Raw genomic sequence first — 57671 nt, 5'->3', positions numbered from 1 at the left:
AGGTTTGTCAAAACCTTCTTCGTTAATAAAATGTGCTAAAATGTGAGCGTGCATGTGATTTACGGCGATTAACGGAATATCTAATGCCATTGATAATGATTTAGCAAAAGAACCGCCAACAAGTAACGAACCCATTAAACCTGGACCTTGCGTAAATGCAATTGCAGAAAGTTGTTCTTTGGTAATGTTTGCTTTTTTTAAGGCTACATCTATCGTCGGAACGATATTTTGCTGATGTGCTCTTGAAGCAAGTTCTGGAATTACACCGCCATATTGCTCATGAATATCTTGACGAGCAACTACATTTGAAATCACATTATTATCTTTTAAAACAGCGGCTCCTGTATCATCACAAGAGCTTTCGATAGCTAGAATATATATATCTTTATTTTTCATTTTTTAAAGAAAGTTTACTGTACTTTCATAGCAGAATTTATCTGAAATTCCATATTTTTGTTTATTCAAAAACTGAATTTCCGAAGCAAATTTAAAACAATTACAACTATCAAAAAATTTATTAAAATACTATTTCGAATTCTCTTGGTACTTTTGTTGCTAATTTTTGCTATATCAGTAGCTTTGACTACACCTGTGGTTCAAACTGCAATTGCTCAATATGCTTCAAAAAAGATAAACGAAGAGTTTAATATGAACACTTCAATTGGAATGGTTGCTCTCCGAATTGACGGAAATGTTATCCTTAAAAATGTTTCTGTTAAAGACGATCATGAAAATACACTTGGGAAAATTGGAAAACTGCATACAAATATCTTAGATTTTAATAAATTAATCAACGGGCAACTTTTTTTTGGTTCTACTAAAGTCGAAAAATTAGATTTTCATATTCATACTTACAAAGGCGATACAATCTCAAATCTTGATAAATTTATTGCTGTAATTGATGATGGAAAGCCTGGTTCTGGTAAGTTTTTAATGAAAATAAATCATATCGAAGTTGAAAATGGAAGCTTTAGTATAACTGATGATAATAATAAAAATCCGAAAACACTCGATTTTACTAATTTAAATGGATCTTTAGATAATCTATTAATCAAAGGACCAAATATTTCGGCTAATATCACAAAGCTAAATTTTGATGATCATCATGGTTTTCATGTTAAAGATTTAAAAACTGATTTTTCGATGACTAAAACATCGATGGATATTGCTAATTTAAATCTTGAAACAAAAGATTCTCAATTGAAAGGTTCGATCAAAATGAATTATGCAGAAGGTGATTTAAAATATTTCGTCGATAAAGTAAATCTTGATATTGATATTGAAAAATCCATTTTAGCTACAAATGAACTTCAAAATTTCTATAATGAATTTGGTAAAAACAAAAAACTATATCTAAAAACCAAATTAAAAGGAACGCTAAATAAATTTACTTTATCAAATACCAATTTAACTGATGATTTAAATTCTCAAATCCGTGGTTCATTTGATTTTACAAATCTTCTTGACAAAACAAAAGAATTTAAAATTTTTTCACAATTAGAGAGATTGTATATTTCTCGTGAAAATGCAGTTTCATTATTGCCAAATGTTTTAGGTAAATCACTTCCGACTCAATTATCAACACTTGGAATGATTGATTTAAATGGTTCAATACAATATTCGAATTTCACTTTAGATGCCGATTTTAATGCAATTTCTAATCTAGGAAAAGCAACAGCTATACTTTCGATGCAGCAATTGAATAAGCCAAAATTAGCAACATATTACGGTGAAATTAATTTAGATAATTTCAATATCGGAAACTTAATTTCACAATCAAATATTGGAGCTACAAGCTTAAACCTAATCGTTGACGGAAAAGGTTTTGATGCTGAAAGTTTGGATACGAACGTAAGTGGTGCAATTCATTCTTTCGTTTTTAATAATTATAATTTTAAAGATATTGAAATTGACGGTAACTTAAAATGGCCGCAATATCAAGGTTCGTTAATAAGTAAAGATGTAAATGCTTTAATAGATTTTGACGGAAATATTGATTTTAGTTCAAAAACAAAAGCTGTTGATTTCAAATTAGATGTTGAACACATCAATCTTCATGCATTAAAATTTGTAAAAGATTCAATTTCAGAATTCAAAGGAAATATTGTTTTAAATGCAACAGGGAATTCTATCGATGATTTTGCTGGAAGTCTTCATGTTGAAAATGCATTTTATCAAAACTCAGAAGAACAATTTTTCTTCGATAATTTCGAATTAAAATCATCTTTTGATGAAGAAGGAGTTCGAACTATTGAAATGAATTCCCCTGATATTCTTGATGGCTATGTACGTGGAAAATATCAATTAAAACAAGTAAAAGACATTATCGAAAATGCTTTAGGAAGTATTTACACAAATTATAAACCTAATAAATTGGCTGAAGGTCAGTTTATGGAATTCGATTTTGATATTAATAGTAAAATTATAGAAATATTTGTTCCTAATATTGAAATTAGTGAAAATACCAAGGTTCAGGGAAATATTAATGCTGATGACGGTGATTTTAAATTCAATTTAAATTCACCTTATGTAAAACTCGCTCAAAATTCTTTGAAAAAAATTGACGTTACTGTCGATAACAAGAATCCATTATTTAATACTTATATAACTATTGATTCCATTCAAATTCCGAATTACGATATAACTGAATTTAATTTTATCAATATTACACAGAACGATACTTTATTTGCTCGTACTGAGTTTAAAGGTGGAAAAGAAGCTAAAGATTATTACAATCTAAACTTGTATTACACAATTGATGAAGGAAATAAGTCAATTGTTGGTTTACAAAAATCAGAAGTGAATTTCAAGAATTCATTATGGTATTTGAATGAAGATGATGATGCATCAAATAGAATTGTTTTCAATAAAAAGTTAACAGATTTTAATGTTGAAGAAATCTCACTTTCTCATAACGAACAATTGGTACGTTTAAACGGAGTAATGCGTGATTCAACCTATAAAGATATAAATTTGACTTTTGATAAAGTTGATTTAGCAAAGGTTACTCCTGATTTAAATAATTTAAGTTTTGCAGGTTTAGTAAACGGAAACATATCATTTATCCAAGAAAATAAAATCTTTAAACCAACTTCACATTTAACCATAGATGATTTAACTGTGAATGATATTCTTTTAGGATTATTCAGTTTTGATGTTAAAGGAGATGAATCATTGCGTAATTTTAAAGTTAATTCAACTATCGAAAATGATGACATTGAAAGTTTCTTCCTAAATGGAAATATTAATGTTCAAAAGAATGCTAGTGTTTTAGATTTAGAAGCTGGTTTTGTCGATTTCAATTTAAAGTCAATTGCTCCGTTATTATCAAGTATTATGGCTGATGTTCGAGGCGATGCTTCTGGAAGAATTGCTGTTAAAGGCACGCATAAAAAACCAGCGATTGACGGACGTTTGTATTTAAAAAATTCGGGAATGCGCCCAGTTTTTACTGGTGTTGATTATTTGTTTGAAGAAAATACAACTTTAGATGTTACTGAATCAAAATTTATCTTACGAAATGCAAATATTATTGATTCAAAATACCAAACGAAAGGTATTGTAAATGGTACAATTGCGCATAAAGCTTTCCAAGATTGGAATTTGAATGTACGCTTAAGTTCTAATAATTTGTTAGCTTTAGATACTAAATATATTGAAGGAACTCCATATTATGGAACTGCATTTATTGATGGTTTCGCAACAATTGTTGGTCCTGCAGAAGCTTTACAAATCAAAATTGAAGCAAAATCTGAAAAAGGAACCAATATAAAAATTCCATTAGGTGATTCTGGCGGAGTTGGAGATAATAACTTTATACATTTCCTTTCTCCAGAAGAAAAACGTAATCGTGAATTGGGAATTGTAGAAACGAATAATGTCAATCAATTTGGTGGAATTCAATTAGATTTTGAATTTGAAATAACACCAGAAGCTGAGATTGAAGTTATTCTTGATCCTGCAACTGGTCATGCAATGAAAGGTAAAGGAGTAGGTTTTATAACCATGCAAATTAATACGTTGGGAAGTTTTAATATGTGGGGTGATTTCCAAGTTTATGAAGGTTATTATAACTATAAATATGGATTGGTAATTGATAAAAAGTTTACTGTTAAAAAATACGGTACAATTCGTTGGGATGGCGATCCATTAAACGCAGCTTTAGATTTAAGTGCCATTTATAAAACACAAGCAAATCCGGCAATTATAGTTGAAAACTCTGCAATTAATAGAAAAGTAGATACTGAGGTTGCCATTGTGTTGACAGGTAATCTTTCTAATCCGAATATTGATTTTGAGATTAATTTTCCAAATGTGAGTTCAACTATTAAGTCTGAATTAGAATATAAATTATCTGATAAAGATACTCGAGAAACTCAAGCATTTGCATTGTTAGCAACTGGTAGTTTTATTAGTGCAAGTTCTGATACATCTGTAGTTTATGGTAGTTTATTTGAACGTGCAAGTAGTTTATTTGATGATTTATTTTCTGATGAAGATAGTAAAGTTAAAATAGGGATGACCTATTCTCAAAGTGCACGTAATCCATTAGCAGATGATGATGCCGCTCGAGTAGGTGTAACGCTTCAAACTCAAATAAGTGATCGTGTTTTTGTAAATGGAAAACTTGGTGTTCCAGTTGGTGGAGCTGAAGATAATGTAATTATTGGTGATGTTGAAATTCAATTGTTGTTAAATGAAGACGGTACTTTACGTGGTCGAGTTTTCAATCGCGAGAATGATATTAATTATATTGGAGAAGGAATCGGATATACTCAAGGTGTTGGTATTACCTATGAAGTTGGTTTCGATACATTCAAAGAATTAATTCAAAAAATAATGATTCGTGCTGATAAACGTGCTAAAGAAAAAGCCATCGAGCAAAATAAAAAGAAAACGGATGAGCAAATTCCAGATGATGATTATGGAGTTGATTTCTTAAAGTTTCAAGAAAATAGGAGAGATGAACAAAGTGATAATGAAGAGCCACCAATAAATAAAGAAAAATAATGGAACATATATTCGAAGCTTTTCAAAATAGCTTCCAACCAGATGAAAAAGCAATTTTTATCGCCAATGTAAAAGATGAAAAAAATGAAGAAGGCGATTTAATGTTAACCAATAAAAGAATGGTTTTTTATCCTGCTAAACCAAAAGAAATTTATGATGTTTTGTTTATAAATATCGATTTAATTGATACAGTTACACGAACTGAAAAAGGTTTAATCGTATCGAGTGGTGATAAAAAAGGAACGTATGAAATCGAACATTTAAAAGAAGATTTTATTCAAAAATTAAAAGGATTGAATGCTAATATTCAACTATCATAATAATAAAGTCAGAACGAAAGTTCTGACTTTATTATTTCCGAAATATTTTATCCATCGATTTGCCTTTAGCTAGCTCATCTATTAATTTATCTAAATATCGAGCTTGTTTTGTTAAAGGTGTTTCAATATCTTCAATACGATAACCACATATAATGCCTTTAATTAAATGAGCATTCGTGTTTAAGTTTGCACGTTCAAAAAAAATCTGAAAATTAACTTTTTCATCAATTAATTGTTGAAGTGAGTTTTCATCAAAACCTGTTAACCATTCAATTACTTGATGTAATTCAGTTACCGTTCTACCCTTTGTTTCTATTTTTTTTAAATAATGAGGATATACTGAAGCAAATACCAACTTTGCTATTTTCGCATCATGTTCTTGTGTTGTTGTCATAAATAATATTTTTTTATGATATAATAGTTAATTATCAAATTTAATAATATCAACTAAAGAATTTTAATTTAATCGAAAGAATTTCACGAGGTTTAGTCTCGGGCTAATTGATTAAAATAAACTTTTCTTTAATACTTATTAAGAGGGTTTTAAGTATTAATATTACCTGAATTGTATTTGAAAACTAACTGTTTTTTTTGATATTTTGACACTTTAATTATAGTACACAACAAATAATTATTTAACTAATATAATACTTTTACATGCAGATTTAATATATCATTTCTCATTGGTGTTTTTTTAAATAAAAAAGCTGTCTAAATTAATAAACAGCTTTTCAGAGTAAATAAAAACGAATGCAGATTTCAACTCTTTTTCATAAGTTTTAATTGTTTATTTCACGTGTTAACCAGCCTTTTTTTCCTACTGTTAGAATAGAATAAGGTGTAATCCAAAATAGTGTAAACGTGTAAAAAATACTATAAGTATAAAACCATAATGATTCTAAGAAATTATATCTTTTTGAATATAAAATCACTTGAACAGTAGAGAAAATGAAAATTCCAAAAAAAGTTGAACTTAAAAATAAGATCGGATTAGAAATGATTAAATAGAACATTAATAATGTAAATGGAATTGACAGAATCACTTTGATCCATTGATTGATTAGTAAAAATCGCGCATCAAATTTTTGTTCTTTTCTGAAATTTGAAAATGCAAATTTTGTCATTTCAATATTTTCTCTCACATTACTTCTTTCCCAACGGATAAACATTTTGTTCAATTGTTGATAGCTTTCTGGACTATTGGTATAAACAAAAGAATTTTTTTGAAAAAGTACGTGTAAACCTTGTTTTAAAATCATGTTTGTTAAGGCACGATCTTCTCCAATGTCAGATGATTTTCCCATAAATGTTTGATTGATCCAATCTTCTAAACAATTTAGAACAGCACTTCTTTTATATGCGGCTAAAGCTCCAGGCGTGCAAAGTACCGATCCCGAAACGCTCTGTGCAGATCGAATAAATTCAAAACTAAAAACAAAGGTTACGTTTAACATCTTTGGTATCAATCCTTGTTTCTTGTTCAATACACGAACATTTCCACCAACAGCTCCACAGTTTTTATTTGTAACAAAAGGTGAAACTAAATTTCTTAAAGTATCTTGCTTTACAATCGAATCACTATCAACTGTCACAAAAACATCACCTGTTCCAGTTGTGAAACCATGGTAAAGTGCATGTCGTTTTCCCATATTTTTGGGTTGTTGAAAAATTTCAATACGATTTCCTAATTCTTTTTTAGCTTCAAGCATCCATTTCCAAGTATCATCTTTTGAACCATCGTCAATGGCCTTGATTTGAAGCTTTTCTTTTGGATAATCGTTTGCAACCAAACTTCTTAATGTGTCTAATACTAGTTTTCCTTCATTATAAGCTGGAACAATTACTGTACAAGTTGGTAATTCAGAATCAGAAACCGATTCTATAGCTTTGTATTTTGAAAATTTATAAATGATATAAAAAATAAAAATGATTTGATATATCAATAATAAATAAGATAAACCAAGTAAGAGTTGCCCCCAAATAGTTTTAGTTCTAGATAGATGTAACTCCTCAAAATCGTGCTGTAAATAGTAAATCAAAAAGAGACTAACTAAGATTGTGAAGGCTGTAATCGAAAAAACAAAATAATCTTTCGATCTAAAATTGCTTCTATCTATTTTTGAAAATAATGAAGCATTAAATTTACTTGACAGTTTTGAGCTTTCCGATTTAGAACTTTCATTGTAATGAACATTTTCTAACATTTGAAATATATTTTGATAAGATTGACTAATTTGTGAGTTTTTCTCACTTATCAAATTTCAAAAGTTGTTCCTTATTTTAAGTTGTTGTTTTATAAGGTGTTGTGTTTTTTAACATTTGTAGAATTGTGTTGCGATTGTCATCAAAACGAGTAATTTTTAGGGGAATTGATAAAAAAACTCTTTATTAATGAAGTTCAGAACGTCATGAATAAAGAGTTTTTTAAATTTAAATTAGATTGATTTTGCGTCATATTCGCTTTCGTTTCCTAAGCGATCAATTGCACGAATCGCAACCGTATTTAGTTTTTTTCCGTTTTTGTAGTTTTCTATATTTGATGAATTTTGATGTGATTTTAAAATTTCCATTTCCCAATCATCTCCAAAACGTTTATATAAAACCCATTTGGTTACTATTTTTGGATTTTTTATAGACCAATCGACAGCTACACTTTCTTTATTTTTATTAATATTAATCGAAGGTTTATAAATGTATTCAGATTGTAACCAACCCGAAGCTGGAACTAAAGCTTTTTCTTTATAGACATTTTCTTTCAAATTTTTCATTAACGAAGGATTTTTAGTTAATCCAGCCATACTGTAATGAACAACTCCAGCACTTTCTGGAACAATTTCTTTCGTTAAATTGATTTGATTCGATATTTCAACTGATCGATCTTTTGCATTTACTTCAACTGTGTTTAATCCCGGCCATAAATGACGATTCTTAGTATTTTCGTCTTTCCACCATTTCAATAATTTAGCGAAACTTTGTCTTTTCGAATCAATTGGCCAATATAATTGCGGTGTAAAATAATCAATCCAACCGTTGTTTAACCAAAGTTTTGCATCTGCATAAAGTTCGTCATATTGAGATAAGCCAACAGTTCCTTCAGGATAACCTGATTTCCAAATTCCAAACGGACTAATTCCAAATTTCACATGTCTTTTTTCTGTTTTTATTTCTTTATAAATGCGTTCGATAAATACATTTACATTATGTCTTCTCCAATCTGCTTTTTTTAATAAACCACCAGAATTTATGTATTCATTCCAAGTTTTTTGATCAGGAAAATCTGCACCTCCATTGTAAGAAGCGTATGGATAAAAATAATCGTCAAAATGAACGCCATCAATGTCGTATCGTTTTACGATGTCAGTAACAACATTCGAAACGTGATCTTGAGTTTTTTTATTTGAAGGATCAAACCAATACATTCCATTTTTTAATCGAACAATTTCATTTGGCATTTTGTTTGGCATTGCTTCTTTTGTAACTTTTCCACCATTTGAATGATGTGCTCGATATGGATTTAACCAAACATGTAATTCCATTCCTCTTTTATGAGCTTCATCAATCCAAAATTGTAAAGGATCATAAAAAGGAGCTGGAGTTTTACCAATTTCTCCTGTTAAAAAATACGACCATGGTTCAAATTTACTTTGGTATAACGCATCTGCCGATGGACGAACTTGAAGAATCACAGCATTGAAATTCATTTCATCAAGCAGATCAAGTAATTTTATAGCTTCTGTTTTTTGTTCAAAAACAGTCAGATTTTTTTTTGAAGGCCAATTAATGTTAGCAACTGTAGCAATCCAAACTCCTCTAAATTCACGGTTTGTTTCTGGTAATTGAACTTTGTAATTAGAAAATTCTTCTACATTTAGTTCCTTTGGATTTCGAATGTAGTAATCGTGATCGCTAATTTTTTCTGAATCAAGTTTAATTTCGGTTTTCTGAACTGAACATGAAACTGCTGAAAGTACGATAATACCTAGTAAAGATGATATTTTAAATATATATGATTTCATTGCTAAAAATATCTTCAAAAATACTAAGTTACAAGCATTATATAAACTCTTTTTAAATTTTGTTTTGATTTTTTTTAATCTATTTCCTTTTCTTACTTTTGAAGTATATAAAAATTATTTATAATGTTTAGAAAAACAATCGTTTTATTTGTTGTAATTGCCTTTTGTAGTTGCAATAGTTCAAAAAAAGAAACTCCAAAAGTAGAGAATGATCAAATAATAGCTACTGAAACTAAGATTCTATATTCTGCAAATGAATTTGACTCTCTAATTAAAAATAATACTTCTGCCGTTTTAATCGATGTTAGAACAACTGAAGAATTTTCAAAAGGTCATTTAGAAAATGCATTAAATTTAGATTGGAAAGGTTCTGAATTTCAAACGCAATTAGAAGCAATTGATAAAAATCAGACTATTTTGGTTTATTGTTTAAGTGGTGGAAGAAGTAATCAAGCTGCAACTGCAATGCGAGAAAAAGGATATACAAATGTTTTAGAACTTAATGGTGGAATTATGGCATGGCGCGCTCAAAGTTTACCTGAAGTTGGAATCAAAAGTGATTCGAATGGAATGACTTTGGATACTTATAATAAATTAATCAATTCGGACAAATTGGTTTTGGTTGATTTTAATGCGGTTTGGTGTGCACCTTGTAAAAAAATGAAACCTTATATTGATAAAATCGAAAAAGATTATAAAGATCGTGTAATCGTTTTGAAAATTGATGTTGATGAAAATGCAAGTTTAGCTAAAACATTAAAAGTTTCTGGATTACCAGCTTTAAAGCTTTATAAAAAAGGAAATGTTGTTTGGGAACACACAGGTTTTATTGATGAAAAAGGTATTGTTGCTAAATTGAATAAATGAATAAAAAGTACTCAAAAACTATTTTTTTGAGTACTTTTTATTGTGTTGATTTTAATTCCATATAAGATGTTTTTTAGAAACTTATGTATATCAAAAAAGCAATAAATAACACAAATAACATCGCAATTCCTTCGTATCGGTTATTTTTAAAATTATCTCCCATTTTGCATGATTTAAATATTAATAATTTCTAAATTACAAATTATAACAAAGTATTTTATAATAAAAATGTTAAAATTTAAATTTATTATTATATTGTTTAATTTTTAAGAAATTAAAACATATTCAATAAAAATAAACCTCTTGTCTTGAGAAATAACTATTCTTAAAAAAAATTGTATTTCATTTTTACGAATTGTATATTTGGCAAGTCTATTTTTAAAAATAGATTAATCCTAATCAAGAATCTTAATATGAAATTTGGAATAATTAAAGAAGGAAAAATCCCTGCTGATAAACGTGTTGTCTTTTCGCCAAACGCATTACAAAAATTCAAAACAACATTTAACGAAGCTGAACTTTTTGTTGAATCGTCTGATATTAGAGTTTTTTCTGACGAAAGTTATAAAGAAGCTGGTTTTGAGATTTTAAGCGATATATCAAATTGCGATGTGCTTTTTGGAGTAAAAGAAGTTCCAGTTGAGCAATTAATTCCTAATAAAACATATTTTTTCTTTTCTCATACAATTAAGAAGCAACCTTATAATAAAAAATTATTGCAAGCTTGTATCGAAAAAAACATAACTTTAATTGATCATGAGACTTTAGTAGATAAAAATAATATCCGTTTGATTGGTTTTGGAAGATATGCTGGAATTGTTGGAGCTTATAATACAATGAGAGCCTTCGGTATCAAATACGAATTATTTAGTCTTGCAAAAGCAGAAAAGTTAGGTAGTAAACAAGATTTAATTGCACGTTTACAAAAACCTTTCATGCCACCACTAAAAATTGCTTTGACAGGAACAGGTAAAGTGGGAATGGGAGCAAAAGAATTACTTGATGATGTTGGATATAAACAAGTAGATATTCAATCGTTCTTGACTAAGGATTTTGATGAGCCTGTTTATGTTCAGTTGGATGTTGAAGATTATTACCGTCGTATTGATGGGAAACCTGCAACAAAAGATGATTTTATTGCAAATCCAAATGATTACGAATCTGATTTTGAGAAATTTTCTCAAGTTGCAGATATTGTTTTGGCTGGACATTTTTATAAAGATGGATCTCCAAAAATCCTAACTAAAGAAATGTTGAATGCGCCTTTGAATCAAGTTAAAGTAATCGGTGATATTTCTTGTGATATTTTAGGTCCAATTGATTCGACTTTGAGAAGTTCAACAATCGAAGAACCATTTTATGGATATTATGCACGTGAAGATAAAGAAGTTTCTTTGGATCATCCGGCTGCAATTACGGTTATGGCTGTTGATAATTTACCTTGTGAGCTTCCAAAAGATGCAAGTGAAGGATTTGGAGAAATGTTTTTAGAATCTGTAATTCCAGCTTTCTTTAATGGAGATAAAGATGAAATTCTGAAACGCGCAACAATTTGCACAAACGGTAAATTAACCGAACGTTTTTCTTATTTAGAAGATTATATAAAATAAATGATATCAAAAAAGCTCGAAGAAATTCGAGCTTTTTTATTCTATTTTCAGAAGAATACCTTTTCTTTTTACAATGTTTTTATAATCCCATTGAATTTCAATTGATTTTTCTAACCAACGATTTAAATCGGTTACTTTAATTTCTTCAAGTTTATTATAAAATATTGAAGCATCTTTGAATTTCTTGCCTTGAACATTTAATTCAGATTCATCAAAATCAATTCCACTCCAAAACATTAATCGAATTCCGTTTTTTTGTTTGCTAAATCCAACAATTGGATTACCGTCTAAAAACCAAACGGGGTGTTTATGCCAAATTTTAGATTCAGCCATTGTTAATACATTGCAAATAGTTTGCATAAGTAAAGCGCAAATTTTTTGATCGTTTTCAGTTTGCGTTAGAATGTAATTTTCAATTTCGAAATTCATTTATAAGAGTTTATTCATCATCTTCGTCTTCTTCATCAGTTTCAACTTGTTCATATTCATAAAAAGAGAATATTGAAGATCCGTATTTTCTGTTCGATGAAAAATGTTCTAAATGATCCATTTTTGTATGTGGCGAATGTTCTATAATAAGTAAACCTTGTTCATCTAATAAATCATTTTCAAAGATTAAAGTTACGATTCGTTCAAAATCTTCTTGACTCATATCATAAGGTGGATCAGCAAAAATAACATCAAACTTGGCTTTGCTACGTTCTAAGAATTTAAATACATCCGATTTGATAGCCGTGATATCCATATCAAATTCTTGAGCGGTTTTTTTAATAAATGCAACACAACCTAAATCGCCATCAACAGAAGTAATCGATGATGATCCGCGTGAAGCAAATTCATAACTGATGTTTCCTGTTCCTGAAAATAAATCTAAAACGTTTAATTCACTAAAATTAAATTGGTGATTTAAGATGTTAAATAAAGATTCTTTACTCAAATCTGTGGTTGGACGAACGGGTAATTTTTTTGGAGCCGTTATTCTTCGTCCTTTATATTTTCCTGAAATAATTCTCATGAATGTATTAAAATAAAATGGTTTTGTAAGTCGTTTGTTTGATTATCAAAAGAAATGGTTTTGACTTTTGCATCGCAGATGTTTACGTTTCGAATGTAATTGTAAACGATATCGAAATAAGAATCGTTTTTCTCAATTGTTCCAAATAATTGAATTGGTGTTTTCTCTGGATTTAATTTTAATTGCTCGTACGAAAATAAGATATAATATATAAAATCTTCAGGTGTTTGAATTTCAAAACTATTGAATAAAAGAAGATTTCCTTTTTGACTAATTACCAATTCAAAAAGGTCTTTGCTAATATGTGCGTGAACAATTACATCTTCTTGATTTTTGGTTTCGTTCAGAGCAAATTCTACCAAAGTAGTATTAATATGTTTGTAAGTAAACTCACCAAATTGGTCAATAAAAAAATTATTATAAGCTACATACGGTACATAAACATTTTTCATTTTCTGAAGTTCCAAATCATCATGAGTGAAAAAATCTGTAGCGAAAACTTTGGTATTATATTGAAGATAACTTCCTAAATTTTGTTCATCAAAATAGGCGTCTGGAACGAACGTATTCAAATTATTATCGTGCAAAACCAAAACATCATCATAAGTTATATGTAACATTTCATTTTGGTTGAAAATTGTTTCCAACTGATTTTCTAATGAAGCCAATGAATTGATTGGTAAACTTTTGAAATACGTAATTTCGTCAGTAACTTGATTTTTAACACAAAACGTAAAATTTTGTAACGAAACCTGAATGATTAATTTATTGTATTTGGTGTTTGTCATATTTTGATACGATTCAATTCAAAGCAAATTTACAATTATTTATCGATAATTTCTTAAATCAATGAAATACATCTTATCTTTGTTTTTACTTTTTGAAAGATATGACGCGAACTGAGTTTTACCGAATTTTAAAAGAACAATTTCCGTTCGAAACAACATTAAAACAGGATATATTTTTAGATAAAATAGCTGATTTTGTTACCAATGATAAACAAGATGAACTTTTTATTTTAAAAGGTTATGCAGGAACAGGTAAAACAACTTTACTATCTAATTTGGTAAATCAGCTAAAGCACGTTAATAAAAAATATGTGATGTTGGCTCCAACTGGTCGAGCTGCAAAAGTAATTTCTAATTATTCAAATCAACCTGCGTTCACAATTCATAAACGAATTTATTATCCCAAAAAAAATAAAACTACTGGAGTTGGTTTTACAATGCAAGCCAATAAGTTCAAAAATACCATTTTTATTGTCGATGAATCTTCAATGATTTCTGATATGGCAAACGAAACCAATATGTACACGCACGGTTCGTTACTTGACGATTTGATGTATTATGTATATTCTGGTGTAAATTGTAAAATGATTTTGGTAGGAGATACAGCACAGCTTCCGCCAGTTCATATGGAAATCAGTCCAGCTTTGGATATTGATAAAATGAGTTTGAATTTTAATATGAATGTTTCACATATCGAATTAGATGAAGTGATGCGTCAAGAATTAGATTCGGGAATTTTATATAATGCCACAAATTTACGAGAACTTTTAGATTCACATTTTTTTGATACATTTCAGTTTAATATCAAACCGTTTAAAGATATTGTTCGTCTTGAAGATGGTTATGAAATTTTAGATGCGATTCAAGATGCATATCAAAAAAACGGAACTGAAGAAACGGCATTTATTGTTCGTTCTAATAAAAGAGCAAATCAATACAATCAACAAATTCGATTGAGAATTTTAGATAACGAAAGCGAAATTTCTCCCGGAGATTATGTAATGGTTGTAAAGAATAATTATTTTTGGCTGAAAGACCAACAAACCACAACTGATTTTATTGCAAATGGTGATATTCTTGAAATTCAACAGATTTATAAAATCATTGAATTGTATGGTTTCCGATTTGCTTCCGTAAAAGTTCGAATGATTGATTATCCTGATTTAAAACCCTTTGATACGATTGTATTTTTAGATACTTTAAATTCAGAATCAGCATCTTTATCTTATGAAGAAACCAATCGTTTGTACCAAGAAGTTTTATTGGATTATCAAGATGAAATTTCACAATATAGAAAACTAAGTAAAGTAAAAGAAAACGAATATTTTAATGCATTACAAATCAAGTTCGCTTATGCAGTAACTTGTCATAAATCGCAAGGCGGACAATGGAACACGATTTTTATTGAACAACCTTATTTGCCAGATGGAATTTCAAAAGAATATATTCGTTGGTTATATACTGCGATGACTCGTGCTAAAGAAAAATTATATTTAATCGGATTTAAAGATGATTTTTTTGAGAATTGATTTTAATGATTTAAGGTTTAAAGATTCAAGGTTTAAAGATTCAAGGTTTAATGATTTAAGGTTTAAGGTTTAAGGTTTAAGGTTTAAGGTTTAAGGTTGAAGGTTTAAGGTTGAAGGTTTAAGGTTGAAGGTTTAAGGTTCAATGATTCAATGATTCAATGATTCAATGATTCAATGATTCAATGATTCAATGATTCAATGATTTAAGATTTAATGATTTAAGGTTTAATGATTCAATGATTTAATATTTAATGATTTAAGGTTTAAAGGTTTAAGGATTTAATATTTAATGATTTAAGATTTAATGATTATTTTTAATCTTTCAATTTTTCAATCTTTCAATTTTTCAATCTTTCAATTTTTCAATCTTTCAATTTTTCAATCTTTCAATTTTTCAATCTTTCAATTTTTCAATCTTTCAATTTTTCAATCTTTCAATTTTTCAATCTTTCAATTTTTCAATCTTTCAATTTTTCAATCTTTCAATTTTTCAATCTTTCAATTTTTCAATCTTTCAATTTTTCAATCTTTCAATTTTTCAATCTTTCAATTTTTCAATCTTTCAATTTTTCAATCTTTCAATTTTTCAATCTTTCAATTTTTCAATCTTTCAATTTTTCAATCTTTCAATTTTTCAATCTTTCAATTTTTCAATCTTTCAATTTTTCAATCTTTCAATTTTTCAATCTTTCAATTTTTCAATCTTTCAATTTTTCAATCTTTCAATTTTTCAATCTTTCAATTTTTCAATCTTTCAATTTTTTAATCTTTCAATTTTTCAATCTTTCAATTTTTCAATCTTTCAATTTTTCAATCTTTCAATTTTTCAATCTTTCAATTTTTCAATCTTTCAATTTTTCAATCTAATAATAGAAAAAAATAAAACAAATGAAAATAATAGCTGTAATACCTGCGCGTTATGCGTCAACTCGTTTTCCTGCTAAACTTATGCAAGATTTAGGTGGAAAAACGGTTATTTTAAGAACTTATGAAGCTGCAAAAAACACCCAACTTTTTGATGATGTTTTTGTAGTTACCGATTCGGAAATTATTTTTAAAGAAATCGAATCGAATGGGGGAAAGGTCATTATGAGCATCAAAGAACATGAAAGTGGAAGCGACCGAATTGCTGAAGCTGTTGAAAATATGGATGTTGATGTTGTGGTAAATGTTCAAGGAGATGAGCCTTTTATCAATAAAGAAGCTTTAGAAAGTTTGGTTAATGCTTTTAAAGCTGACGTAGAAAATAAAATTGATTTAGGCTCTGTGATGTATCAAATTACTGATAAAGAAGAAATCGATAATCCGAATAACGTAAAAGTGGTGGTTGATTATCATAATTTCGCACTTTATTTTTCTCGTTCTGTGATTCCGTTTCCAAGAGAAGAAAACGTTGGGGTTCGATATATGAAGCACATCGGAATTTATGCTTTCAGAAAATCTGCTTTGATGGATTTTTATAAACTTCCGATGAAAAGTTTAGAAGCTTCGGAAAAATTAGAACAATTACGTTATTTAGAATACGGAAAACGTATCAAAATGATTGAAACAGACAAAGGTTCAATCGGAATTGATACACCTGAAGATTTAGAAAAAGCTAAAAAAATGCTAACATCGATGTAGAATTTATCTTCTAATCGTACATTTGAAACAAAAATTATAATGAAAAAAATACTTAGTTTAATACTTTTAGCAACTGTTTTTATTCTGAATAGTTGTGGAATTAAAGACACAAAAACCGAATTGGAATCTTTAGCAAAATGTAAATTTCAGATTAAATCAATCCAAGAAATGACCATTGCTGGAACTCCTTTAGAGAAAATCGCTAAAAACGGAAATCTAGATTTGGGCAGTTTACCTGGAATTGCTATTGCAGCTTTACAGAAAAATATACCGTTGGACGCAATAATTAATTTAGAAATCACAAATCCGACTGATTCAAAAGCTTCCATTGACGAATTTGATTACATCATACTTTTTGAAAATAAAGAATTAGCAAACGGAACCGTGAATCAACAAATTTCTGTTCCATCAAAAGAAACTTCAGTTGTGCCAATTCAGATTAAAGGAGAAGTTTATAATATGATTTTCGGAAATGATAAAGCTTTATTGAATTTTTTACTTGGTGATAATTCATCTAAAGCAAATTTTACTATAAAAGTAAAACCAACTTTAACCGTTGCAGGTCAAAAAATTAAATATCCCGGATACATCAGCATTGATAAGCAATTAAGTAGAGATATATTGTTTAAATAATTTTAAAAGCCTTTCCAATTAACGGAAAGGCTTTTGTTTTTCATGGTGTTTTTTTCTAACGTAGATGATATTTGTCAAGTAATAAGTTGGTTAGTGATTTTTCTGAATTTGTTTTTCTTTTTTTGAAATGTTTCCAATACGATTTACCGTTAATCATTTTAAAACTATATTCCTCTATTTCTTTATTGTTTTCATCATCTTGGATGTAAATCGAAAATTCTGGAATCTCATTCTCAAACAAACCATCTTTTTTCAATTCTTTCAAACATTCAATTAGCAATAAATCTAGTTCTTCTTTTGTTAATGAATTTAGTTCATAAGCCATTTCTTTCTCCATTGGGGCGTGTTCGTTAGAAGAAAGATTCATTTCAGTTGCTGACCAAAATGCTGGATAATGAACTGATTTTTTTTCAAATTTGTCTTTTAAATTCTTTAATGTTCCAGAAACAGGTAAATAAATTGTATTGAAATTGTTTACTCTGTTTAGTATAAAAGTGTACAATCTATAATAACCACTTTGTTTTTTAATTTCAAAAAAGTTATCCCTGATTTTTTCTTTAATACTTTCTTTTAAAGTCAATGTAGTTTCCATGGGCGATTTTATTTTAAAAAATTATTTACATTTCTTTTTTGTTTAAAATAAAAATAACATATTTTATTTGTTAAAAAAAATATTTTATATAGAAAATTTAGTTTTATTTTAATTATATATGTTTTATTTTAGATTATTTATCTAGTAATTTGAATATTTTAAGAAAAATATTAACGTTAAAACTTGTAATAATTTGATTTCAAGTGTTTTATAAATAAAAGGCTTTGATTGAAACTTTGTGTCTTTTTTAATTGAAAATTAACGAAGATTATATTTTTCAACTAATAAATTTGTTAAAGAAATATTGTTATTCAGTTTTCTATTTTTGAATTGATTCCAATACATATTTCCATTGATAATTTTAAAACTATATTCATCTATTTCGATATTATTTTCTGCATTCTGAATATAAACAGAAAATTCAGGAATTTCATTTATAAATAAATCGTCTTGTTTTAATTCCTTTAAGCTTTCAATCAAAAGTAAATCAATTTCTTTTGGACTTAAAAGATTCAACTTTTGAAGTATATCTTGTTTTAAAGGTTCAAGATTTTCACAAGTGAGATTCATTTCATTTGCAGTCCAAAATGCAGGATAATTATAATTATTATCTTCAATTTTATCTTTCAAATTCTTTAAGGTTCCAGAAACAGGTAAAAACAATAAATTAGAATCATCTATTCTGTTTAATATAAAATTATACAATCTGTGACTTCTACTTTGATTTTTAATCTCTGAAAAATTTTCTATGATTTTATCTTTAATATTTTCTTTTAATAGAATTGAGTCTTTCATAACGTTTTTTTTATTTAAGTATTTTCTTTTTCTGTGAAATAAAACTACTTAATATTTGTTTATGAAAAAATCCCTGATTTCATGGATATTTAGCAAAAAAATAATGTATCTAAAATAAGATAGTTTTTTTTTCTTGCAATTAGATAATTATATGAAAATTATTCTGATTTATAAAAATGATTATAATTAAGAGAAGTATATTTTAAATTTGTTTTGATTTTGAATTGGGTCGCCGTCGTAAATGTTTTCACTAGTAATAGTTATTTCTTCATTGTTGATTTTAAATCTCAAATTTGAATTAGATTCATATATAATTTCAATAGTTTTAGATTTATAAAAATTCTTTACTTTCTCAAAATCGTCGTTTGTAAAAAAATATAAATTTCCTTGTAAATCATTATTAGCATCTTTAGTAATGTTGATTGAAGTTGTTGTACAATTTGGATAAATAGATATTTTATTTAAGATTATTTCTGGGATTTTTTCAGTTCCATCACCTTTATAATAATAATTGAATCCACCTTCACTATTTGGTGTTCCATTCAATGCCTGAGAATCTTCATAGTAGTTAACACCTATGATTACTACTGCAAAAATGGGAATTGAAATTAAAATACATTTTAATAAAAATTTAAAACGTTGTTTATCTTACAAAAAGAAAAAAAATGTTTCCATAGCTTTTTTTTAAAATTAATTATTCTTCATTTATATTATGCTCTTGTTCTTTTAGAATGCGTTCTTTCTCTTTATAATAAAGAGTTGAACAACGATCTGAAAAATCAAAGAAAGTTCCATCACTAAAATCTTCTAAATTGATTTCAATGAATTTCATTTTGGTTTTAATTGTTGGAATTTTAATCAATTCACCTTCTTCATTATTTGCTAAATGATCATAAAAATTCCAATTTCCAATATATTCTCCAGTCAATAAATTTACACTGGATTCGCCTGAGCCATCGTTTGCAGCATTTCCAAATTCATAACGACTCATACCAATCAATTGCATTTTTTTTGTCTTTTTGTTGTATCTGAATTGACTACTAATTCCTGATCGCATCCAGCTTATATTTATATAAAAACCATTTTTTGCATCAGTAACATAAATTCCATTTCCATAAGTTTCAATTAAATCATTAACAATTGGTTTAAATTTTTGTGTTGAAAGTTTACATATAACGGTATATGAATTTTCGTCATAATAAACAGAATCATCTATTCCATCAAAATCTAAATCTTTGATTAATTTTTCTTGTCCGAAAACAGAAAAACTAACCAAAAATAAAATCGATATGAGATTTATTTGTTTCATTTATAAAGTTTTAAATTGGTTCTATTTAGAAAAATACAGCTGGTAATCGCCGTTTTTATCAAAAATATAAACAGAATCACCACTTATACCAAAAGTGCCATCCCAACTGATATAATCGAAATACTTGTTAAGAATTTGACCGTCTGTTTTTAGTAAATTGAATTTTTTATCAGATTCAAAAACTCCGATTACGTTAGATTGATAGGTTGCATCTTCGCATTTTATGTCTGATGTAAGAATAAGATTTAATTTTTTGTTTTCAAATAGATAATAATTCCATTTTTTATTTTCGTAAAGCATAACATAGTTACCTATAAAAGCTGCCTTATCGTATTTAATCTCAGTTATTTCTTTTCCATTTGCTAACGAAATCCCATATTTATTGTTTTTCTTTAGAATCAAAAGATTGTCATTGTATTCAAACATCAAAAAATTTTGTTTATGAATTGAATCAAATTCAGTATTGAAAATTTCTTCTTGATTATTATTTATAAAATTATATTTTATGAATATAAATTTTCCGTTATCTAATTCTTTGATAAAATAATTTGGCGAAGATGGCTCAGCACAATAAATATAACCATTCTCTTTTTTTCCAGTTTTTAAATTATAAACTATTTTCCCATATTCAAAAAGTATAAATTTTTCAAACGAACTAAAATTGGGTGCAGTTTCATTTTTTGAATGGTAAACGACTTTTCCTTCTAAATCGATTAATATCCAATGATTGTTTTGTTTGGCAATTGCAGTCTTTCCAACAAAAGGATATGCCATTTCAAAACCCTCTTTTATTATTTTTTTCTTGGTTTTATTACTATAATAATAAAATAAATTTTTAGAATTTTCTTTCGATTTTTCACTTTTTACATAAGTTTCTGAATCGGATAATAAAACGGTTTCGCTTAATAAATTGAAATTTATTTTGTCTTCAAAAGGCTTGATGAAGTTTTGAGCTATCGTGATATTATTCATAAATAAGAAAATAATAATTAATTTCAAATAATTGATTCGCATAGTTTTTATTTAATTAAAGGTTTAAAATCATCGTAAGGTTATCGAAATAAGTGCCATCTTTTTTGAAAAAATTCTTGATAGTTCCGCTTTCTACAAATCCCATTTTTCGATATAAATTCAAACCTAATTCGTTTTGCACATAAACCTGAAGCCAAATGATTTCTAAAATAGGATTTGATTTTGACCAACAAATAATTTCGTTAAGTAGGGCAGAACCCAAACCAATATTTCGCCATTCTGCCAACATTCCCATTCCAATAACTGCTGTATGTTCCATCATTTGACGGCGAGAACCTGTTAAATCGATGTTTCCAATGATTTCATTATCAAATTCCGCAACTAAAAGCAATGAATTATTATAGGTCATAAATGACTGAATCCAATCGCGTTCTTGCTCAATTGTCAATTTTATTTCATGTTCGTATTTAGGTATATAATCACTTTGAGAAATGTATTTTTTTATACATGCCAAAAGTTGTTCTGCATCGGATATTTGAGCTTCTCTTATTATAATTTTCGCATTGTTTTTTAAAACGATTTCTTTTGTTTCGAATTTATTTTTCATTACGATTTGCTTTTTTACCAATTACTTTCACTACTATTTAAAGTATTGAATATTATATCATTCGGAACAGCATTATCAAATAAATGATGCTCTTTATTGACTTTAAATGTTTTATCTTTTGTTGTCATATCTTCAGACATAGTGTTTGTAATTTCTTCAATTAATTCTCCTTTTTGTAAATCGTAATATAAATTTTGCCAACTTCCAGCTCCAACATTATATGTTTCAATGTAAATAAGAACCATTTCGTTTTCGATGAATTTATAATGACTAAATAAATTCCCAACCAAACCACCCGAACCATATAAATTGATTTGCAGGACTTCATCTTCTATTTCAATGCTTTCTGAATCATAATTTTTAAAGTTGTCATCTGAAAATTCTTCAGGCATTGCAATCGTTGATAATTTTGCTAATGAAAAAGTTCTATCATCGTTTTGAAGCAAGATTAAAATTGGTCTTTCTGCGGTTTTGTCTTTTAAATTCCTAAGTACAATGGCAACATCTATTAAATTATCATTATTCAAATCTCCCTTAGTTTCATATTGAATTTCATAAGTATTAGATTTCGGAAGGAAATCTTTTGATTTTTTACCAGTTTTTGGGAATACAATTTCGGTTTCTGTAATTGTTTCAGTTGATTCAATAATTAGCGATTTTTTTTCTTCGATTAAAGTTTCATTTTTTTGTTTTTCACAAGAAAATAAAGTCAAAATAATTAAACTTACGATTGTAATTTTTTTCATTAAATCTTAAATTATTTTATTTACATTCTTTCCATTTTTTTTCTATAATATCAAGCTCTTCTTCATCCCAAACGAAACATTTTTTCTTAACCAAAATCATTTTATTATTTCTGAGTTTGTAAGTAATTTCGGTTTGTTTACCTCCTGCACAACATTGATTATATTCTATGATTCGTTTGTTTTCACTATCAAATTCAAGATTTATACCATAAATTCCACTCTCAAAATATGTATTAGTTTTTTTATTGTATAGAAAATATAAACTTGTAGTATTCGTGCCAGAATATGATCCTTCAAAAATTGAAAAATCTAATTCATCATCAAAATTGAAATCATTTATGATAAAACCATAAAACCCCATAAATTGGCATTTTACATCTAATTTTTGAATAAATTTATCCGTTTTCTTTTCAAAAATCTTTACTGCTGAAACATATAAATTCGATGTAATTGAATCATTTACAATCTGTAATTTAAAATAATGATTATTTGTCGTAACTGATTGAATAATATCTCGATTAACTAACGAATTGCTTTGATCTACTTCTAAATTAAATATTTGAGTAAAGTCGATTTTGTATTGTTCATTCGTCTTATAATTTTGCCAAATTCCATTGGCTTTTATTTGTTTGATATCGAAATCTTGAAATTCAATTTTAAATATTACATTTTTAATTGATCTTTTTCTATAAAGATTAAAGTGTTATTCTCTATTTGACCATAAATTGAAAAAGGTTCATCTTTATCTGTATCTACAAAAGTTGCTATTGGAGAACTATTTGATTTTATGTCTATTAACATTTCATACGGATTTTTATCTACAAAACCTTTATAGCTGGTTTGCGAGAACAAGCTTGTACTTGAGAAAAAGCCAATTAAAATAAGAAACCAATAAATTTTCATAGCATTGCATGTATAAAATGTTATTCACTGTCTTTCAGTAAAATGTATCCCATCATAACAGTTGTGTCAAAGTATATTTTTTTCGTTTTGCCATTAATTTTGGCTTTGACTTCATAACAAGGAATACCATCTTTTGAAAAATTGTTTTTTTTACTAATCACTTCCGCGTTCATAAAGTTTAAAATATCAAATATTTCGGAGATTTTTATTACATGATATCCCGTTTTACAAGAATTTCCATCTCCACTTTTCAAAATAGAATCTTTAAGTCCTGTTGAAATCTCTTTGTGTTTTAGCGATTCTGTTTCTTTATTACTTTCTAATAGAAATTCACTTAATAAATAATGAATACCAATTTCTGTGTAATCAACATCCAAAATCTGATAACATTGTTCAATGATTTTGTCATTGTTATCCGTTTTTGTACTTAATAATTCATTTAATGATTCAAGCATTGATTTTTTTAAATCTTGGTTCATAAATTCTTCACTCATTGAAAATACAGTTCTGAAATCTGCATAATCTATGTTTGTTTGTCCCGATTTTAATTTGATAACATAATTTGCATATTTTTCATTAGGATTCATTAATTCGTCAGATTTATGTTTTTGAGCGATTGAAACAAAACAAATCAAGATAAAACAAATACTAATTATGAATCGTTTACTGTTTTTTTTGACATGGTTTTATTTTAAATTAATTTACAACGGAAAAAAGCTTGATGAAAAACTAAATGATAAATACTAAAAAATATTTAAGTATTTGATTAATTCAATTTGTAAATATCTTCATAGACGATATATTCATTACGACTTATTGTATAAATCACTTTTCCTTTTTCGTCCATTATTAAGGCAACATCATCAGTCGTAGTATTCGGAAAATTTATCTGATAACCTCTACCATCAGAAAGTTTTATTCCATAAGTTTTTATAGAATTAGAAGTTTTAATTGAATTTTGAGTGTAATTATATTCCCGAGAATTTCCTAAAGTATCCTTAACAGAAAATGATTCTGGTTCAAAATTTATTTGAACTTGGTTTCCGTTTGAGTCTTTTGCTTTCCATAAACCTTTATAAAAATCGGAACCGCTACAAGAAGCAAGCATTGTAAAAACTAAAAATAAGAGTATAAATTTTAATGATTTCATAAGAAAAATTCAATTATTATGTTAGTAAATAAAACAATATTTAATTATTGTCTTTTATAACTATACTAACTTACGTATTTTTAAACAAAAAATAGATATATTAATTGAAGAATTTTATTGTTCAGTTTTTGAATTTATTTTTGGCATTTTAATATGAAAGTAAAAAAAATGGAGCAAATGCTCCATTCTTTATTTTTGAATTTCAAGTTTATTTAAAATCCAATCCAATTCTGGATCTTCCTTATTTATGATTTGTTCTGTAGTTGGAATTAATACTACATCAGGTCGAACTCCATGACCAAATTCATCTGTTTGTTCTGACGGACTAATATTCATAACACCTAAGCGCCATTTTAATTTCGAATTAGGAAGTGTTAAGATTGGTAATCTTCCAGCGACTGTTCCATTGTATGTTCCGCCTGTTTCATTTCCAATAAACGTGGCTCTTTTTGTACCTTTTAAATTTGAAGATATTATAGAAGCAGCAGAAAATGATAAACCATCAGTTAAAACAAATAATTCTCCATCATAATAATTTTCTTTTCGTTTATATTTTTTCTCTTCCTCTAATTTATAATAAAATTTTCCGTCTTTACCTTTTTTTGTTTTAAAAAATACTATTGGAGATTGAATTACATAAAAAGGAGAAAGCAACAAATAATGTAAAGCCGAACGTCCGGCGTGCATATAATATGGAAGTTTCCATTTCGATGTTACAACCGTAGGATTTAATAAAGTAAATTTTTCGTCCTTTGTTAAATAAGAGTATAACTCATTGATTTCTGTAACTCGTCCACCGGTATTACCTCTTAAATCCAGAACCAAATTTTGAATGTTTTTTTCTTTGATTTCCTTAAAAATTGCTTTGTAGGCTTTTTTATATTTTGTTCCTGTAAAGCTTTGGACTTTCAATACGGCAAACTTAGAATCTTTAGTTGGATAGGATAAATTAATTGAGTATTCATTTTTTGGTTTATTGTATCCGTAAATTCTATCTTTTTTGGCTAGAAGTTTTAAACTATCTCTTTGTGCACTACGTTGTTCTTTTGTAAGAATTTTTTTAATAGGTTTTAAAGTATCATTTTTTACAATTGCTGTAGAATCTTTTACAGCTTTTGATTTATTTGAAGTTTTAGATTTTTTAACTTCTTTCTTGAAAATACGATGCACAGTTTGTGTCGAAATAGAATCGGAACAATTAATTTTCATTGTCAATGAATCAACAATTCCTATTTCAGATGCATAATAACTTGTAACTTTACGACCAAACCATTTTTGAATAAACGTTTCATTTAAACCATCTGAAGTAATGGTTGGTCTGTATTTCTCATAGAATTTTTGAGGTGAGATTCCGTTAATATCTAAAATTATAGAACCTTCTTTAATTTCTTTATTTTTAGAATTATTCTTTAAAACATAAAGATTTCCATCATTCCATAAAAAATCAAACTGTGACAAAGGCGATTTACTTCCTTTATATTTCTTTTTATTTGTTTTTTCAAGTTGTTCGTTTAATAAATTCAAACTCATATGACCTTGACGAACAGAAGCTACAACTGGAGCTATTTTTAAATAAAAATCATTTGGTTTTAATGGTTGTGTAATCGTTTTAGAAAGGCTATCGAATTTTTTATGCAACGCTTCTTCTGAGATGTACAAATCTACATCTGGATGCATATTAAATAATTTTCTTTCCACGAACTTTACATCTTTCTTCATTTCATCAACAGAAAGTTCTGTGTTCATTCGAAGATTGTTTTTTTTACCAGAAGCGCATCCAATTAAAGCAATTGAAAGTAAAACAAAGGATATTTTTTTCATCGTTTTATTCAAATATAAACAAAATAAAAATAATATGAGAAACTGTAAAATTTATAGGTTCAGTAAAGTGAATTTGTTAATTTTTTTATCTAGTTATTGATTTTTTGATAAAAAGGTATTCTTGTTTGGGTGTTTAATTGTTAAAAATAAATTAAATATACCTGAAAACGGGGATGTTTTAGTGTTTTTATTCTTTCGATATTTGTCATGTAATTATTTCTAAAGATAGAAAAATGTTGTTGTTTATATTTTATGTTTAGAAAGTTTTTAAATAACAGGCCTAACCAACCACTTATTTAAAATTGAGAAAATAATTAAACAGTTTTTATTAGTTGTTTATTTTTTACTGTTTAAGTTTTCAAATAAAGTTTATTTGTCAATTTTTCTCATTTTTATGAAATTAGAACATCAATCTAATTATTAGTTATTTTTTAAAAGGAAGTGTAAAAAATCACTTCCTTTTTATTTCTTAGTATTTCCAAGTTAAAATTCGGCTTATTTTATTTCCTTGTTCCATATTTATGATTCTAACTTCTTTTGCTTCAGCTTTTTTAAGCAAATTTTGTAAAGGTTTCAAATTTTCTTTGTTAGAAACTAAAGTTGTAAACCAAATTGCTTGTGTCTTAAAATGTTTACTTTCATAAATGTAATTTGTGATGAAAGCTTTTTCACCACCTTCACACCAAAGTTCATTATTTTGTCCACTAAAATTCTGTACAGGTTTACCATTAATTTCCTTACCTAAATTTCTAAGTTTCTGACTAGTTTTAGATAAAACTTCTTCTTTTGATTTAAAAAAAGGAGGATTGCAAATTATAACATCAAAATATTCTTTTTCTTGAATAATATTTTTTAGAATATTTCTTTTATTTTCTTGTTTCCTGATTGTAACGTTATTTTTTAAGAAAGGATTGTTTTCAATGATGTTTTTTGCTGTTTTTATAGAATCATTATCAACCTCAGAACCAATAAATTCCCAATCATATTCTGCAACTCCGATTATTGGATAAATCGCATTTGCGCCAATTCCTAAATCTAAAATTTTCACACGTTTACCTGTTGGAATTTGATTATTATTTGTTTCTGCAAGCAAATCCGCTATATAATGAATGTAATCTGCTCTTCCAGGAATAGGTGGACAAAGATTCGTTTTTGGCATTTCCCAAAACGTAATTTTATATTCACTCATCAAAATAGCTTTGTTTAATAAAACCACAGCTTCTGGAATTGCAAAATCAATCGTATCAATACCTGAAGGATTCTTTTTTAAATAAGAAGATAATTCTGGAACAAATTTGATTAGTTTCTCAAAATCATACGATTTATGATGTCTGTTTCTAGGATGTAACTTCTTTTTGGTTTGATTTAAATCTTTCATATAATTGATATTTCTGCAAAATTAATTCATTTTAATGGTTTATTTGATTGGTAATTGATTTTTTAAGAATTAAAACGAATCCTCAAAAAAAGCAAATCGTATCTTTGTAAAAATATTTGTTTTATGAATCTGCTAGAAATCGCTAAATCAAGTTTGCAATCAACTATTAAAGGAAGATATTTAACTAATGAACATATTTTACCTCTTTTAGAAAGTTTGCCAAAAAGTTTTAATTTGAATGTTGAAGGAAAATCTGTTCTTGATAAAAATATTTATTCTTTAAAAATTGGTTCAGGTTCAACTAAAGTTTATATGTGGTCACAAATGCACGGAAACGAAAGCACGACAACAAAAGCGATTGTTGATTTTTTATATTTTTTGAATTCAGATACTAAAGAAGCAAAATCAATTTTAGAACATTTCACGATTTTTATAATTCCGATTTTAAATCCAGATGGTGCAGAAGCCTACACACGTGTAAATGCAAATCAAGTTGATTTAAATCGTGATTCTGTTGATTTATCACAACCAGAAAGTCAACTTCTTAGAAGATGTTTTGATGAATTTAAACCTGATTTTGCTTTTAATATGCACGATCAACGTACATTATTTGCAGCTGGAAACAAGAACATTCCTGCTACAATTTCTTTTCTAGCTCCTTCTTATAATAAGGAAACAGAAATCAATGAAGTTAGAAAAACGGCTATGCAAGTTATTTGTGAAATGAATGTTGAAGTTTCTAAATACATTCCAAATCAAATTGGACGTTTTGATGACGCATTTAATCTTAACTGTATTGGCGATCGCTTTACGAATCTTGGTGTTCCAACTATTTTGTTTGAAGCAGGACATTTTCCTAAAGATTATCAAAGAGAAGAAACTAGAAAAATTGTTTTTGTAGCTTTATTAAAAGCGCTTTTTTCAATTAAAGAACTTTCCTATATAAATCAGGATATTCAAGATTATTTCAAGATTCCCGAAAACCAAAAATTGATTAACGATATTTTATTAAGAGATATTAAGTTTAAAACAGAGGAAAATATTTCAATACGAAATTTAGGAATTCAATACAAAGAAGTGTTAAAATCTGAGGAAATTTCGTTTATTCCTATTTTTGATAATGAATTGATAGAAAATCATCAATTTGGTTATTTAGAAGTCGATGCGTCTGATTTTGAAATAACTAGAAATGCAGATATATGCGATTTATTGAATGAAATGAACCTTAAAAGAACAGAAAATGGAGTGTTTGATGTTAACTATTTATTAAAATATTAAAAAAGATTGCTTTTTCTTTAAATTATTTCAACAAAAGTTTTATTTTTGCATTCAGAAATAAGAATAAAAAAACAAAAGTTTTATGAGTAAATTTCGTTTAGATGAGATAGATCACCAGATCTTAGATATGTTGATTGATAATACAAGAGTTCCATTCACAGATATCGCTAAAAAATTGTTGATATCAGCTGGAACAGTTCACGTTCGTGTGAAAAAAATGGAAGATGCAGGAATTATTCAAGGTTCATCTTTGACTTTAGATTATGAAAAATTAGGTTATTCTTTCATTGCATATGTTGGAATTTTCTTACATAATACTTCACAAACTAAATTCGTTTTAGAAAGAATCAATGATATTCCTTTCGTAACCGTTGCTCACGTAACTACAGGTAAATTTAATATTTTCTGTAAAATTAGAGCTAAGAATACGCGACATGCAAAAGAAGTTATTTTCATGATTGATGATATTGATGGAGTTTACAGAACTGAATCAATGATTTCGTTAGAAGAAAGTATCAACGATAAAAAACGTTTAATGCATACTATCTTTAAAGATATGTAATAAATGTTTTATAAAAACGAAAAACCATTCAATTGAATGGTTTTTTTTGCTTTATTTCAAAAATTATAATTGATATTTTTTTATAAAACGATGTACTGACATTTCGGAAGTGTTATACTTTAGTCCAATTTGTTTTAAAGATATATTTTGATTACGTAAATCTTTGATAATCTCAATTTGATCTTCATCAATTTTTTGATTATTATTATTTAAATAACATTTTTCACTTGGTTTAATGTCATATTTTTTGTTGATTTCACTTTGAGTTACAAATTCTAAATTAGAAATACTTAAATCTTCTAAATCATTGTTTTTTAAAGTGATTTTAGGCATTTCAATAATGTTTTTATATTTATGCTTTCCAAAAACAAACATTACAAGTCGTGTAACTAAATGTTTACCAGATGCGCCTAAATCGTATGTGTAATAATATTTTTCTGATGTTTTTCCAGCACTTTTTACTTTTTTAAGAAATTTATTAGAACGCAAAGAATAAATTCTTCCATCTGAAAATATAATATAGTAAGGTGAAAATGGAAGTAATTTCCCATTCGTTTCAATTTGAGCTAATTTGTTTAACATTGAAAGCTGTTCCATTAATAATTTATTTAGAAATTCACTATAGATTTTTTTTTAATCAGGTTAAATTTTCAATGTGTTTTTTGGTTTGATCATACAAAAGTAATTTATTGTTTTAAAAATTAGTTTTTTTTAACATTAATTAGCTTGGTTTTAATTTGATTTAACATTTGTTGTTTTAATTAGAAAATAATTAAATTAATTATTTTTAGTTTTCAGTATGTTTTCTTTTGAAAATTAAATTTGTATTCAATATTACACTCATTATAAAAATAATAATTAAATTTTCTTACAATAATGTTTTATTCAAAAAAAACTTTTAATATTTATGTAATTGTTAAATAAAATAACTATATTGCTAAGGATTATTACTCAATTAGTCATCTTTATTAAATTTTTGTCTGTATTGAGACAAAGTTTGTTTGTTGTTTACTAAATAAAAGCTATCATTTATTGATAGCTTTTTATTTTATCATTAAATTTGAAGTAAAAATTACGAATATGTCAGGAAATACGTTTGGGAAGAATTTTAAGCTTACAACATTTGGTGAATCTCATGGAGATGCAATAGGAGGAGTGATAGATGGTTGTCCGGCTGGAATTTTAATTGATTTAGATTTTATTCAAACTGAATTAGACCGTAGAAAACCGGGTCAATCTAAAATTGTAACTCAACGTAAAGAATCAGATAAGGTTCAGTTTTTTTCTGGGATTTTTGAAGGTAAAACCACAGGTACTCCAATTGGTTTTATGATTCCTAATGAAAATAAAAAGTCACAGGATTACGATCATTTAAAAGATTTTTTCCGTCCAAGTCATGCAGATTTTACTTATCAGCAAAAATATGGTTATCGTGATTTTAGAGGTGGCGGAAGAAGTTCTGCACGTGAAACAGCTTGTCGTGTTGTTGGTGGTGCAATTGCTAAGCAGATAATTAATTCGATTTCAATTCAAGCTTATGTATCTTCTGTAGGTAATATTTCTCTTACTAAAAATTATAATGAATTAGATTTAACATTAATAGAATCAAATGATGTTCGTTGTCCCGATTTTGAAGTTGCGAACCAAATGGAAAATTTAATTAAAGATTTAAAGAAAAATGGCGATACAATTGGTGGAATTATTACATGTGTTATTAAAAATGTTCCAATTGGTTTAGGAAATCCTGTTTTTGATCGTTTAGAAGCAGAACTTGCCAAAGCAATGTTGAGTATCAATGCTTCTAAAGGTTTTGAATTTGGTAGTGGTTTTGACGGTACAACTATGTTTGGAAGCCAACATAACGATTATTTCAATGTTGATGGAACTACAAAAACAAATTATTCAGGTGGAATCCAAGGAGGAATAAGCAATGGAATGGATATTTATTTCCGTGTTGCATTCAAACCTGTTGCAACGTTGCTTCAAAAACAAGAAATGCTTTCTGTTTTAGGTGAATTAAAAGAAATTGAAGGAAGAGGACGTCATGATGCTTGTGTTTTACCCCGTGCCGTGCCAATTGTTGAAGCCATGGCTGCTTTGGTTTTGGCTGATTTTATTATCTAGTCAAAACATTCCATCATCAATAAAAAACCTTTTGTATATGTAATTTCGACTATTCCATCTTCAGAAACATGATTACTGCTTCCTGATCTAAAACCAATTTCTAAAGATTCGTTTTTTAAAGAATACGCTAAATTATTTGTTGTTATTCCGTTTACGATTCCTAGTGGAATTAATGATATAGGAGTGTTTTTCGGATACCATTTTTTAAATGATTTCGGTAGTAAAAATACTTTTGAATAATCATCTAATAAAACGATCTTCAATTTATCTTTAAATTTTATAACATTTGTTAAGTTTGTGATTGTATGATCAGCTCTGCGACCAGTTGCCCAAACAACATTTGCAGCTGGAATATTTCTTTCTATCAAATAGTTATAAGCTTTGTCTAAATCAGTAGAATTTTGATCTTCGACTTTTACAATTTCAATTGGGAATTGCAAATCTTTATATTTTTCAAAATCAAAATCACGGTCAAAATCACCAATCAAAACATCAATTTTTATTCCTAGTTCGATAACACGTTCAATAGCTGAATCTAAAACAACTACAAGTGGTGACCATTCAAGCAATTGATCTAATAATTCTCTGTTACAAGATTCTCCATTTGCAATTATTAATGCAGGTTCTTGATCGTCGCGAACAATATGATGTGAAGACATTTTTTAAATTAATGAGTTATATCTTTTGCACGAGGCTAAGAGTTTTTTTTAAAGTTATATTAAAAATTAAAAAGTATTTATATTCACTCTAAGAAACAATATAGTAATTCATCTCAAGGCAATAAATATAATTACTAAATAAACATTAGTAGCTTTCTTGATTAATTACTAAATCTAAAAATGTGTTACACTGAATTTTTTTTCCTTTTTATATTTATAAACATGCCCCAAAAAAGTGTATGTCTTTTTGGGACATGTTTAAAAAAGACTTTTTACTATTTATTAATTTTAATTTCAAACATTTTATCCCAGTTTTTACCAGTAACAAAATAAGTGTCTGTTTTTTTGTTGTAAGCTATTCCGTTTAAAACATCAAGGTCAGCGTGTTTTGTAACATTGTTTCTAAGAGTACTTAAATCAATTACGGCTTCAATAATTCCGTTTGTTGGATTAATCACAGCAATAGCTTCTTGACCATAAAAATTAGCAAAAATCTTACCATTAACCCATTCTAATTCGTTTATTGAAGGAACTGTTCCGTTTGGAGTGGATACAACAATGTAATCAATCATTTCAAAGGTTTCAGGATTTACAATATAAATTCTATCTGAACCATCAGTCATATATAAATTTGTACCATCGTTTGTTAAACCCCAACCTTCCATTTTTTTGAAATACGGAATTGTTTGTTCTTTTTCTAAAGTTTCTAAATTATAAACATAAGCTTCGTTATTTAGATAAGTAAGTTGAAATAATTTATTGTTAAGAATAGTTGCACCTTCACCAAAAATTGAATCAGGAAGTTCGTTGATTTTTAAAACTTCACCTGTTTGAGGATTTACTTTTCTTACACTCGATTTACCTTTCTTTCTGGTTCCAACTCCTTCACCATTTCCAGTACTTTCAATTAAAATATCACCGTAAAATTCTAAACCTTGTGTATATGCTTTAATATCGTGAGGATATGTGTTTAGAACTGTATACGATAAAATTTGAGGAGCAACATTAGAGTATATGTTAACTTTTATTGTACTTTCTGATTCTTGACCTTGTGAATAAACAATAGCTTTAATTGTTTTTGTTCCAAATTTTTCTTTAGATAACGAATAATTAAATGGTAATTTACCTTTTGTAGAGCCAATTTTTAAGTCGTTAGAAAAATATACAACTGAATCTATCACTGTGTTATTTGGATTATCAATTTCAAGCGGAAGTGTTTCATTTGTATGATAAGTCTGTTTTAACGTACTAGAATTAATAGAGAAAGTATTTTTTTTGTCATCATTACAAGCTGTAAATATTAGACCTAAAGTAAACAATGCTAAAATGTTATGTTTTTTCATTTCGTTTTTTTTATATACTACAATAATACAATAGATTTTTTTATTTACAAAGTACTTGTGAAAATATAAAATGTTTGTATATTTGCAGCGGCAAGTCCTACACGACCAGCTCCTGATGACTCCTCCAGGGTGGGAACGCAGCAAAGGTATTCGGTTGTAGCGGTGCGATGTAGGTCGCTTGCCATTTTTTAAAATAATACAGAAAACTCTACTTAAAAAAGTAGAGTTTTTTTGTTTGAAATCCTTTGAAGTTACTGGATTTGTTGTATATTTGCAGAAGCAAGTCCTACACGACCAGCTCCTAATGACTCCTCCAGGGCGGGAACGCAGCAAAGGTATTTGGTTGTAGCGGTGCGATGTAGGTCGCTTGCTTTTTTAAGAAATTACAAAAGAGCTTTTAGTTAATCTAAAGGCTCTTTTTGTTTATAGCAAAACTAGGAATACTGAAACAAAAAAATCAGCTTGAAAAGCTGATTTTTTTGTTTTTATCTTAATTCTGCACCAACTTCTGTTGCTAATTGTGATTGAACTTTTGACATAATTTTCTCGATTTGAGTATCAGTTAAAGTTTTATTTGCATCTTGAAGTTTGATACTAATTGCGTATGATTTTTTTCCTTCAGGAAGTTTATCTCCTTCATAGACATCAAATAACGAAATATCTGTAATGATGTTTTTATCAACTAATTTTACTGTTTGATAAATCTGATTGAAAGCAACTTCAGAGTTTATTAAAAGTGCTAAATCACGTTTAACTACTGGGAATTTATTGATTTCTGTAAATTTGATTTTAGCAGAAATTAAAGTCAATACATTATCCCATTTAAAATCGGCATAGAAAACATCTTGTTTGATATCAAAATGTTTTGCAATTGATTTTTTAACTAAACCAAAATCTAAAATCTTTCTATCTCCAACAAAATATGACATTCCTTCAGCGAAAATATCACTTTCGGTTGGTTTTGCATTGTATTTGTTAATTCCTAAACGTTCTAAAGCAACTTCAATATATCCTTTAAAAGTGAAGAAATCCATCGGTTGAACTTTAATATTCCAGTTTGATTGTGTAATATTTCCAGTTGCAAATAACGTCATATGTTTGTTTTCTTCGTAACCAACTAAAGTTTTAGCGTAGGTTTTTCCGAATTCAAAATATTTTAAATCGGTGTTTTTTCTATTGATATTGAATGATATCGATTCTAAACCACCAAATAATAAGGTTTGTCTCATAATTGACAAATCATTACTTAAAGGATTTAAAATTTTTACTTGATTATTTTCATTTAATTCGTTTACCAAAGTAGAGTAGGTAGGCGTAGTTAATGAATTTGCCATAATTTCATTAAAACCTTGACTTACTAATTGGTTTGCTATGATATTCTGAACTTTATAATCTTCAGTTCTTGAACTATTTGAAATAGTAGCGTTTAATTTTGAACCCGTTTTGATATTATTAAAACCATAAACGCGTAAAATTTCTTCAATCACATCAATTTCACGTTGTACATCAACTCGGTATGAAGGAACAGTTAAACCTAAACCTAAATCAGAAATGCTATTAACTTTGATGTCTAATGAAACTAAGATTTTTTTGATGGTTTCTTTAGATATTTCTTCACCTAAAATTCTATTTACATTATTGAAGTTTAAGAATACATTGAAATCCTCAACTTTTTTATTGTAAATATCAACAATATCCGATGTTATTTCACCACCTGCGATTTCCATAATTAAAAGAGCAGCTCGTTTTAATGCATAAACCGTAATGTTTGGGTCGATTCCTCTTTCAAAACGGAAAGATGCATCTGTACTGATTCCGTGTCTTTTCGCAGTTTTACGTACAGAAACAGGATTAAAATAAGCACTTTCTAAGAAGATAGAAGTTGTTGTTGCCGAAACTCCTGAATAACTTCCTCCTAAAACTCCTGCAATACATAACGGACTTTTATCATCACATATAACAATATCCTCTTCGTGTAATTCACGAACGATTCCATCTAAAGTTTCAAATTTAGTTCCAGTTGGTACGTTTTTAACATAGATTTTATTTCCTTTAATTCTTGCCGAATCAAAAGCGTGAAGAGGTTGACCTAATTCGTGTAAAACGTAATTTGTAGCGTCAACGATATTATTTTTTGGAGTGATTCCAATTGCTTTTAATCGATTTTGTAACCAATCTGGAGAAGATTTTACTTCTACGTCAGAAATGGTAACTCCAGCATAACGTGGAGTTTGTTTGCTGTCAGCAACGTCGATATCGTATTTTAATGTACGTTTTTCGACTTTAAATTTTGTAACAGATGGAGTAAGAATTTCAGAAATATGTTGGTTTGGATTGTTTTGTAACATCCCTGCACGTAAATCACGTGCAACACCTAAATGGCTCATTGCATCAGCACGATTTGGTGTTAAACCAATTTCTAAAACATCATCTGTTGTAATTTCAAAAACTTCTGCAGCTGGTGTTCCAGGTTTTAAAGCATCACTTAAAACCATAATTCCGTCGTGAGATTCTCCTAAACCAAGTTCATCTTCAGCGCAAATCATACCAAAACTTTCTTCGCCACGAATCTTTCCTTTTTTAATTTGGAACGATTCTCCGTCTTTATCGTAAAGTGTTGTGCCAATTGTTGCAACTACTACTTTTTGACCAGCAGCTACATTTGCAGCACCACAAACGATTTGAACTGGAGCTTCACCATTTCCTAAATCAACTTTGGTAATTTTTAATTTGTCTGCATTCGGATGTTGTTCGCACGAAATAACGTGTCCAACAACCACACCTTTTAAACCACCTTTTAAACTTTCGTAAGGATAAATTCCTTCTACTTCTAAACCTAAATCAGTTAATAAAGCAGCCGTTTCTTCGATAGGAGTTTCTAATTTGATGAATTGTTTTAACCAGTTATATGAAATTTGCATCAGTTTGTTTTTTTAAAAGGCAAATATACGCATTGCCATATTTTAATAGAAATTAATTAGTGGTTTTATTTTTATAAAAATTTCGCTTTTATTTCTGGAGTAGGAATCATACAAGCTTCTTTTTTACCATACCAATTGTATCTGTTTTTAGCAAAATAATTATATCCTAAATCAGCTAAACTACTTGGTAATATGCTTAGTAACTTAATTAATGTAAAGCCAGAATTTAACTGTCGTGCAATTTTAAAAATCGCCTCACTTTTTACATAATAGGCAAACCCAGGTTGATAAAGTACAATGCTATCTATATTTGGATTAATTCCAATGTACTTGATAATTTCTTGTCCTTTTTCAGATTGAAGTGCAACAAATCGAAATAAATCTTTGTTGTCAGATTCTATAATTTTATTTACAATATCGTTACAATAATTGCAAACTCCATCAAATAGTATAATTTGTTTTTCTTTTGGGAATTCCATTTTTTTTACTTTTTTCGTTCAACCATTTCTAGTTCTTCTAAAGCTACTTTTGAAGTAAAAATTCCGTAATTAACCGTTGCCTTATTTTTTTCTATTTGGTCGATTGTTCCAACTGCTTTTCCATCAATCATTCGTACTCGGTCGCCAATTTTTAAAATAAAGTTTGATTTATTCGCTTTTTCTTCAATGGCTAATTTAGCCTTTTTCTCTTTCTTTTCAACACGAATTTGCTCAACTTTAACTTCTACTTCTTTTAAAATTTCTTTTTCAATTACTTCTTTGGCTTTCTTTTCCTTTACGGTTACTTTTTTGCGTTTTGAATTCTCTATTTCAACCGTTTTTAAAACTTCACCTATAAGTGTTTTCTTATCTTTATTATTAAAATATTTTTCAGACAAATCATCTAATCGTTGACCTAAATAAATCAGTCGCTGATTGGCATCGTACAATTCTTGATAACGTTCTAATTTATCTTGAATTTTAGTATTTGTCGATTCTAATTTTTTACTTTCTTCTCGCGCTCTTATTTCTTCTTCTTTTAATGTTTGAGATGTTTTTTCTAATTTAGAACGTTCTTTTTGAAGATTAGCAATGGTTTTGTCAAAACGAACTTTGTCTGTTTCAATTTTCTTTTTAGCACGATTAATTAATCCATATGGAATTCCATTTTTCTGAGCTACTTCAAAAGTAAACGAACTACCTGCTTGACCTAAACTCAATTTATACATTGGTTCTAATGATTTTTCATCGAAAAGCATACTCGCATTTGTCGCATTTGGCAATTCGTTCGCTAACATTTTTAAATTGCTATAATGCGTGGTAATAATCCCAAATGATTCGCGATCGTATAACTCTTCTAGAAAAACTTCTGCCAAAGCACCTCCTAATTCAGGGTCTGAACCTGTACCAAATTCATCAATTAAAAAAAGCGTTTTATGATTTGCTTTCTTTAAAAAGTAATTCATATTTTTTAGACGGTAACTGTAGGTACTTAAGTGATTCTCGATTGATTGGTTATCTCCAATATCGGTTAAAATTCTATCAAAAAAGAAGGTTTCACTACGTTCGTGAACAGGAATTAAAATTCCTGATTGCAACATCAATTGTAGTAAACCAATGGTTTTTAAAGTAATACTTTTTCCTCCTGCATTTGGACCTGAAATTACAATAATTCGATTTTCATTGGTAAGTTCAATCGTTTGTGGATAAGTAATTTTTTTCTTTGCTTTATTATTAAGGTATAAAATAGGGTGGAAGGCTTCACGGAAATACAAACGTTTGTCGTTGTTTATTTTCGGAAGAATCCCGTTTATTCGAGTTGCATATTTTGCTTTACCTGAAATGACATCTATTTCTGCTAAAAATTCTTGAAAATCTTCTAATTCATTAACGAAGATTCGAACATCATTCGTAAGATTTTTTAAAATTCGCATTATCTCTTCGCGTTCTTCAAATTCTAAATTAGAAAGTTCGCGCGTGAATCTAAAAGTTGTTTCAGGTTCCATATAAACGATACTTCCCGTTTTAGATTGTCCTAAAACTGAACCTTTGACTTTTCTACGATACATTGCTAAAACCGCAAGAACACGACGATTATCAACGATAGTTTCTTTGATATCATCTAAATATCCTAAGCTATTATATTGCTGTAAAGCAACTCCGAAACTTTGATTTATTTTTCCACGAACTACATTTATGGTTTGTCTAATGCTTTGTAAATTAACTGAAGCATTATCTTTTATTTCACCGTATTTATCTAAAACTTGTTCAATTTTCTGAAGAATGATTTTGTTTACTTCTAATTCACTACTTCTTTGATTTAATTTAGGATAATAATCTTCAAACTTTTTTAGATATAAAATCAATTCATTGGCTGTTGTAACCAATGTTGCAATTTTTTTGAAACTGCTTGCATCTAAATAACTATCTTCAATTTTAAGAAACTTTAATTCGTGCGAAATTGCATCAAAATAATGATTTGGAATTGCATTGTTATTTGTGAAACTCGAATTATATTCTGAAGTTTGAGAAAGCTTATATTCTAGTATTTCCTGATTTGGAAAAGGTTCAATCTCAAGAGCTAGTTCTTTTCCCATTTCGGTTGTACAATAATTTGAAATGGTTTCTAATACAGTTAAAAATTCTAAATCTTGTAAGGTTTTATGATGAATAGATTTCATACTTAATTTTAAATCGAATAAGTACAAAAATACTATTTATTTATGAGAGAATTATAGATAAATTGTATCTTGCTAAGATAATATTTTAGTTATGTTTTTAAAGATTCCTGATGCTTGGCAATTTGTTTTAGATACTGAAAAACAAAATGAAAATTTTGAAAAATTAGATAAATTTGTTTTTGATGCTTATCAAAATGCAAAATGTTTTCCGCCAAAAGAAATGATTTTTTCTGCTTTTGAATATTGTAAACCCGAAGATGTAAAAGTGGTAATTTTAGGTCAAGATCCATATCACGGTTTTGCTCAAGCAAATGGATTGGCTTTTTCTGTTTTTGATGGTGTTAAATTTCCGCCTTCATTAATTAATATTTTTAAAGAAATCGAGTCCGATTTAGATTTACCGTTACCAATTTCTGGTAATTTAGAACGTTGGGCGGAGCAAGGTGTTTTACTATTAAATGCGACATTAACAGTTGAAGAATCTAAAGCAGGAAGTCATCAAAAACAAGGTTGGGAGACTTTTACAGACGAAGTGATTCGAAAAATATCAGAAGATTATGATCATATTGTTTTTATGCTTTGGGGAAGTTTTGCTCGTAAAAAAATGAGTTTAATTGATTCTGAAAAACATTTGGTTTTAGAAACTGGACATCCTTCACCATTAAGTGCAAATCGCGGACATTGGTTTGAGAACAAGCACTTCAGTAAAGCAAATAAATATTTAAAGAAAAATAAACGTAAACCTATTGATTGGTAATTCTTAAAAACTTATTTAAATTGTTAAAAAATCAATTTTTTTATTTATATTTATTAAAAAATTGAAAATATGAAAAAAAATCCAGGATTGTTGTTGCTTGTAGGAATCATATGTTTGGTTGCTGGAGCTTATTTTTATTTCCAAATTGATGGAGATGCTATAAATAAAGAAAATCTTGAAATTGCAACTTCAGCAACAAGTGCAGAGGAAGCTGCTAAGTTAATTGCTGCAAATAATCAAAATGAAGTAGGAGGTACTAGTTTGGCTATGTTTCTACTAGGTTTTGGAGGTGTTATTACGATATTCTCTGCAATTGCATTAGTAAAGAAAAAATAGTTTTTATTAATTACTAAGTTTAAAAAAAAAACACCTTCAGAATTTATAATTTTCTGAAGGTATTTTTTTAGTTTGATTTTAACTCAATTCGATAATTTACTTTATCCCAATCGATACGTTTAAAATAATTATCGATATAATCGCTTTTATTGTTTTTGTATTTTAAGTAATATGCGTGTTCCCACATATCAATATTCATCAAAGGATAACCTTTTTCGGTTTCAAATGACATCAATGGATTGTTTTGATTTACCGTTGTAGTTATTTTAAGATTTTGATTTTCTGTAAGAACTAACCAAACCCAACCAGAACCAAATACATCAAGCCCTGCTTTTTTGAATTGCGTTTTAAACGCTTCAAAAGAACCAAAATCACGGTTGATTAATTCAGCAATTTTTCCTGTTGGTGTTTTTTCTTTTTCTTTAGTCAAAACCTCCCAATACAAATTGTGATTGTAGTAACCACCTGCATTGTTAATCAAAGCTTTTTTTTCTGAATCCAATGAAGTTAAAATTTCTTCAATAGATTTTTCTTCCAAATCAGTTCCTTTAATTAACTCATTTAGTTTTTCTAAATATCCTAAATGATGTTTTGAATAATGCGTTTCTATAGTTTGCGCATCTAAGTTTGGTTCTAAATCCGAATAATTAAAAGATAAACCTTTCATTTTGAAAGAACCGTCTTTAGCAACTACTTTTGTGGGAGAATTATCAACTTCTTCTTCAGTAGCATAAACACTTTCTGGGATTTCAACTTCATATAATTCTTCTTTTTTTCCACAAGAAAAAAGGATAGATGAAATTGTAAACATTAATATCAAACGTTTTGTTTTCATAAATCGATTGAATTAATCAGATTGATGTACTTTATTTTCGCTTCTTCTTTCGAAAGATGACTTATTTGTTGCCAAGCATTAAATTTAAAAGCTCTAATAATGTCTTCGTTATTTGGAATATTAAATTGATGAACACTACCAGCTGTAGCTTGTTTATAAAATGCGTAAATTAATAATTTAATATCTACCGCTAATTCTTTCTCTGTTTTAGATGCCTTTTCATACGCTTCTTCAAAAGCTTTTTCAATATCCATATATCTAAAATTAAAAGATTATTTAAAAGAGATAACGGTTTTGTTTCCTTTTGCTTTTTGATTAAGTACAACATTAACTTTAGTTCCGATTGGTAAATACAAATCTACTCTTGAACCAAATTTGATAAATCCTGCATCTTCACCTTGAATTGCACGATGTCCTTCTTTTGCGTAATTTACAATTCGTTTTGCTAATGCACCTGCAATTTGTCTATACATTACTTCACCGAAAACTGGATTGTCAATTACAACAGTTGTTCTTTCGTTTTCTTCACTTGCTTTTGGATGCCAAGCAACTAAATATTTCCCTGGATGATATTTACTATATTTTATGATTCCGTTTAATGCATATCGTGTAACGTGAACGTTTACAGGAGACATAAAAATTGAAACCATTAAACGTTTGTCTTTGAAATATTCAGGTTCGTAAACTTCTTCGATTACTACAACTTTTCCATCAACAGGTGCTAATATTGTATGATCTTTGATATCATCGACATTACGTTTTGGATTTCTAAAAAATTGTAAGACAATAATCAGAAAAGCTGCTGCTATAACTTGAATTGTTTTTTTTAACCAATCAATCGGAATGAAAAAATCAGTTAAAAGAATAATTACAACTGTAATGAAAACTGATGCTAATATAATTTTTGCTCCTTCTTTATGAAACATTATTTCAGAATTAAATAAATTAAAAATAAAAATGGTGTTGCGAATATAACGCTGTCTAATCGGTCTAAAATCCCTCCATGTCCTGGCATGATAGAACCGCTGTCTTTAATATTTGCTTGTCTTTTGAATTTGGATTCTACTAAATCCCCAATTGTACCAAGTGAACTTACCAAAACTGCTGTTAGAAGCCAAGTTTTTAAATCAAAAAAGGTGAAATAAATGCTTAAAATATAACTCGCAATTAAAGTGAAAATCAATCCACCTATAAAACCTTCAATTGTTTTTTTAGGTGACATCTTTTCAAATAGTTTTCTTTTTCCAAAAGATTTGCCACAAATATAAGCAAAAGTGTCGTTATTCCAGATTAAAATAAACATTCCTATAACAATTTTTGGTTCGTAACTTTTATGAATTAACGGTAATTGTGTTAAAATCAAAAAAGGGAAAATTACATAACCAAGTAAGAATAGGTATTTTATAACTTTATTCTTGTAAATTTTGAAATCACCTTTGAATAGATCAAATATTAAAAATATTAAAAAAGGAATTTCAAAAATAAGAACATATGGAATCAAATTTTGAAAGAGAATTGTATTATTTATTAACGGAAAAGTAAAAAATATTCCGATTAAAATACTTCCAATTAGGTTTGTTGAATAGAGTTTGCTAAATTCATAAATCCCAACGAATAGAAAAAAAAGCATTAATAAATCAAAAGACCAATTTGAATATAAAGTTGCTCCGATTAATAATACGATGTAAACAATTCCGGAAATTGACCTCGTTAAAGTTTCAGACATATTATAAATCTTCTAATAGTAATAAATATAAATTTTTTGGAGCAATTCCGTACTGTAAAAAATTATCGTTTACTACTTCTTTAAAATTTTGTAAGGTTGTTATATTCGAAGGAATATTAGAACTATATCTGTATTTAATACCTCTTAAACCATCACTTTTAGAACGTGTAATTTGACTTGTTTTAGCAATTACAATAATGTCTTTTGGTAGTTCATTCGATTTGTGGTGAAGAAACTGATGGGATGAGAATAAAATGGATCCATCGTCAGCAATTAAACTTTCACAAGTACAAAGAAAAAATATTGGATTTACAATATTCTGAAAAAATATTCTATTTTCGATTAAAAAGGGTTGTAAGTTTTTTTCGTATGTAATTGCTTCTTTTTCGAACCAATCATTTTCTTGTAATATACTGATGAAATTTTCATGTAACTCTATTTCGTTTTCACAATAGATAAATTTCCCACCATTATTTTTAAATTTAAAGGTGAATAGTTCATCAACCGGTATTTCAGGATCGGGAAAGTATTTGCTCTCATTATTTTCGGAAGACTTATCTTCTTTCATCGATGGTACAAAGTTCCCTATTATCTTTTTAAAAAAATTCATGTCAAGTAATCTTCAATTATTGGAGATATTGTAATATTCAAAGATAAAAAAAATCTTAGCTCAACAAGATGTTAAACTAAGATTTTTTATAACTATATGTATGTAGTTGTTTTTAAACCGTTTCTACAATAATTTCTTCTTTAGAAAATGGTCTTTTTCCGAAAATTGTTTCTAAATCTTCTTTAAAGATAACTTCTTTTTCGCAAAGTAAATCGGCAAGTTGAATTAATTTATCTTTATTCTCTGTCAATATATCGATTGCTCTTTGATATTGACCTTCGATTAAATCCGAAACTTCTTTGTCAATTAGCTTTGCAGTGTCTTCTGAATATGGTTTAGAGAAATTGTATTCACTTTGTCCTGACGAATCATAATAAGTGATATTTCCTAATTTTTCGTTCAAACCGTAAACAGTTACCATTGCTTTTGCTTGCTTGTTTACTTTTTCTAAATCGCTTAATGCTCCAGTAGAAATCTTGTCAAAAATCACTCTTTCTGCAGCTCTTCCGCCCATTGTAGCACACATTTCGTCAAGCATTTGTTCTGTTCTAACGATTTGTCTTTCTTCTGGTAAATACCAAGCTGCTCCTAAACTCATTCCACGAGGAACAATTGTTACTTTAATAAGTGGTGCTGCATGTTCTGTTAACCAACTAACTGTTGCGTGACCGGCTTCGTGAATTGCGATTGCGTATTTTTCTTCTGGTGAAATGATTTTATTTTTCTTTTCTAAACCTCCAACAATACGATCGACAGCATCTAAGAAATCTTGTTTGTCAACCATTTTTTTGTTTTTACGAGCAGCTGTTAATGCAGCTTCGTTACAAACATTTGCAATGTCAGCTCCAGAGAATCCAGGAGTTTGTTTTGCTAAGAAATCAACATCTAAATCATCAACCTTTTTGATGCTTCTTAAATGTACTTCAAATATTTGTTTACGTTCACGAACATCCGGAAGGTCAACATAAATTTGTCTGTCAAAACGTCCGGCACGCATTAAAGCTTTATCTAAAATTTCAGCTCGGTTGGTTGCAGCTAAAACAATTACGTTTGTATTAGTACCAAAACCATCCATCTCAGTTAATAACTGATTTAATGTGTTTTCTCTTTCATCATTTGAACCTGACATATTACTTTTTCCACGTGCACGACCAATAGCGTCAATTTCATCAATAAAGATGATAGCAGGTGATTTTTCTTTTGCTTGTTTGAATAAATCTCTAACACGAGAAGCTCCCACACCTACAAACATTTCAACGAAATCTGAACCTGACAAAGAAAAGAATGGAACTTTAGCTTCACCAGCAACAGCTTTTGCTAATAATGTTTTTCCTGTTCCTGGAGGTCCAACTAATAATGCTCCTTTTGGAATTTTACCTCCGATAGATGTATATTTTTCAGGATTTTTTAAGAATTCAACAATTTCTTCAATTTCTTCTTTTGCTCCTTCTAATCCAGCAACGTCTTTGAAAGTTACGCGTGTGTCTGTTTTTTCATCGAATAATTTAGCTTTAGATTTTCCGATTGAAAAAATTTGACCACCGCCACCGCCAGCACCACCGCCAGACATTCTTCTCATCATAAAGAACCAAAAACCAATAATTAAAATAACAGGTAATAACATCGTTAAGATTTCTCCCCAATTACTTTCTGCTTCAGAACCAAATTCTTTTAGTTTTCCTGATAAATGAGCTTCATCTAATTTCTTTTGAAATAAATCAGGACTTGCAACATCAACAATGTATTGTGGGCTGTCATTTTTTCTGCCAAAAAGATTCGGAAGGTTTTCTGATTTATTGTCAGTTTTTTCAGCTGCTTCTTTATTTAAATAAATTTTGGCTGTGTTTTTGTTGAAAACCACTTTTTCAACTTTATTTTCATCTAGTAAATTATAGAATTTAGATAAACTAATTTGTTTTGAATTTCCTGAACCACCTGAAGTATAACTAATTCCTATGATTATTAATATAATAACCGCATAAAGCATCCAAGGGTTGTAACGAGGTTTATTTGATTTTATTTGCGACATATTTAATTTATTGTTTGGTCTGTTTTAATGGTTGTGATTTCTGCGTCACCCCATAAATCTTCTAAATTATAAAATTCTCTTGTTTCTTTTTGAAAAATATGAACTACAACGTTTACGTAATCCATTAATACCCAATTTGATAATTCTGTTCCTTCAACGTGCCAAGGTTTGTCACTAGTTTGTTTCGAAACAGTTCTTTGAATTGATCCTGCAATGGCATTAACTTGAGTGTTTGAATTTCCATCGCAGATAATGTAATAATCAGCTGATCTACTATCGATATGTCTCAAATCCATAATCGTAATATTTTCTCCTTTTACATTTTCAATGCCATCAATAATTAAAGCTAAAAGCTCGTCGTAGTTATTTTTTCTAGTCATTTATATTTCTTTAATAACAAAAGTAATTTAAGCAAATTTATTAAAATCAAACGTTAATTAAGCTTAATTTTGTCTCAATCTACATTTAATATTTTCTTAATGGATATAATCAAACTCAATGCCATACCTTCAACCAATGATTATCTGAAAGAATTGGCAGTTACTAATACTTTGAATGATTTTACAATTGTCGTTGCTGAAGTACAAACAAAAGGGAAGGGGCAAATGGGTGCAGTTTGGCAAGTTGAAGCATCTACTAATTTAACCTTCAGTGTTTTGGTAGGTTACGGGCTTTTGTCTATTGACGATATTTTTACAGTAAACGTTTCAATTGCGAATGCAATACATAAAGTTTTGTTAAGTTTTGGATTAAAGGATGTTTTTGTAAAATGGCCAAACGACATTATGTCATGTAATAAAAAAATTGGTGGTATTTTAATTGAAAATAGCTTAAAGTCAAATGGTGAAATTCAATCTATAATTGGTATTGGTATAAATGTCAATCAGACTAATTTTGATGGTTTGCCTCAAGCAAGTTCTATTCTAAAAGCAAATGGAATTATAGTTGATAAACAAGATTTAATGATAAAAATTGTCGAAGTTTTTAAAGATGTAATTTTAAATTTAGATTCTAATAAAAAGCATGAGTGGGATTATTATCATCAAAATTTATTTAAAAAAAATATCCCAGTTACTTTTGAAATCAAAGAAGGTCTAAAATTTACCGGAATGATAAAAGATGTAAATCAATTGGGGCAACTTGGTGTTTTAAATGAAGCTGGAGAGTTAATTTATTTTAATCTAAAAGAAATAAAAATGTTGTATTAAAATTTATATTTTTTTACTCACAAATTCTTTTATTTCAGCAATCACTTTTGAATCACCTAAAATTTTTCTATGACCTAATTTTTCTGTAAGTAAAAGTTTTGAATTTTTGGCGTTTCTATGAATGTTTTCTGATGCAGAATATGGTACATCTAAATCGTTTTTATCGTGAATAATAAAAATAGGTATTTCAATTTTTTTTATTTGTTCGTGAACGGTATAATTTTCAATTTTTTTATTGTATTTTGCCTCAAAAGCTTCTTTAAGTTTGTGTGCTATTTTTTCGTTTAAACCAATTGTTTTGACGAAATCTTTAATGATATTTATGATTTCGTCGCCACTTCCAATGGTTATTGCTTTTTTAGCTTTGAAACCGCGTCCCAAAACGTTTATTGTTGACATCGCGCCTAAAGAATGCCCAATAATTAAATCAAATCCTTTATAGTAACGTTCTAAAACAAATGCAGCTTCTATAAAATCAGTCATCACTGTTGTGTTTTTAGATGATTTTCCATGACCCGGAGCATCAAAACTTACAACCGTATAATCTAAATCAACTAATTCTTTTGCTATCGAAACTAATTGAGTTCCACGTCCATTCCAGCCATGTATTAGTAAAGCTTTTTTTGAACCATTTCCATTTTCGTAGACCATAAAATCTTTCTTAGCTTTTGGAAGTTCCAACGGGAAAATTTTAGATTTTTTTTCCATATTAAGTTCCCTATTTGGTGTAGGAAATTTAATCGGTGTGATAAACAATTTCATTGCAAATTGAACAGCTAATTTATCCGAAAAAAAAGAAATTAGTTTTGCAGATCTCTTAATGTATTTAGGTGTTTCTAGAGATTTTTTTAGCTTGGTCATTGTTTTAAAATGTTTTTGCAAATTTATTTAAATGATTTAAAATATATCGATTCTGTTTTAAATGTTTTTTTCGTTTTATTGATTTTTTTTTACAGCAAGAAATTTTATCGCTACTAAAATAACAGATTATTTAAAAAAAAGATGAAATCAATAAACTTGATTTCATCTTTATGATATTATTTCTCGTCATTTTTTATAGCTTGTACATCTTTTCTAACCTCGTCAGTTAATTTTTTGATGTCTAACATAACTTTTCTTAAACGAGTTCCTGCAGCCTTATTTCCTTGAGTATAAAATGATTCCGCTTCTTTGTGTGCCTGATTGTGTAATTCAGTCAATAAATTTAATTTTTCCATTTTTACTATTATTTTAAAAAGTCCTTATTTTTAAGGGGTTCACAAATATAAATAATAATTTTTGAAAACCATTTTATTTAAAAAAAATTGATTTTTGTTGTTTTATTTTCTCGATATATTTTGATCTTAATATGGGATTTGTGTCAATTGCTCGAAAGAACTTTATATTAAATGTTTTCAAAGTTTTTTTAGAGACTCAAACTTTAAAATTGATATCATTTTAATTACTAGTATAGGATTGTGTATTAAGCTTTGTGTCTTGATTTTTAATTCTTTTTATTTATAGTTTTAGTGAATTTTATAATTGTAATATTTTGTATTTTCTTTAATTATGTGGCTTATGTATATTTGTCTTTTAATTTTGGTTTAAATTTAAATTTTTTAAAGTGGATGTTTTTTATGCTAAAAACATTTATTAATTTGTATTATTTATTATCAAAACATACGGAAATTTAACTAACGATATTATTGAACAATTAAAACAAATTGTATCTGAATCTTTTGTTGAAAAACCTTTCCTAGTACAGCTCATTAAAAACATCGTTTTGTACCAAACTAAAAAAGATAAGTTTGAATTTCACATATTAGTTCCGCTTTGTAATGAAGTCCCAGAGCGACATTGCTTACATTCCTAAGGCCAAATACTTTTGATCCCAAAATGTGTGTTATATCCGCATTTACATTATGAACGTTTGGTTTTTTTAGTGTCTAAAAAACAATCTAAATAGAGTGCAGAAGAATGCTAGGAAAATAACTGATGATCAGCTTAATGTTTTGAATCAAATATTCGAAGATATCACTAGTCTTTCAGAGTCAGAGATATATAATAAACTAAAAGAAAAAGACAACACTTTAGCGATTGGACAAAGAACAATAACTCATTATAAAAGAGAATTTGTTGTTGGAAATTTTAAAGAAAGATATATCGATGAAAATTAATTTTTTTGTACAATTCAATTATTTGTTTGATACAATTCATTTTTGCGATTATAAGTAAAAAAACCAAATAAAAAAATGTTTCATAAATATCAATCTAAAGAATTTAAAAATTCATTTAAAAGTTTGGTGTCTTTTTTTGAAAGTTGACTTCTCATATTTTCAATTTCTAATAAGCTTTTACGCATCGAATCAATTGTGAGAAAATAGTTGACGTTACCACCATTTTGGTATAAATATAAATCGCAGATTTGTCCTACTAAATTATAAACATGTATTTTTAAGTTGTCGTTTTGAAAACTTGGAACCTTATTTTTCAAGTCGCTACAATAATTTGGCATATATTGCTCTATATCTTCATTCAATTTGGATTCGGCTGCCAGATTATTTATATCAACTTGTAAAGATTTATATTCAGAAATATATTCAGCTGATTCAACTCCAGTACCATTCCAAATATCGTCAGAAGTACTTTCGTTAGTAACTTCTTCTATTATATCCTGATTTTCAATAAATATACTAGCTTCATTATAAAACTTTTCGAAAGCTTTAGCTAGTTTTTTTCGTTCAGTTTTATTTATAACTTTAGATTTGAAAGCTTGTTTTAATAAATCATTAGATTGCGATTTTGCAAGTTCTATAACCAGTTCTCGACTATATTCACTCTCCTTATTTTCAAAAGAAAAATCTTCATAATACAATCTACATCCGATTGTAGTAAAGCGCTCTGCAAGATTTTTTAATTTTGTATCTAATTCATTGAAATATAAATAAGAATTACATAGCGGATCTAGATTATAATTATTGTAGAAATTACTTGTCGGAGGTAAAATAGTTTTATCGTAATCAAAAACGTGATTTTCTTCATCACTTATTCGTTTCAAAAAGTCATTATAATTATTTTCAGCCAGAATATATTCAGAATCAAAATCAAAAGAATTTTTAATATCAATGTTTTTAATTTCGTTAAGAACAATCATATTATCTAAACTTTCTGTAAAACTAAATCCTAAAATCAGACCATCAATATTGGAATTTGGAAAAATTATTTTTACATTTTTATTTTTATTAGTGGTATCTATACAAACACAATTGACATTTGTAATTATTAAATTATCATTAAAAATGTCGGATTTTAATGTGTAATAATCACAAGCGAATCCTAAAAACGAACCTTTTTTATTTAATGATTCAAATGTTATTTTTGAACTTAACAAGCTGTCGACCACTTTCACTCGGTTAAATAAATGCGCTTCTTTACTAACTGATATTTGATTGTTTTCAAAACCAAATTGACTTAATTTTAAAATCTTTCCTTTCTTAAAAAGTGATAAATCCGTTTTTAAATAAGGAGAATATATATCTGCTAACCCAATAGATTCGGACGAAGCAACATATAAATTTATTTTTAGATTTGTGAAATCTGAATTTAGTTCCTTTTCATTAATCAATCCATAAACATATTGTTTGTCAAATGTTAGTTGGTTGTTTTGAGCGAATATTAAATTACTAAAAAAAAATAAAAAATAGGTTAATATTACTTTCATGAAGCTGTTGTTTAGTGGTTGGTGATATTCATAACTTTCAGAATATCAGTCTAAATATACAAAAAATATTTAATATTTTAACAAAAAAAAACTGCCTCAAAAGAATTGAGACAGTTATTATAAAATATGTATTTTAATTATTTTCTTGAAATAACTTTTTCAGCTTTTTCAATAATAGATTTAGCATTTAAACCGTATTTTTCCATTAATTCTTCTGGAGTTCCAGATTCACCAAAAGTATCGTTAACAGCAACAAATTCTTGAGGTAACGGATTGTTTAAAGCTAAAACGCGAGAAACAGATTCTCCTAATCCACCTAAGAAATTATGTTCTTCAGCAGTTACAATACAACCTGTTTTAGCAACCGATTTTAAAATCGCTTCTTCATCCAAAGGTTTGATTGTGTGAATATTAATAACCTCAGCAGAAATTCCTTTTGCTTCTAAAGCTTCAGCAGCTTCAAGAGCTTCCCAAACCAAGTGACCCGTTGCAACAATAGTTACATCAGTTCCTTCGTTAAGAACAATTGCTTTTCCGATTACGAAAGGTTCGTCAGCAGGCATAAAATTAGGCACAACCGGACGACCAAAACGTAAATAAACTGGTCCGTTGTAATCAGCAATTGCTAAAGTTGCTGCTTTTGTTTGATTGTAATCACAAGTATTAATAACTGTCATTCCTGGTAGCATTTTCATCAAACCGATATCTTCTAATATTTGATGTGTTGCTCCATCTTCTCCCAAAGTTAAACCAGCGTGAGAAGCACAAATTTTCACATTTTTTTCTGAATAAGCAACCGATTGACGGATTTGGTCATATACACGACCTGTTGAAAAGTTTGCGAAAGTTCCTGTAAATGGAATTTTACCTCCAATTGTTAAACCAGCAGCAATACCAATCATATTTGCTTCTGCAATTCCGATTTGAAAGAAACGCTCAGGATGATTCTTTTTGAAATCGTCCATTTTTAAAGAGCCAATCAAATCTGCGCAAAGTGCAACTACGTTTTCATTTTTTTGTCCTAATTCAGTTAATCCAGCTCCGAAACCAGAACGTGTATCTTTACTACCTGTATTTGTATATTTTTTCATTTTCTTTTAGTCTAAAGAATTTAAATATTCATTTAAAAGTTTTGTGTCATTTTTCGAAAGTTCACCTCTCATATTTTCGATTTCTAATAAGCTTTTACGCATCGAATCGATAGTTCCAAAATAGTCAACACTTCCTCCATTTTGGTATAAATATAAATCGCAGATTTGACCTACTAAATTATATACGTGTTTTTTTAAATTTTCGTTTTGGAAATTAGGAACATTTTGTTTCAGCTCAAAACAGTAATTTGGCATCAAATTTTGAATTGAATTGTCTAATTGCGTTTCAGCAGCTAAAGAAACATTATCAATGTACATTGATTTATAATCAGAACTATAACTTCTATATCCGTAATCAACTTCTTCTGCTGTAGCCCAAGTTTCTGTAGGAATAGCTTCTTCTACGTAAGTTTTTGGCACATAAGCTGTTGCATCGGTATATAATTTATTAAAAGCTTTATTTAACTTTTTAGCCTCATCTTTGCTTATGATTTTAGATTTTTGACCTTGCTTCACCATAACTTCACTTTGTTTCATAGCTATTTGAATAGCTTGCTCTCGTGTCATATCTGGTTTTCGGTCATAATCAGAATCTAAAGTAGATAAATCACACCCCAAATTTGTAAATTTATATGCGTAATTTTTGGTGTTTTCTTCTAATTCTTGAAAATATTCATAATTGTTACAAAGTGGATCATTATAATAATTATCATAATATGGATCGTTATCTGTAGTGACAACATTTTCTTCAATAGTTGAAAACGCATGTTCTTCTAATTCTTTTTCTTTTAGATATAAATTATAGGCCGTTTCTTGCTTTTTATACTCTTCATTGAAATCAAAATCTACTTCAATATCTACTTTACGAATCGCATTCAATGAAATTTCTTCACCAGGATAATCAACATGACCGTAAGCTAAGATCAACCCATCCATATTTGCATTTGGCAATAATGCTTTTAGGTTTTTAACCTTATTCGCAGAATCAATACACAAACAAACATTTTCAGTAGCTAAATTAGATTCTTCAGGAGCATCCGATTTAATCGTATAAAAATCACAAGCTAATCCCATGAAGTTACCTTTCTTGTTCATACTTTCAAGAACGATATTGGACTTAAAAAAATCTCCAATACTTTTCATTTTAGGAAATGTATATTCAATTGCATCGTTAACGATTAAAGACCTATCAAAACCTAAAGCATCTATTTTTAGATATCTACCATTATTAAAAAATGCAAAATCATTAGTAGAAACAAATGTATTTGATTGAATGAAATTAAATTTACGCGATTGATCTAAATAATAACTAATCTTCAATTTCGATTCTTCATTATTTGGACTTTTATAGCTATAATCTAAAACATTATCAAAAACAATTTGTTTTTTTTGGGCATAACCACTAAAGGCTAAAACTAATGCTGAAACAATAATGATTTTTTTCATAAGTTGGGTTGGTTTTGGTTAAGATAAGAAATTAATAATCTCCTAAAGTTTCTGGGTTTTGTGCTAAAGCATTTTCTAATTGCTCGTTATTAGGAGCTTTTCCGTGCCAAGCGTGTGTGTGCATCATAAAATCAACACCATTACCCATTTCTGTATATAATAAAATAACTGTTGGCTTTTCTTTACCTGAAAGTGATTTTGCTTCGTTTAAACCTGCAATAATTGCTTCTAAATTATTACCTTCTTTAACTTCAAGAACATTCCATCCAAAAGCTTCAAATTTAGCTTTTAAACTTCCCATTGGTAAAACTTCATCCGTTGAACCATCGATTTGTTTTCCGTTTAAGTCAATTGCAGCAATTAAATTATCAACTTTTTTTGCTGATGCATACATAATTGCTTCCCAATTTTGACCTTCTTGTAACTCACCATCACCAAGTAAAGCAAACACAAATTTGTTGTCTTTGTTTAATTTCTTAGCTTGAGCTGCACCAATCGCAACAGAAAGTCCTTGTCCTAAAGAACCTGATGCCATACGAACTCCTGGTAAATGGTCGTGTGTAGTTGGATGTCCTTGTAAACGTGTATTGATTTTACGGAAAGTTGCTAACTCGCTAACTGGAAAATAACCACTGCGAGCCAAAACACTGTAGAAAACAGGAGAAATATGTCCGTTTGATAAGAAGAAAATATCCTCATCTTTTCCGTCCATCTCAAAACCTTCTTTGCGCTCCATAACTGATTGATAAAGTGCAACTAAAAACTCAGCACATCCTAAAGAACCACCTGGGTGACCTGAATTTACGGCGTGAACCATTCTTAAAATGTCTCTTCTAACTTGAGTTGTAAAATCTGTTAATTGTTGTGTTGTAGGTTTCATTTAGAAATTTAAATAAATTATAAAACAAAGATAGTTATTTTATAAAAACTAACAATTTAATATATTCATCAAACTGAAAATGTTTTTATTGCAAATGGTTATTTACCTTTGTGTTGAAAAATTGGTTTATGAAAGAATTTTGGAACAATTACATAGAAGCTTACAAAGGTTTATCTAACGCTACTTGGATTTTGGCTTTGGTTATGTTTATTAACCGAAGCGGTGCAATGGTGGTTCCGTTTTTAGGTGTTTATTTAACTAGTCAATTGGGATTTTCGCTTGATAGAGCCGGAATTGTATTGAGTTGTTTCGGAATCGGTTCAATAATTGGAGGTTTAGTCGGAGGATTTTTAACGGACAAATTTGGTTCGTTTAAAATTCAAACTTTGAGTTTATTTGCTTGTATTCCAGTTTATTTATATTTACCTGAATTAACTACGTTTTCGTCTTTATGCTTGGGAATTGGTTTATTGTCTTCAATAACCGAAATCCTTCGCCCAGCAAATAGTGCATCGGTTTATAACTTTGCTAAACCCGAAAACTTAACCCGTGCTTTTTCATTAAATCGAATGGCATTAAATTTAGGATATTCTATTGGTCCGGCGATTGGTGGATTTATCGCAGCTTATTCCTTTAGTTGGTTGTTTTACACCAATGCGATTATGATTTTTTGCGCGGGATTGGTTTACTTTTTTTATTTTAGAAATCGAATTGAAAATCCAAAACAAAATCAAAGTGATTTACGTGAAGATAAACCTGTGGAACGAAAATCTGCTTATACCGATGTGAAATACATTTGGTTTAGTGTGTTTGTCGCGTTTTATGCCTTTTGTTTCTTTCAGATTTTAAACTTATTACCACTTTTTTATAAAGATGAAGTTGGATTAAGTGAACAAGAAATCGGTTTATTAATTGCGTTTAGTGGAGTTATTGTTTTCCTTCTAGAAATGATTATTGTACATTGGATTGAACATAAATACACCATTTCTAAAATATTAATAATCGGAAGCGTTTTATGCGGATTGACTTATTTGGTTTTAATTCCTTCCCAACATATTGTAATGCTTTATTTTTCAATGTTTTTACTTTGTATTTCCGAAATATTAGTAATGCCTTTTACAGCAACGGTTGCCGCTAATCGTTCTAATCATTTAAATCGAGGTTCGTATATGGCTTTGAATGCAATTTCGTTTTCAATCGCAAATGTCTTTGCACCTTTAGTCGGAACACGAATTGCAAGTAATTATGGATTCAATGTACTTTGGTTAACCAACGGTGCTTTAATCTTTTTTGCTTGTTTAGGATTTTATTGGATTATGAAAAAGATGTAATTTTGAGTATGGAAGTTTTAAAAACAACGGATTTACAAATCGGATATCAAAGCAATCATTCTACAAAAATTATTGCTTTTGACATCAATATTAGTTTACATTCAGGAAAATTGATTTCGTTAATTGGAAGCAACGGAATAGGAAAATCTACTTTTCTAAAAACCATTTCAGGAATCATTCCTGCATTAGATGGTTCGATTTTTTTAAATGATCAAAAAATATCCAATTATACAGCTACTGAACTTGCAGAAGTATTGAGCTTGGTTTTAACCGAAAAATTACCAACAAGTTCATTAACTGTTTACGAATTGATTGCTTTAGGACGTCAACCTTATACCAATTGGTTAGGAAAATTATCACCCGAAGATGAAATTAAAATCGATAATGCGATGCAATTAACGCAAATTAATGATTTAAGAAGTCGAAAATATTACGAATTAAGCGATGGACAATTTCAGAAAGTAATGATTGCACGAGCAATTGCTCAAGATACCCCGTTTATTATTTTAGACGAACCTTCGACACATTTAGATTTATTTCATAAAGTTTCTCTTTTCAAACTTTTACAAAAACTGGCACACGAAACCAATAAATGTGTTTTATTTTCGACTCACGATTTAGATTTAGCCATTCAATTGAGCGATGAAATTATCTTGATGAAAGAAAACATCTTTAAACACAATTCCCCAAATGAATTAATCAATCAGGGAATTTTTGATAATTTTTTTAACGATGATTCGATACGTTTTGACCGAAATACAAAACAATTTATTTTAAGATAACATTTCTGTTGTGTTTTTCATTTTTGGAAATATTGGCCATTGTAAATTCGATACGTTTTTCGAAATTATGTTTACGAAGCGGACAATCTGTTTTTGTACAAATCTGACACGAATATTCCTTACAACTATCCAAATGAACAAAAACTTCGATACGGTCACCAAAATGATCTTTAACCAAATCTTCTAAAGCATCAACTTCTGCGTGTCCTTCCTGGATATTAAAATACCAAGGCACAGTCATATGGCAATCGATATGCAGCGTACTTCCGTATTTAATGATTCGTAAATTATGTAAATCTATCCAATTAGGACGTCGTACTTTATTTAAAAAAACAACCAATTCTTTTAGCAGAACTTCATCGGTTTCATCCATAATCCCAGAAACAGCTTCGCGCAAGATTTTATAACCTGTAAAGATGATAAAACCAGCAAAAAGTAAAGCAACTGCGCTATCTAACCAAGGCAAATCTGTAAAATACATCACAATCAAACCAATGATAATTCCAACCGTTGAATACGTGTCTGATTGTAAATGTTTACCACTTGCAATTAAAGCTAACGAATTGTTTTTCTTACCTTTTTTAACCGCAATCATTCCAACAAAATAATTGACAATCGCAGTTATAGCAATTAAATAAATTCCGTAATCTAAACTTGAAATAAATTTTGGATGTTGCAAATTTAAAATCGCTTCATAAATAATAACAACTCCAGCAACACTTATCAAAGTTCCTTCAATTGAGGCAGAAATAAATTCAACTTTCCCGTGTCCGTACGGATGATTTTCGTCTCTAGGAAGTGAGGACAAATACAAACTGTATAAACCAATGAATCCGCTAACAACGTTAATAACACTTTCCAAAGCATCGGTTAAAACCGCAACCGAATCGGTTATATACCAAGCAATAAATTTAATTACAAACAACAAAACACCAACAACAGCAACAATTTTTTGAAACTGATAATTTTCTTTAGCTGCTAAATTTTGTGCATTTATCATTTTATAATTCGTTTAATTCTTCAACCTCGCCTGGTTGTAAACCTTGTAAATAATAATCTCCGATTCGAACGCGAACCAATCTCAATGTTGGAAATCCTACTGCTGAAGTCATTTTACGAACTTGACGATATTTTCCTTCACGTAAAGTAATCGAAACCCAAGAAGTTGGACCGTGTCTTTCATCTCGAATTCGTCTTCCAGCTCCCAACCATTCTGGCTGACCTTCTAATTTGAATGCTTTGCAATTTTTCGTTAAGTATTTTGTTCCATTAAAACCAATCAAAACACCATTTTTCAATTGTTCAATTGCTTCATCTGTAATAATTCCATCAACTTGAGCATAATATTCTTTTTCAAAATGTGAACTTCTAATTTTTTCGCTCATCAAACCATCCGTTGTTAGAAGCAATAAACCTTCCGAATCTTCATCAAGTCGACCAATTGCCATTGTCCCTTCAGGAAAAGGAAAAAGTTCACCTAATTTCTTCTTATTACGTTTTAATTCATAAACAAACTGTGAAATATATCCGTGTGGTTTATGTAATTTAAAATGTTGATGCATTATTCAATATATTTTTTCAAAGGTACAAAATGTATGATGTTTTATCTTGATTAAAAACCATACTTTTACTTTATGATTTTGATTAAATGGATATGCAAACAAAAAGTTCAGTATAAGTTAAGCTACATTTTTGTAAACATTATTTAAG

Annotated in this window: 57 protein-coding genes, 2 other RNA genes and 1 pseudogene (1 of these 60 running past the window's edge); 18 read left to right on the top strand and 42 right to left on the bottom strand. The window is 28.4% G+C overall.

The genetic code is table 11. The features are described 5' to 3' along the window. A protein-coding gene (tsaD, locus tag EG240_RS09450; protein WP_125019150.1) for a tRNA (adenosine(37)-N6)-threonylcarbamoyltransferase complex transferase subunit TsaD crosses the window boundary here: on the bottom strand, positions 1 to 396 show its 5' portion. It extends 627 nt beyond the left edge of the window; only the first 396 of its 1023 coding nucleotides appear in the window; its start codon is at positions 394 to 396; the stop codon falls past the left edge of the window. A 153-nt stretch (positions 397 to 549) separates the two neighbouring features. On the opposite strand from tsaD, the gene EG240_RS09445 reads away from it, so the two are divergent. Both EG240_RS09445 and EG240_RS09440 read left to right on the top strand, forming a co-directional pair. Then, positions 550 to 5010, top strand: coding sequence for a translocation/assembly module TamB domain-containing protein (locus tag EG240_RS09445; RefSeq protein WP_235830363.1), 4461 nt, complete (start codon positions 550 to 552; stop codon positions 5008 to 5010). Next, positions 5010 to 5330: a hypothetical protein gene (locus tag EG240_RS09440; RefSeq protein ID WP_125019148.1), complete on the top strand. Its 321-nt coding sequence runs from the start codon at positions 5010 to 5012 to the stop codon at positions 5328 to 5330. Before EG240_RS09445 ends, EG240_RS09440 begins: the two co-directional genes overlap by 1 nt. Positions 5331 to 5361: 31 nt before the next feature. Here EG240_RS09440 and EG240_RS09435 read toward each other — a convergent pair whose 3' ends face one another. The 3 genes from EG240_RS09435 to EG240_RS09425 all read right to left on the bottom strand — a co-directional run bounded on the left by EG240_RS09435 (position 5362) and on the right by EG240_RS09425 (position 9346). Then, complete coding sequence (locus EG240_RS09435; protein WP_125019147.1) at positions 5362 to 5724, bottom strand: DUF2200 domain-containing protein; 363 nt, start codon at positions 5722 to 5724, stop codon at positions 5362 to 5364. 385 nt (positions 5725 to 6109) lie between these two features. Beyond that, positions 6110 to 7534 (bottom strand): glycosyltransferase, encoded by a 1425-nt coding sequence (locus tag EG240_RS09430; protein WP_125019146.1) that lies wholly within the window; start codon positions 7532 to 7534, stop codon positions 6110 to 6112. Between the two features lie 231 nt (positions 7535 to 7765). Beyond that, entirely contained in the window at positions 7766 to 9346 is a 1581-nt protein-coding gene (locus tag EG240_RS09425; protein WP_125019145.1) for a glycoside hydrolase family 10 protein, read from the bottom strand. A 123-nt stretch (positions 9347 to 9469) separates the two neighbouring features. Here EG240_RS09425 and EG240_RS09420 point away from each other — a divergent pair, with 123 nt between their 5' ends. Together EG240_RS09420 and EG240_RS09415 are read left to right on the top strand one after the other, a co-directional pair. After that, complete coding sequence (locus EG240_RS09420; RefSeq protein ID WP_125019144.1) at positions 9470 to 10213, top strand: thioredoxin domain-containing protein; 744 nt, start codon at positions 9470 to 9472, stop codon at positions 10211 to 10213. A gap of 413 nt (positions 10214 to 10626) precedes the next feature. Continuing rightward, positions 10627 to 11823, top strand: a complete 1197-nt coding sequence (locus EG240_RS09415) for an NAD(P)-dependent oxidoreductase (protein ID WP_125019143.1) — start codon at positions 10627 to 10629, stop codon at positions 11821 to 11823. Positions 11824 to 11859: 36 nt separating this feature from the next. Here EG240_RS09415 and EG240_RS09410 read toward each other — a convergent pair whose 3' ends face one another. From EG240_RS09410 to EG240_RS09400, 3 genes are read right to left on the bottom strand one after another with little or no spacing between them, the layout of a single operon-like run. Further along, the gene (locus EG240_RS09410; protein ID WP_125019142.1) at positions 11860 to 12252 is read right to left on the bottom strand and encodes a DUF1801 domain-containing protein; all 393 of its coding nucleotides are present in this window, start codon (positions 12250 to 12252) and stop codon (positions 11860 to 11862) included. Positions 12253 to 12262: 10 nt separating this feature from the next. Then, the gene (rsmD, locus tag EG240_RS09405) at positions 12263 to 12838 is read right to left on the bottom strand and encodes a 16S rRNA (guanine(966)-N(2))-methyltransferase RsmD (protein WP_125019141.1); all 576 of its coding nucleotides are present in this window, start codon (positions 12836 to 12838) and stop codon (positions 12263 to 12265) included. Then, entirely contained in the window at positions 12835 to 13626 is a 792-nt protein-coding gene (locus EG240_RS09400; protein WP_125019140.1) for a DUF3822 family protein, read from the bottom strand. Before EG240_RS09400 ends, rsmD begins: the two co-directional genes overlap by 4 nt. A 101-nt stretch (positions 13627 to 13727) precedes the next feature. On the opposite strand from EG240_RS09400, the gene EG240_RS09395 reads away from it, so the two are divergent. The 3 genes from EG240_RS09395 to EG240_RS09385 all read left to right on the top strand — a co-directional run bounded on the left by EG240_RS09395 (position 13728) and on the right by EG240_RS09385 (position 17411). Continuing rightward, positions 13728 to 15155, top strand: a complete 1428-nt coding sequence (locus EG240_RS09395; RefSeq protein ID WP_125019139.1) for an ATP-dependent DNA helicase — start codon at positions 13728 to 13730, stop codon at positions 15153 to 15155. 888 nt (positions 15156 to 16043) lie between these two features. Then, the gene (kdsB, locus tag EG240_RS09390) at positions 16044 to 16778 is read left to right on the top strand and encodes a 3-deoxy-manno-octulosonate cytidylyltransferase (RefSeq protein ID WP_125019138.1); all 735 of its coding nucleotides are present in this window, start codon (positions 16044 to 16046) and stop codon (positions 16776 to 16778) included. 39 nt (positions 16779 to 16817) lie between these two features. Beyond that, positions 16818 to 17411, top strand: a complete 594-nt coding sequence (locus EG240_RS09385; RefSeq protein ID WP_125019137.1) for an NDR1/HIN1-like protein — start codon at positions 16818 to 16820, stop codon at positions 17409 to 17411. A 55-nt stretch (positions 17412 to 17466) separates the two neighbouring features. On the opposite strand, the gene EG240_RS09380 is transcribed toward EG240_RS09385, so the two are convergent. The 13 genes from EG240_RS09380 to rlmF form a co-directional block, all read right to left on the bottom strand. Next, positions 17467 to 18003 carry a hypothetical protein gene (locus EG240_RS09380; protein WP_125019136.1) on the bottom strand — a complete coding sequence of 179 codons (537 nt, stop codon included), beginning with the start codon at positions 18001 to 18003 and terminating at the stop codon, positions 17467 to 17469. 258 nt (positions 18004 to 18261) lie between these two features. Continuing rightward, a complete protein-coding gene (locus EG240_RS09375; RefSeq protein ID WP_125019135.1) occupies positions 18262 to 18798 on the bottom strand; it encodes a hypothetical protein in 537 nt (178 codons plus the stop codon). Positions 18799 to 18984: 186 nt separating this feature from the next. After that, entirely contained in the window at positions 18985 to 19344 is a 360-nt protein-coding gene (locus tag EG240_RS09370; protein ID WP_125019134.1) for a hypothetical protein, read from the bottom strand. Positions 19345 to 19492: 148 nt separating this feature from the next. Beyond that, positions 19493 to 20107 (bottom strand): hypothetical protein, encoded by a 615-nt coding sequence (locus tag EG240_RS09365; protein ID WP_125019133.1) that lies wholly within the window; start codon positions 20105 to 20107, stop codon positions 19493 to 19495. Between the two features lie 21 nt (positions 20108 to 20128). Then, complete coding sequence (locus EG240_RS09360) at positions 20129 to 21121, bottom strand: WG repeat-containing protein (protein ID WP_125019132.1); 993 nt, start codon at positions 21119 to 21121, stop codon at positions 20129 to 20131. A 13-nt stretch (positions 21122 to 21134) separates the two neighbouring features. Beyond that, the gene (locus EG240_RS09355; protein ID WP_125019131.1) at positions 21135 to 21686 is read right to left on the bottom strand and encodes a GNAT family N-acetyltransferase; all 552 of its coding nucleotides are present in this window, start codon (positions 21684 to 21686) and stop codon (positions 21135 to 21137) included. Between the two features lie 14 nt (positions 21687 to 21700). Beyond that, positions 21701 to 22432 carry a hypothetical protein gene (locus EG240_RS09350; RefSeq protein ID WP_125019130.1) on the bottom strand — a complete coding sequence of 244 codons (732 nt, stop codon included), beginning with the start codon at positions 22430 to 22432 and terminating at the stop codon, positions 21701 to 21703. A gap of 16 nt (positions 22433 to 22448) precedes the next feature. Beyond that, complete coding sequence (locus tag EG240_RS09345; RefSeq protein WP_125019129.1) at positions 22449 to 22793, bottom strand: XAC2610-related protein; 345 nt, start codon at positions 22791 to 22793, stop codon at positions 22449 to 22451. Between the two features lie 302 nt (positions 22794 to 23095). After that, positions 23096 to 23335, bottom strand: coding sequence for a hypothetical protein (locus EG240_RS09340; protein ID WP_125019128.1), 240 nt, complete (start codon positions 23333 to 23335; stop codon positions 23096 to 23098). Between the two features lie 20 nt (positions 23336 to 23355). Next, on the bottom strand, positions 23356 to 23922 hold the full coding sequence (locus EG240_RS09335) for a DUF4919 domain-containing protein (protein ID WP_125019127.1): 567 nt from the start codon (positions 23920 to 23922) through the stop codon (positions 23356 to 23358). 179 nt (positions 23923 to 24101) lie between these two features. Next, on the bottom strand, positions 24102 to 24485 hold the full coding sequence (locus EG240_RS09330) for a hypothetical protein (RefSeq protein ID WP_125019126.1): 384 nt from the start codon (positions 24483 to 24485) through the stop codon (positions 24102 to 24104). 189 nt (positions 24486 to 24674) lie between these two features. Next, positions 24675 to 26306, bottom strand: coding sequence for a S41 family peptidase (locus EG240_RS09325; RefSeq protein ID WP_125019125.1), 1632 nt, complete (start codon positions 26304 to 26306; stop codon positions 24675 to 24677). Positions 26307 to 26775: 469 nt separating this feature from the next. Continuing rightward, positions 26776 to 27684, bottom strand: a complete 909-nt coding sequence (gene rlmF / locus EG240_RS09320; RefSeq protein WP_125019124.1) for a 23S rRNA (adenine(1618)-N(6))-methyltransferase RlmF — start codon at positions 27682 to 27684, stop codon at positions 26776 to 26778. Positions 27685 to 27807: 123 nt separating this feature from the next. Between rlmF and EG240_RS09315 the strand changes: the two genes are divergently transcribed. Then, complete coding sequence (locus EG240_RS09315; RefSeq protein WP_125019123.1) at positions 27808 to 28962, top strand: M14 family metallopeptidase; 1155 nt, start codon at positions 27808 to 27810, stop codon at positions 28960 to 28962. A gap of 82 nt (positions 28963 to 29044) precedes the next feature. After that, the gene (locus tag EG240_RS09310; protein WP_125019122.1) at positions 29045 to 29524 is read left to right on the top strand and encodes an Lrp/AsnC family transcriptional regulator; all 480 of its coding nucleotides are present in this window, start codon (positions 29045 to 29047) and stop codon (positions 29522 to 29524) included. Positions 29525 to 29587: 63 nt separating this feature from the next. Here EG240_RS09310 and EG240_RS09305 read toward each other — a convergent pair whose 3' ends face one another. After that, on the bottom strand, positions 29588 to 30121 hold the full coding sequence (locus tag EG240_RS09305; protein WP_125019121.1) for a hypothetical protein: 534 nt from the start codon (positions 30119 to 30121) through the stop codon (positions 29588 to 29590). Between the two features lie 483 nt (positions 30122 to 30604). Between EG240_RS09305 and aroC the strand changes: the two genes are divergently transcribed. Then, a complete protein-coding gene (gene aroC / locus EG240_RS09300) occupies positions 30605 to 31648 on the top strand; it encodes a chorismate synthase (RefSeq protein WP_125019120.1) in 1044 nt (347 codons plus the stop codon). Here aroC and EG240_RS09295 read toward each other — a convergent pair. Continuing rightward, positions 31645 to 32307 (bottom strand): thiamine diphosphokinase, encoded by a 663-nt coding sequence (locus tag EG240_RS09295; protein WP_125019119.1) that lies wholly within the window; start codon positions 32305 to 32307, stop codon positions 31645 to 31647. The two genes, aroC and EG240_RS09295, sit on opposite strands and share 4 nt — an antisense overlap. 275 nt (positions 32308 to 32582) lie before the next feature. Further along, positions 32583 to 33650 (bottom strand): glutaminyl-peptide cyclotransferase, encoded by a 1068-nt coding sequence (locus tag EG240_RS09290; RefSeq protein WP_125019118.1) that lies wholly within the window; start codon positions 33648 to 33650, stop codon positions 32583 to 32585. An 88-nt stretch (positions 33651 to 33738) separates the two neighbouring features. On the opposite strand from EG240_RS09290, the gene ffs (EG240_RS09285) reads away from it, so the two are divergent. Together ffs (EG240_RS09285) and ffs (EG240_RS09280) are read left to right on the top strand one after the other, a co-directional pair. Beyond that, positions 33739 to 33836: signal recognition particle sRNA small type (gene ffs, locus EG240_RS09285), an RNA gene on the top strand. 91 nt (positions 33837 to 33927) lie between these two features. Beyond that, positions 33928 to 34025: signal recognition particle sRNA small type (gene ffs, locus EG240_RS09280), an RNA gene on the top strand. Between the two features lie 110 nt (positions 34026 to 34135). Here ffs (EG240_RS09280) and pheT read toward each other — a convergent pair. From pheT to EG240_RS09265, 3 genes are all read right to left on the bottom strand, one after another. After that, positions 34136 to 36571: a phenylalanine--tRNA ligase subunit beta gene (gene pheT / locus EG240_RS09275; protein WP_125019117.1), complete on the bottom strand. Its 2436-nt coding sequence runs from the start codon at positions 36569 to 36571 to the stop codon at positions 34136 to 34138. A 71-nt stretch (positions 36572 to 36642) separates the two neighbouring features. After that, positions 36643 to 37050: a thiol-disulfide oxidoreductase DCC family protein gene (locus EG240_RS09270; RefSeq protein ID WP_125019116.1), complete on the bottom strand. Its 408-nt coding sequence runs from the start codon at positions 37048 to 37050 to the stop codon at positions 36643 to 36645. 5 nt (positions 37051 to 37055) lie between these two features. Next, entirely contained in the window at positions 37056 to 39230 is a 2175-nt protein-coding gene (locus EG240_RS09265) for an endonuclease MutS2 (RefSeq protein WP_125019115.1), read from the bottom strand. Between the two features lie 91 nt (positions 39231 to 39321). Here EG240_RS09265 and ung point away from each other — a divergent pair, with 91 nt between their 5' ends. Next, on the top strand, positions 39322 to 39987 hold the full coding sequence (gene ung, locus EG240_RS09260) for a uracil-DNA glycosylase (protein ID WP_125019114.1): 666 nt from the start codon (positions 39322 to 39324) through the stop codon (positions 39985 to 39987). A 69-nt stretch (positions 39988 to 40056) separates the two neighbouring features. Beyond that, positions 40057 to 40323 carry a hypothetical protein gene (locus EG240_RS09255; protein ID WP_125019113.1) on the top strand — a complete coding sequence of 89 codons (267 nt, stop codon included), beginning with the start codon at positions 40057 to 40059 and terminating at the stop codon, positions 40321 to 40323. Between the two features lie 67 nt (positions 40324 to 40390). On the opposite strand, the gene EG240_RS09250 is transcribed toward EG240_RS09255, so the two are convergent. The 7 genes from EG240_RS09250 to rsfS form a co-directional block, all read right to left on the bottom strand. Then, on the bottom strand, positions 40391 to 41134 hold the full coding sequence (locus EG240_RS09250) for a superoxide dismutase (protein WP_235830362.1): 744 nt from the start codon (positions 41132 to 41134) through the stop codon (positions 40391 to 40393). A gap of 20 nt (positions 41135 to 41154) precedes the next feature. Then, positions 41155 to 41412, bottom strand: coding sequence for an acyl-CoA-binding protein (locus EG240_RS09245; protein WP_125019112.1), 258 nt, complete (start codon positions 41410 to 41412; stop codon positions 41155 to 41157). Positions 41413 to 41430: 18 nt separating this feature from the next. Beyond that, positions 41431 to 42084, bottom strand: a complete 654-nt coding sequence (locus EG240_RS09240; protein ID WP_125019111.1) for a phosphatidylserine decarboxylase family protein — start codon at positions 42082 to 42084, stop codon at positions 41431 to 41433. After that, entirely contained in the window at positions 42084 to 42884 is an 801-nt protein-coding gene (locus EG240_RS09235; protein WP_125019110.1) for a phosphatidate cytidylyltransferase, read from the bottom strand. Before EG240_RS09235 ends, EG240_RS09240 begins: the two co-directional genes overlap by 1 nt. Before the next feature lies 1 nt (position 42885). After that, positions 42886 to 43494, bottom strand: coding sequence for a lactate utilization protein B/C (locus tag EG240_RS09230; protein ID WP_125019109.1), 609 nt, complete (start codon positions 43492 to 43494; stop codon positions 42886 to 42888). A gap of 112 nt (positions 43495 to 43606) precedes the next feature. Then, positions 43607 to 45523 (bottom strand): ATP-dependent zinc metalloprotease FtsH, encoded by a 1917-nt coding sequence (gene ftsH, locus EG240_RS09225; RefSeq protein ID WP_125019108.1) that lies wholly within the window; start codon positions 45521 to 45523, stop codon positions 43607 to 43609. A 2-nt stretch (positions 45524 to 45525) separates the two neighbouring features. Beyond that, on the bottom strand, positions 45526 to 45903 hold the full coding sequence (rsfS, locus tag EG240_RS09220; protein ID WP_125019107.1) for a ribosome silencing factor: 378 nt from the start codon (positions 45901 to 45903) through the stop codon (positions 45526 to 45528). 99 nt (positions 45904 to 46002) lie between these two features. Between rsfS and EG240_RS09215 the strand changes: the two genes are divergently transcribed. After that, positions 46003 to 46731: a biotin--[acetyl-CoA-carboxylase] ligase gene (locus EG240_RS09215; protein ID WP_125019106.1), complete on the top strand. Its 729-nt coding sequence runs from the start codon at positions 46003 to 46005 to the stop codon at positions 46729 to 46731. Positions 46732 to 46734: 3 nt separating this feature from the next. On the opposite strand, the gene EG240_RS09210 is transcribed toward EG240_RS09215, so the two are convergent. From EG240_RS09210 to EG240_RS16690, 3 genes and pseudogenes are all read right to left on the bottom strand, one after another. Further along, complete coding sequence (locus EG240_RS09210; protein ID WP_125019105.1) at positions 46735 to 47592, bottom strand: alpha/beta hydrolase family protein; 858 nt, start codon at positions 47590 to 47592, stop codon at positions 46735 to 46737. Between the two features lie 176 nt (positions 47593 to 47768). Further along, positions 47769 to 47948 (bottom strand): histone H1, encoded by a 180-nt coding sequence (locus EG240_RS09205; RefSeq protein WP_125019104.1) that lies wholly within the window; start codon positions 47946 to 47948, stop codon positions 47769 to 47771. A 496-nt stretch (positions 47949 to 48444) separates the two neighbouring features. Next, positions 48445 to 48630 (bottom strand): annotated as a pseudogene (locus tag EG240_RS16690) (IS1595 family transposase); the annotation flags it as partial. 47 nt (positions 48631 to 48677) lie between these two features. On the opposite strand from EG240_RS16690, the gene EG240_RS09195 reads away from it, so the two are divergent. Further along, positions 48678 to 48887 carry a hypothetical protein gene (locus EG240_RS09195; RefSeq protein WP_125019103.1) on the top strand — a complete coding sequence of 70 codons (210 nt, stop codon included), beginning with the start codon at positions 48678 to 48680 and terminating at the stop codon, positions 48885 to 48887. 89 nt (positions 48888 to 48976) lie between these two features. Here the strand turns inward: EG240_RS09195 and EG240_RS09190 are convergent, their stop codons facing one another. The 4 genes from EG240_RS09190 to EG240_RS09175 all read right to left on the bottom strand — a co-directional run bounded on the left by EG240_RS09190 (position 48977) and on the right by EG240_RS09175 (position 53848). After that, on the bottom strand, positions 48977 to 50431 hold the full coding sequence (locus EG240_RS09190) for a hypothetical protein (RefSeq protein WP_125019102.1): 1455 nt from the start codon (positions 50429 to 50431) through the stop codon (positions 48977 to 48979). Between the two features lie 137 nt (positions 50432 to 50568). After that, positions 50569 to 51522 carry a transketolase family protein gene (locus EG240_RS09185; protein ID WP_125019101.1) on the bottom strand — a complete coding sequence of 318 codons (954 nt, stop codon included), beginning with the start codon at positions 51520 to 51522 and terminating at the stop codon, positions 50569 to 50571. Positions 51523 to 51528: 6 nt separating this feature from the next. After that, positions 51529 to 52968, bottom strand: a complete 1440-nt coding sequence (locus EG240_RS09180; protein WP_125019100.1) for a hypothetical protein — start codon at positions 52966 to 52968, stop codon at positions 51529 to 51531. A gap of 31 nt (positions 52969 to 52999) precedes the next feature. After that, positions 53000 to 53848 carry a transketolase gene (locus EG240_RS09175; protein WP_125019099.1) on the bottom strand — a complete coding sequence of 283 codons (849 nt, stop codon included), beginning with the start codon at positions 53846 to 53848 and terminating at the stop codon, positions 53000 to 53002. A 128-nt stretch (positions 53849 to 53976) separates the two neighbouring features. Here EG240_RS09175 and EG240_RS09170 point away from each other — a divergent pair, with 128 nt between their 5' ends. Together EG240_RS09170 and EG240_RS09165 are read left to right on the top strand one after the other, a co-directional pair. Further along, positions 53977 to 55179, top strand: a complete 1203-nt coding sequence (locus tag EG240_RS09170) for an MDR family MFS transporter (protein ID WP_125019098.1) — start codon at positions 53977 to 53979, stop codon at positions 55177 to 55179. Positions 55180 to 55187: 8 nt separating this feature from the next. Then, positions 55188 to 55961 (top strand): ABC transporter ATP-binding protein, encoded by a 774-nt coding sequence (locus tag EG240_RS09165; protein WP_125019097.1) that lies wholly within the window; start codon positions 55188 to 55190, stop codon positions 55959 to 55961. Here EG240_RS09165 and EG240_RS09160 read toward each other — a convergent pair. Further along, positions 55948 to 56961, bottom strand: coding sequence for a cation diffusion facilitator family transporter (locus EG240_RS09160; protein ID WP_125019096.1), 1014 nt, complete (start codon positions 56959 to 56961; stop codon positions 55948 to 55950). The two genes, EG240_RS09165 and EG240_RS09160, sit on opposite strands and share 14 nt — an antisense overlap. Before the next feature lies 1 nt (position 56962). Further along, on the bottom strand, positions 56963 to 57523 hold the full coding sequence (locus tag EG240_RS09155; protein ID WP_125019095.1) for a pseudouridine synthase: 561 nt from the start codon (positions 57521 to 57523) through the stop codon (positions 56963 to 56965). Between the last annotated feature and the right edge of the window lie 148 nt (positions 57524 to 57671).

Origin of the sequence: Paenimyroides tangerinum (assembly GCF_003865405.1) — a bacterium.
GTDB classification, from domain to species: domain Bacteria; phylum Bacteroidota; class Bacteroidia; order Flavobacteriales; family Flavobacteriaceae; genus Flavobacterium; species Flavobacterium tangerinum.
The sequence above is the reverse complement of the archived record's forward strand: the minus strand, read 5'-3'. Positions and strand labels throughout refer to the sequence as shown.

Coding starts and splice junctions, on each gene's coding strand:
- EG240_RS09315 (WP_125019123.1), top strand. CDS start 27,808: ATGAATCTGCTAGAAATCGCTAAATCAAGTTTGCAATCAACTATTAAA.
- EG240_RS09420 (WP_125019144.1), top strand. CDS start 9,470: ATGTTTAGAAAAACAATCGTTTTATTTGTTGTAATTGCCTTTTGTAGT.
- EG240_RS09330 (WP_125019126.1), bottom strand. CDS start 24,485: ATGAAATCATTAAAATTTATACTCTTATTTTTAGTTTTTACAATGCTT.
- rsmD (WP_125019141.1), bottom strand. CDS start 12,838: ATGAGAATTATTTCAGGAAAATATAAAGGACGAAGAATAACGGCTCCA.
- EG240_RS09190 (WP_125019102.1), bottom strand. CDS start 50,431: ATGAAAGTAATATTAACCTATTTTTTATTTTTTTTTAGTAATTTAATA.
- kdsB (WP_125019138.1), top strand. CDS start 16,044: ATGAAAATAATAGCTGTAATACCTGCGCGTTATGCGTCAACTCGTTTT.
- EG240_RS09360 (WP_125019132.1), bottom strand. CDS start 21,121: ATGCGAATCAATTATTTGAAATTAATTATTATTTTCTTATTTATGAAT.
- EG240_RS09335 (WP_125019127.1), bottom strand. CDS start 23,922: ATGAATCCTAATGAAAAATATGCAAATTATGTTATCAAATTAAAATCG.
- EG240_RS09355 (WP_125019131.1), bottom strand. CDS start 21,686: ATGAAAAATAAATTCGAAACAAAAGAAATCGTTTTAAAAAACAATGCG.
- EG240_RS09340 (WP_125019128.1), bottom strand. CDS start 23,335: ATGAAAATTTATTGGTTTCTTATTTTAATTGGCTTTTTCTCAAGTACA.
- EG240_RS09230 (WP_125019109.1), bottom strand. CDS start 43,494: ATGAATTTTTTTAAAAAGATAATAGGGAACTTTGTACCATCGATGAAA.
- rlmF (WP_125019124.1), bottom strand. CDS start 27,684: ATGAAAGATTTAAATCAAACCAAAAAGAAGTTACATCCTAGAAACAGA.
- EG240_RS09160 (WP_125019096.1), bottom strand. CDS start 56,961: ATGATAAATGCACAAAATTTAGCAGCTAAAGAAAATTATCAGTTTCAA.
- EG240_RS09415 (WP_125019143.1), top strand. CDS start 10,627: ATGAAATTTGGAATAATTAAAGAAGGAAAAATCCCTGCTGATAAACGT.
- EG240_RS09425 (WP_125019145.1), bottom strand. CDS start 9,346: ATGAAATCATATATATTTAAAATATCATCTTTACTAGGTATTATCGTA.
- EG240_RS09270 (WP_125019116.1), bottom strand. CDS start 37,050: ATGGAATTCCCAAAAGAAAAACAAATTATACTATTTGATGGAGTTTGC.
- EG240_RS09185 (WP_125019101.1), bottom strand. CDS start 51,522: ATGAAAAAATATACAAATACAGGTAGTAAAGATACACGTTCTGGTTTC.
- EG240_RS09430 (WP_125019146.1), bottom strand. CDS start 7,534: ATGTTAGAAAATGTTCATTACAATGAAAGTTCTAAATCGGAAAGCTCA.
- EG240_RS09170 (WP_125019098.1), top strand. CDS start 53,977: ATGAAAGAATTTTGGAACAATTACATAGAAGCTTACAAAGGTTTATCT.
- EG240_RS09380 (WP_125019136.1), bottom strand. CDS start 18,003: ATGGAAACTACATTGACTTTAAAAGAAAGTATTAAAGAAAAAATCAGG.
- EG240_RS09175 (WP_125019099.1), bottom strand. CDS start 53,848: ATGAAACCTACAACACAACAATTAACAGATTTTACAACTCAAGTTAGA.
- EG240_RS09385 (WP_125019137.1), top strand. CDS start 16,818: ATGAAAAAAATACTTAGTTTAATACTTTTAGCAACTGTTTTTATTCTG.
- EG240_RS09410 (WP_125019142.1), bottom strand. CDS start 12,252: ATGAATTTCGAAATTGAAAATTACATTCTAACGCAAACTGAAAACGAT.
- EG240_RS09305 (WP_125019121.1), bottom strand. CDS start 30,121: ATGGAACAGCTTTCAATGTTAAACAAATTAGCTCAAATTGAAACGAAT.
- pheT (WP_125019117.1), bottom strand. CDS start 36,571: ATGCAAATTTCATATAACTGGTTAAAACAATTCATCAAATTAGAAACT.
- EG240_RS09240 (WP_125019111.1), bottom strand. CDS start 42,084: ATGTTTCATAAAGAAGGAGCAAAAATTATATTAGCATCAGTTTTCATT.
- EG240_RS09345 (WP_125019129.1), bottom strand. CDS start 22,793: ATGGGGTTTTATGGTTTTATCATAAATGATTTCAATTTTGATGATGAA.
- EG240_RS09435 (WP_125019147.1), bottom strand. CDS start 5,724: ATGACAACAACACAAGAACATGATGCGAAAATAGCAAAGTTGGTATTT.
- ftsH (WP_125019108.1), bottom strand. CDS start 45,523: ATGTCGCAAATAAAATCAAATAAACCTCGTTACAACCCTTGGATGCTT.
- EG240_RS09365 (WP_125019133.1), bottom strand. CDS start 20,107: ATGAAACAAATAAATCTCATATCGATTTTATTTTTGGTTAGTTTTTCT.
- aroC (WP_125019120.1), top strand. CDS start 30,605: ATGTCAGGAAATACGTTTGGGAAGAATTTTAAGCTTACAACATTTGGT.
- EG240_RS09180 (WP_125019100.1), bottom strand. CDS start 52,968: ATGAAAAAAATCATTATTGTTTCAGCATTAGTTTTAGCCTTTAGTGGT.
- EG240_RS09255 (WP_125019113.1), top strand. CDS start 40,057: ATGAAAAAAAATCCAGGATTGTTGTTGCTTGTAGGAATCATATGTTTG.
- EG240_RS09250 (WP_235830362.1), bottom strand. CDS start 41,134: ATGTTTACAATTTCATCTATCCTTTTTTCTTGTGGAAAAAAAGAAGAA.
- EG240_RS09325 (WP_125019125.1), bottom strand. CDS start 26,306: ATGAAAAAAATATCCTTTGTTTTACTTTCAATTGCTTTAATTGGATGC.
- EG240_RS09155 (WP_125019095.1), bottom strand. CDS start 57,523: ATGCATCAACATTTTAAATTACATAAACCACACGGATATATTTCACAG.
- EG240_RS09165 (WP_125019097.1), top strand. CDS start 55,188: ATGGAAGTTTTAAAAACAACGGATTTACAAATCGGATATCAAAGCAAT.
- EG240_RS09215 (WP_125019106.1), top strand. CDS start 46,003: ATGGATATAATCAAACTCAATGCCATACCTTCAACCAATGATTATCTG.
- EG240_RS09245 (WP_125019112.1), bottom strand. CDS start 41,412: ATGGATATTGAAAAAGCTTTTGAAGAAGCGTATGAAAAGGCATCTAAA.
- EG240_RS09205 (WP_125019104.1), bottom strand. CDS start 47,948: ATGGAAAAATTAAATTTATTGACTGAATTACACAATCAGGCACACAAA.
- EG240_RS09400 (WP_125019140.1), bottom strand. CDS start 13,626: ATGACAAACACCAAATACAATAAATTAATCATTCAGGTTTCGTTACAA.
- rsfS (WP_125019107.1), bottom strand. CDS start 45,903: ATGACTAGAAAAAATAACTACGACGAGCTTTTAGCTTTAATTATTGAT.
- EG240_RS09295 (WP_125019119.1), bottom strand. CDS start 32,307: ATGTCTTCACATCATATTGTTCGCGACGATCAAGAACCTGCATTAATA.
- EG240_RS09235 (WP_125019110.1), bottom strand. CDS start 42,884: ATGTCTGAAACTTTAACGAGGTCAATTTCCGGAATTGTTTACATCGTA.
- EG240_RS09210 (WP_125019105.1), bottom strand. CDS start 47,592: ATGACCAAGCTAAAAAAATCTCTAGAAACACCTAAATACATTAAGAGA.
- EG240_RS09350 (WP_125019130.1), bottom strand. CDS start 22,432: ATGAAAAAAATTACAATCGTAAGTTTAATTATTTTGACTTTATTTTCT.
- EG240_RS09440 (WP_125019148.1), top strand. CDS start 5,010: ATGGAACATATATTCGAAGCTTTTCAAAATAGCTTCCAACCAGATGAA.
- EG240_RS09265 (WP_125019115.1), bottom strand. CDS start 39,230: ATGAAATCTATTCATCATAAAACCTTACAAGATTTAGAATTTTTAACT.
- EG240_RS09395 (WP_125019139.1), top strand. CDS start 13,728: ATGACGCGAACTGAGTTTTACCGAATTTTAAAAGAACAATTTCCGTTC.
- EG240_RS09310 (WP_125019122.1), top strand. CDS start 29,045: ATGAGTAAATTTCGTTTAGATGAGATAGATCACCAGATCTTAGATATG.
- EG240_RS09290 (WP_125019118.1), bottom strand. CDS start 33,650: ATGAAAAAACATAACATTTTAGCATTGTTTACTTTAGGTCTAATATTT.
- ung (WP_125019114.1), top strand. CDS start 39,322: ATGTTTTTAAAGATTCCTGATGCTTGGCAATTTGTTTTAGATACTGAA.
- EG240_RS09375 (WP_125019135.1), bottom strand. CDS start 18,798: ATGAAAGACTCAATTCTATTAAAAGAAAATATTAAAGATAAAATCATA.